The following is a 56,483-nucleotide window of genomic DNA, read 5'->3' as shown; positions in this document are numbered from 1 at the left end:
GCACGCACATCCTGTTGGTGAGCGTGCTGCCCAGCGATATTTCCAGCGAGAAGTCGCGCCGCGATGCGCAGGTCAATCAAGGTCTGGCAGTGCGTTACGGCGACAATCCACGGGTGACCTATCTGGATGTGGGGTCGATCTTTCTACGCGACGGCAAGCTGCGCACCGAGTTGTTCTACGACACGCGCTTCCGGCCGCCAGCCGGCGCCTTGCATCCGGACACCCATGGTCAGCGCATGCTCGCCGAAGCGATCGAGCCGACCCTGGCCCGATTGCTGGGCGAGTCGCCGGTCAAGCCGGTCGCCGAACTCGGCCGCGAGTTTGCGACCTCGCTGATTCCGGTCGACTGGCTGGAACAGGACTCGTACGACTGGTACGCCCGCCACAATGCGGCGCTCGCCGCAGCGCGCACATTGAAGCCGGACGTGGTGATGATCGGCGATTCGATCACGCATTTCTGGGCTGGCCCACCGCAGGCCACGCGCGTCAGTGGCGCGCAATCGTGGCAGTGGTTGTACGGCACGCGGCCGGTGCTGAATCTGGGTTTCGGCTGGGACCGCACGCAGAACGTGCTGTGGCGGATCCGCCAGGGCGAGCTCGACGGTCTGGATCCGCAATGGGTGGTGCTGCATCTCGGCACCAATAACCTCACCGGCACCGCGCAGTCGCGCGCGAGCACGCCGGCCGAGGCCGCCCTGGGCGTGGAGGCGGTGGTGAACGAAGTGCGTCGCCGCTTGCCCAACAGCAAGCTGATCCTGATGGCGATCATGCCGCGCGGCCGCCATGCGGGCGATGCGCAACGCGCACCGATCGCCGAGACCAACCGCTTGCTGGCCGCGCGCTATGCCAAGGATCCGTCAGTGCGTCTGGTCGATATCGGCAAGCAACTGCTGCAGCCCGACGGGACCTTGCCCGAGGCGCTGATGCCCGACGGCACGCACCCCAGTGAGGCCGGTTATGCGATCTGGGCGAAGGCCTTGCGCGAGGCGGGCATTACCGCATTGCCGTAACGATAATGTCAGCAGCAGCTTCGAATGAGGCTGCTGTCGGTCAAGCCGTGTAGCATCACTCAAGCATTTTCAGACCCCAGAAACCAGAAGACCCCCGATCGCTCGGAGGTCTTTTTAAACTGGTGCCCAGAAGAGGACTCGAACCTCCACGAAGTTGCCCCCGCTAGCACCTGAAGCTAGTGCGTCTACCAATTCCGCCACCTGGGCAAGGTGAGCCGCGAATTTTGCAGGCTCCTGGCGGGCTTGTCAACGGGTGAACACGGCGATCTGCGCCTGGACGGGCCGGCTTTCAGCCCACATCGAGGCTGCACGGGGTAATATGATGGCAATGACCAAGAAAAACACCCCAGATTCCGATCGGCCGAGTCGCCGCAATTCCGCCAACACTGGCGAGCCCACCACCGCCGAAAAACAGAAGTTGCCGGGGTGGATGCCTGACTTCCTGGTTCGCGCCGCCGCTGGCGCCTCGACCAAGTCCGCAAACAAGCGCGCTGCCGATAAAGCCGCGCAAGCCTCGCCGGAGCTGCAAGTAGCGCCGCCGCTGCCTGAGCCGCCGGCTCCGCGCGCACCGCATCCGCGCAAGAGCGGCCCGCCTGCGCCGCCGCCGGAACGCCTTCAGTCTGTCCAGCCTGCAGCAGCTGTCACTGCTTCTCCCGCTGCCGCCGCTGAGTTCAAGGATCCGCACGCCGATCGCGAAGCACTGCGCTACGCCGAGCCGATCGCCAGCCGCGAGGCCATCTTGCAGCTGCTCGAAGCCTGTGACGGCCCGCAGACCGCCGAAGAAATCGCCGAACAACTGCATCTGAGCGACCGCATCGACGCGTTGGGCAAGCGCCTGTCCGCAATGGTGCGCGAAGCGCAGCTGGTGCAGAACCGCCGTGGCGGCTACGCGCCGGTGCAGCAGACCAGCCTGATCGCCGGCGTGGTGATCGCCAATCCGGAAGGCTTCGGCTTCCTCAAGCCGGACGAAGGCGGCGACGACCTGTTCCTGCCGCCGTACGAAATGCGCAAGGTCATGCACGGCGATCGTGCGCTGGCCAACGTCACCGGTATCGACCGCCGCGGCCGTCGCGAAGGCGCGATTGCACGCGTGCTCGAACGGCGCATGTCGCGCATGCTCGGGCGTTTCTTCTACGAGCACGGCGTGGCCTACGTCGACCCCGACGACAAGCGCGTGCAACGCAATGTGCAGATCGCACCGGACGGCATCGGTGAAGCGCGCGAAGGGCAGTTGGTGGTGTGCGAGCTGATCGCGCCGCCGGATGCGCGTCGTCCGGCGATCGGCAAGATCATCGCGGTGCTCGGCGACAAGCTGACCCCGTCGCTGGTGGTGGAAATGGCCATCCACGGCCACGAGCTGCCGCACGAGTTCTCGCAGGAAGTGCTGGACGAGGCCGCCGCGGTGCCGCTGGTGGTCGAGCCGCAGATGATCGGCGGGCGTGTGGACCTGCGGCAGATGCCGCTGGTCACCATCGATGGCGAGGACGCCAAGGATTTCGACGACGCGGTGTATTGCGAACCCAACGCCGACGGCTTCCGTCTGGTGGTGGCGATCGCCGACGTCTCCAACTATGTGCGTCCGGGCACGCCGCTGGACGACGAAGCGCAGAAGCGCGCCACCTCGGTGTATTTCCCGGGGTTCGTGGTGCCGATGCTGCCGGAGACGCTGTCCAACGGCATCTGCTCGCTGATGCCCAAGGTCGACCGCATGTGCTTCGTCTGCGACATGCAGGTGGGCCGCGATGGCGAAGTCACCGGCTCGCGTTTCTACGAAGCAGTGATGAACTCGCACGCGCGCCTGACCTACAACCAGGTGTGGAAGGCGGTCGGCGAAGACGATGCCGACACCAAGGCCTTTATCGGCCCGTTGCTGCCGCAGGTGCAGCGTCTGCATCAGCTGTACAACGTGCTGTCGAAGGCGCGCACGCATCGCGGCGCGATCGAATTCGAGACCTCCGAAGTGCGCTTCGTGCTCGACAACACCGGCGAAGTCGCTCAGGCCGGCATGCTGGTGCGCAACGATGCGCACAAGCTGATCGAAGAATGCATGATCGCGGCCAACGTCGAGGCCGCACGCTATCTGCTGAGCATGCATGTGCCGGCGCCGTACCGCGTGCATGAGCGGCCGCCGGAGAGCAAGTTCGAAGACCTGCTGGAGTTCCTCAAGGAATTCCAGCTGAGCCTGCCGGCATGGAGCAAGGTGCGCCCCGGCGATTACACCAAGCTGCTGAAGAAGGTGCGTGCGCGCCCCGACGCCGCGTTGCTGGAATCGGTGCTGCTGCGCAGCCAGAGCCTGGCGGTGTACTCGCCTGACAACAACGGTCACTTCGGTCTGGCGTTGGAGGCGTATGCGCACTTCACCTCGCCGATCCGGCGTTACCCGGATCTGCTGGTGCACCGCGCAATCAAGCATGCCTTGACCGGCGCCAGCCCGGAAAAATATATCTATACCCCACGCCAGATGTCGGCATTGTCGCTGCAGTGCTCCGAGCGCGGACGGCGTGCCGACGAAGCCGAGCGCGAGGTCGACGAGCGCTATCGCGCCGCGTGGATGGAAAAGCATGTCGGCGGCCAGTTCGATGGCGTGATCAGCGGTGTGACCGGCTTCGGCCTGTTTGTGGAATTGAACGAATCCAAGGTCAACGGCCTGGTACATGTCACCCAGTTGCCGCAGGACTATTACCAGTTCGACCCGATCCGCAAGACGCTCAGTGGCGAACGCCGCGGTCGCGCCTTCCGCCTGGGCGACCCGGTGCGGGTGCTGGTGCTCAAGGCGAGCATGGAAGAGCGCAAGATCGACTTCCGTCTGGCCGAAGATGGCGCAGCGCCCGACGCGCCGTTGCCGCAGCGCGAGAAGCCGGCCAAGCGCAAGAAAAAGCAGTACTAAGCGCGACGACACCATCGCGAGTAGCTGCCTGGCGGCGGCTCGCGATGCGTGCGGATCGCAAGATATGACGCTACAGGTCCTTGCGAGCACAAGCTCGCAACGATCTCCGGTCATCCGTGTTCAACAGGGCTGAGGCAACGATGGACGCAGCACTCGAGTACAGCGGTGGCTGCCGAGGATGATGTCGCTGCATTGGCGTTTCTGGCCGACCTCGTGTCAAGGCAGCATCCGGATCACGATACCGAGCAGTGGCCGGTGTGAGTTCGCGCCCGCTGGCATGAGCGCACCTCGCACCGGTTCGCGACGGCCAGCGAGCGTAGGTGTCGGCAGCACCACCACGGTGCGAGCGTGATCTTGGCTCATCGCGATTCGCTCCACCGCGAGTTCCTCGTCGGCACCGCCATCCGCGCCCCGGCCGTGACGTGGCAGGCCGCAGGCCCTACCATTCCCCTTTATCTCTTCGTATGCCCGCGCAATGAGCAAGCAGAATCAGTGGATCGTCGGCGTCAACGCCGTTGCCTCGTCGGTCGAGAACGACGCCGACAACGTGCGCGAGGTGTTGATCGAGGCCGGTAGCAAGAACCCGCGCCTGACCGAGATCGAGGAGCAGGCGCGCCGCAAGGGCATTGAGGTCCGTCGCGTCAACACGCAGGCGCTCGATGGGGTCGGTGGTCAGGTCCGTCACCAGGGCGTGGTCGCGCGGTACGCAGCGGCGCGGCTGTGGGCAGAAAACGAGCTCGAAGCCCTGGTGACGGCCGCCGAAGGACGTGCGCTGCTGCTGATCCTGGATGGCGTGCAGGACCCGCACAATCTCGGCGCCTGCCTGCGCAGTGCCGCCGCCGCCAGCGTCACTGCGGTGGTGATTCCCAAGGACAAATCGGCCACCGTCAATGCCACCGTGCGCAAGACCTCGGCCGGTGCGGCCGACCGGATTCCGGTGGTGGCGGTGACCAATCTGGCGCGGTGCCTACGTGATCTGCAGAAGCAGGGCGTGTGGCTGTACGGTCTGGCCGGCGAAGCAGAGGCGTCGTTGTACAGCGTGGACCTGCGCGGCAATGTCGGGCTGGTGCTCGGTGGCGAGGCCGATGGCCTGCGCCGGCTCACGCGCGAGCATTGCGATGGCCTGGTCAAGATTCCGATGCCGGGCGATATCGAAAGCCTCAACGTGTCGGTGGCGGCTGGTGTGACCTTGTTCGAAGCCGTGCGCCAGCGCCTGGGCGCGTAATCGCATTCGCACCTAGAGATATGCGCGCGGATTGATCGCCAGACCGAAGCCGTCTCGTTCAACACGCGCGCATCGCATGTACCCGCAACAATCGCGCAGTTGCGCGCCCGATTGCGCAGATGTCGATCGCGATGTGTTGCCGATCGCAGACGCAACGCTTGTGCATCAGCACTTTCGACAACACGCGTATCGATTACCGACGCGCGGATGCGTTATTGCCTACCATATCGTCAGCAAACGGCGTGTTGTGTCCGATGAATCATGGGGTGGGCGCCTGTCGTACAGGCCAGAGCACGTGCGCCGTCAGGGCGCCGACACGAGAAGATAGACAGTGGCAGCGCTGGCTCAATGCCGGTGCCTGCCTGCTGCTGGCGCTATGCGCGTTCGCCGCGGCTGCCGCACCGGCTGCAACGGCGCAACTGCGCGACTATGCGATCGACAGCTGGAGTTCGCGCAACGGATTGCCGCACAACTCGCTGCGCGATATCGCCCAGACCCACGACGGCTATCTGTGGTTCGCCACCTGGGAAGGCCTGGTGCGCTACAACGGGCTGGAATTCAGCGTAATCGATCGCAGCACGCGCCCCGGCTTGCCCGATAACGGCGTCGGTGCGTTGTATGTCGATCGCGATGGCGCACTGTGGCTGAGCGATGCACGCGGCAATCTGGTGCGTCACAGCGCCGATGGGCAGTGGCGGCGCTGGGAGCGACGAGGGCAATGGCCGCAAGCGCTGATCCACGCAATGACCATGGACGCGCAAGGTCGCATGTGGTTGTTGTTCGAAGGGCACGGGCTTGGTTGCCTGTGGCCGGATGGGCGCTTCGCGTATTTCCCGCCGCGCGATGGCGTGCCGCTGCAGAGCAGCTTTCCGCGCATGCTGTTTGACGACCAGGGGCGGTTGCTGATCGGCACGCTCGACGGGTTGATCTACCGCGAACTGGATGGACACATGCATCGCGCGCCTGCAGCGTTCGGCCTGTCGCCCGGCCTGGCATGGCCTTACCGCGCCCCGGACGGCACGCTGTGGGTCGTCGCGGGCGAGCAGCTGTATCGCCTGCAGGGCGAGCGCGCCGAGCTGATGCATCGCGTGCCGGGGCAGGGACACTTCACCGCAATGTTGCAGGATCGCCATGGCGACCTGTGGCTGGGCAGCGAAAATCAGGGGCTGCTGCGCATCGGCAGCCACGGTGTGGAGCATCTGCCTGCCGGCCGCAGCCTGCCCAGCGGGCGTATCGTCAGCCTGCGCGAGGATGCCGAAGGCAGCATCTGGGTCGGCGCCAATGGCGGCCTGTTCCGGCTGCGCGAAACCTTGTTCAGCAGCTACAGCCAGCGCGATGGCCTGAGCGGGGACTACGTCCGCGCCGTGCTGGAAGACCGCGACGGCAGTCTGTGGATCGCCAGCACCGCGGGCCTGGATCGCATGCTGCCGGACGGAAGCATCGTGCCGGTGCCGGTTGCCACTCCCTCCGGACGCAAGCTCTCGGTGCTGAGCCTGGCGCTGGATCGGCAGGGCGACCTGTGGGTGGGCACCTACGCCGATGGCGTCTTCGTCCTGCGCGACGGACGCGTGCTGCGGCATTACGGCGAGGCCGAGGGCATTCCCAGCGGGCATATCCGCGCCATCGTGATCGACGACCATGCCGCCGACCAAGCAGTGGTGTGGCTGGCCACGCAGCGCGGCGTGGTCAAGTTGGTGGACGGCAAGCGAGTGGCGTTGACGATCGACGGCCTGCCCGATGGCGTGGTGACCGCGCTGGCGCGCATCGATGGTGCGCTGTGGATCGGGTCGGTCGATGGCGCCGCAGTGCTGCGCGACGGCAAGCTGCAGCAGTTGGGATTGGAGCGACTTGGCGGGGCCCGCAGCGTGTTCGGTTTTCAGAGCATCGGCAACGCTGTCTGGATCTCGACCGACCGCGGCCTGTATCGCGTGCGCCAGGGCGCGCTGGCACGCGTGGGCCTGGAGCAGGGCATGCCGGTGGATACGGTGTTCCAGCTGGTCAAGGACCGTCTCGGCAACGCGTGGATCAGCAGCAATCGCGGCGTCCTGCGCACCGAACTCGGCACGCTCAACGCGGTCGCCGATGGACGCGGCCAGCTCGCCATCGAACGTTATGGCGAGATCGATGGCATGGGCAACGCGCAGGCCAATGGCAGTTCCAGCCCGAGCATGATCGCGCGCGCCGACGGCTCGGTGTGGGTAGTCACTGCAGGCGGCATCAGTACGGTCGATCCATCGCGGTTGCAGCGCTTTCGTGAGCGCCGCGCGCCGCCTGCATTGATCGAGAGCGTGCAGCAGGATGGCCGCCCGCTGGCCTGGCGGCAGCAGGCAAAGCTGCCCGGCGGACATCGCTTGAACGTGTCCTACGTCGGCATGAGCTTTCTGTTGCCGGAGCGGATCGAGTACCGCACCCGCCTGGAAGGCCTGGACAACGACTGGACCGAACGTGGCCGGCAGCGCAGCGTGGAATTCATCGGCTTGCCGCCCGGCCGCTATCGTTTGCATGTGGCGGCCCGGCACCCTGGCGGTGCGTGGAGTCCGCACGAGGCGGTGTGGGCGTTCGAGGTCTTGCCGCTGTGGTGGCAACGCCACGACGTGCGTTTTGCGGCAGTGCTGGCTGCGCTGCTTGCGCTCGCCTTGTTGTACCGGTTGCTGCTGCATCGCTACAAGACCCACAACGCACGCCTGGCCGAACTGGTGCGCAAACGCACCGAAGATCTGCAATTGCAGGCGCAGCGCCTGCTGCAGGCCAACCAGGAGAAGAGCGAGCTGCTGACGCGGCTACGCATCAAGTCCGACGTGTTCGAGCGCCAGGCGCACGAAGACGCACTGACCGGGCTCCCCAATCGTCGCCACTTCGACGAAGCGCTGGCGCGCGACATCAGTCGCGCACGCCGCAGTGGGCGCTCGCTGGTACTGGCGATTCTGGATATCGATCACTTCAAGCGCATCAACGACCATTACTCGCATGCCAGTGGCGATGCGGTGCTGCACGAAGTGGGTGTGCTGCTGATTGCCGCCGCACGTGCCTCGGATCTGCCGGCCCGGCTGGGCGGCGAAGAATTCGCCCTGCTGCTCGCCGACACTTCGCTAGAAGAGACGCAGGCGCTATGCCTGCGTATCCGCGCGCTGTTCCATGCGCGTCAAGACTGGGGCGGCGTGGACGGCCTGCAAGTGACCTTTAGTGCCGGCGTGGCCGAGCTGCGCGATGACGACACCGGCTCATCACTGATGCAACGCGCCGACCATGCCTTGTACGAAGCCAAGAGTGCAGGGCGCGATCGGATCTGCGTGGGCTAGGCGCTGGGTATCGGGATTGGGTATCGGGATTGGGGATTAGGGATTAGGGATTCGCAAAAGCGAGCTAACTAGCGCTTCCCTTCTCCTACGGGAGAAGGTGCCCCGCAGGGGCGGATGAGGGTACGGCCGCACGCAATGGCGCCGCCAAATGCAAATTTTTCAAGCAGAGGGACCACATGCTTTTGCGAATCCCCAATCCCCGCTCAAACAGGCCCCGGCCACGCATTGGCAATCTTGCAAAACAACCGCGCAGTCTGCTCGGTGTCGTACACCGCGCTATGCGCATCGGCCGCATTCCAGTCCAGGCCCGCAGCTTGCGCCGCGCGTGCCAGCACGGTTTGCCCGTACGCCACACCGGCCAAGGTCACGGTGTCGAACACGCTGAACGGATGAAACGGATTGCGTTTGTGGCCAACGCGCGCAACTGCCGCGTTGAGGAAGTTCAGATCGAAATGCGCGTTGTGGCCGACCAGGATCGCGCGCTGGCAGCCGTACTTCTTCACCGCCGCACGCACTGGCGCGAACACATGATCCAGCGCGTCTTTCTCCTGCTTGGCGAAGCGGAACGGGTGGTCGAGCACGATGCCGGTGATTTCCAGCGACTTCGGGTCGATCTCCAGGCCGGGCGCCGGCACCAGATGTGCGCTGGCGGTTTCGCCCGGAAAGAAGCGACCTTCGGCATCCATTTCGATCGGCACGCAGGCGATTTCCAGCAGCGCGTGTTTGTTCCAGTCGAATCCACCGGTTTCCACATCCACCACCACGGGCAGATAGCCGCGAAAGCGCCGCGACATGGGCAAAAAGGAGGAAGCAGGCTGCAGGTCGACCGGTTCGTTCATCGGCATAGCCTAGCAGGTCGCACGCCGTGCTCGATCGTGGCCAGGTGCCGGCCGCACATGCCCTGCGCGCGCAGCGCTCCGGCGAACAAAAGCCCGACCCGCGTTGCCGCGGATCGGGCCAGTTTGACGACGCATCTGACGGTTCGGCTTAGCGACCGGCGACCACGCTTGCGATCAGGCCGGTGGCCACTGCAATCAGCACATAGTTATTGTCCACCTGGCGCCATTCGTGCCCGCGCGGCGGCTTGTTCAGATGATGCTTGTGGTAATCGGCGACGCGATTGCCGCGATGGTCCGGCGCCAGGCGCTCGCCGCGCCGGTAAGGCGGGCCGCGGCGGTCGTTGCGGTGATCGTCGTTATGGCTGCTGCGGCGATCATTGCGATTGTTGTCGTCGTGTTTGTCATCACGGCGGTCGTTGCCATGATCATCGTGACGCTGCGCATTGCGGTCGCGATCATTCTCGTGGTCGCGGTCATCATGCTGCTGAGGCGCGGCGAACGCTGCACTGGACATCAGCAACGACAAAGCCATGAAAGACCCAATGATGCGTTTCATTTGCGTACTCCTGCGTCACAGGAACGGCCTGTGTGATTTCACCCTAGGCTTGATTAGCTGAATACGTAATGAAATAAGGGGTTGCGGGCTGCTGCAGTGTGTCGGCAAGTGACGCCGGCACGCGGTGGATCAGATCACGCGGGTGGTGTCGTCGCGCTTCAATCGCGGTGGCAGCGGTTGTTCGCCATGCACCAGGAACCACACGTTCTCGGCGATGTTGGTGGCGTGGTCGCCGATGCGCTCCAGATTCTTGGCCATGAACAGCAGATGCGTGCAGGGAGTGATGTTGCGCGGGTCTTCCATCATGTAGGTCAACAGCTCGCGGAACAGCGCGGTGTATTGCGCATCCAGGCGTGCATCTTCATCGCGCACGCGAATCGCCGCATCGGCATCCTTGTCGCGATACGCCTGCACGGCTTCGCGCACGGCATGCGCGGCCATTTGGCCCAGCGCACGCAGGCCCACGGTCTGCGGCAGTGGCGGTGCGGAATTGAGCGCGATCGAGCGCTTGGCGACGTTGGCCGCGTAATCGCCGATGCGTTCGATATCGGCAGGAATGCGCAGGCCGGCCAGAATCTCGCGTAGATCGCGCGCCATCGGGCCACGCAAGGCCAGCCGCATCACGTCGTGGCTGATCGCATGTTCCAGCGCGTCGATCGCCTCGTCATTGACCACGATGCGATGCGCGGCGTTGTCGTCGCGACGCTCCACCACATCCAGCGCCGCTTCCAGCTGCGCCACCGCCGTGTCGCCCATGCGCACGATCTCGGCGACAAGACGGTGCTGCTCCTCGTCGTAGCTTTTGACGATATGGTCGTTGAGGTGCTGGTTCATCGTGATCTCGATTCGTGGCAATGGTGGATGTCCGCCGTCACCTTGACGACATCGCACGTGATGCAAATGTCGTGCCGGGCGGTGCGGTGGAGCTGCTTCAATGCGGCCTTGCGATGTTTCGCCCTACATCAACCGAACCGACCGGTGATGTAATCCTCGGTTTGCTGCTTGGACGGCTGGGAAAAGATCGTTTCGGTGCGGTCGTGTTCGATCAGGTCGCCCAGATACATGAAAGCGGTGTAGTCCGATACGCGCGCGGCCTGCTGCATGTTGTGGGTCACGATCACGATGGTGTATTCGCGCTTGAGTTCTTCCACCAGCTGCTCGATGCGGCTGGTGGAAATCGGATCCAGCGCCGAGGTCGGTTCGTCCAGCAGCAACACATCCGGACGCAGCGCCACCGCACGTGCGATGCACAGGCGCTGCTGCTGACCGCCGGACAGACCCAGCGCGCTTTGCCCCAGCTTGTCCTTGACCTCGTCCCACAGCGCACCTTGACGCAGCGCCTGCTCGACACGGTTCTGCATGTCGGCCTTGGACAGTTTTTCGTGGTGGCGAATGCCGTAGGCGACGTTTTCGAAGATCGTCATCGGAAACGGCACCGGCTTCTGAAACACCATGCCGACCTTGCTGCGCAGCCGGTTCATCGGGTACTTCGGCGACAGGATGTTTTCACCGTCCAGCAGCACTTCGCCGCGCGCTTCCATCTTCGGATACAGCGCATAGATGCGATTGAAGATGCGCAGCAAGGTCGACTTGCCGCAACCCGAAGGCCCGATCAGCGCGGTGACGCGCTTTTCCGGAATCTCGATGTTGATGCTCTTGAGCGCGTGGTATTTGTCGTAATAGAAATCCAGATTGCGTGCGGCCACCTTCACCGGCGCCTGCGCGGTCGGCGACCCCTTGGCGGCCGGGACAGCGATGCGATGCATCGGCTTGGCGTTTTGGAGATCGTTCATGTCGGGTGTCCGGAAGGAAAGGTCAGTCATTGGAAATCTTGTTGCGCAAGAGCAGCGCGCGTGCGCCCAGGCTCACCAACAACACGAACGCGGTCAGTACCAGTGCGCCGGACCAGGCCAGCGTCTGCCAGGTCTCGTAAGGGCTGCCGGCGAACTGATTCATAATCACCGGCACGCTGGCCATCGGCTGGAAGATATTGCTGTTCCAGTATTGATTGCCGAAGGCGGTGAATAGCAGTGGCGCGGTCTCGCCGCTGATACGTGCAAGAGCAAGCAAAATACCGGTCAGGATGCCGGCCGAGGCACTGCGATAGAGCACCTGCACAGTGACTTTCCACTGCGGAATACCCAGCGACAACGCCGCTTCGCGCATCTGCGCCGGCACCAGGCGCAGCATTTCGTCTGTGGTACGCACCACCACCGGCAACACGATGAAGGCCAGCGACAGCGCACCCGCAAACGCCGAGAAGCGTCCACCGGTCTGCATCACATACAGCGTGTAGACGAACAGACCCAACACGATTGACGGTGCCGACAACAGGATGTCGTTGACAAAACGCACCACCAGACCGGTCTTGCGCGCATTGCCGTATTCGGCAAGCCAGGTGCCGGCGGCAATGCCGAGCGGGGTGCCGATCGCCAGCGCCAGGCCGCACATCACCGCGCTGCCGAAGAAGGCGTTGAGCAGGCCGCCTTCCTGCATCGGCGGCGGTGTCATCTTGGTAAACAGATTGAGGTCGATGCCCGGCACGCCCTTGGACAACAAGGTCCACAGAATCCAGGCCAGGAAGAACAGGCCGAACACTGCCGTGGCGCAGGACAGCAGCAGCGCCACCACATTGATCACGCGGCGGCGGTTGTAGAGGGATTGCGAGACCGAGGACATCAGTTGCCCTCCCGACGCGACAGCTGCATCAGCATGAAGCGCGCAATCGCCAGTACGATGAAGGTCACGATGAACAACACAAAGCCGAGCAACAACAACGCCGAGCGGTAGGTTTCGGTGGCCTCGCCGAAGTCATTGGCGATCAAGGCAGCGATGGTGGTGCCGGGCTCCAGCAGCGACGGAGACAACCGCACCGTGTTGCCGACCACGAACGCCACTGCCATGGTTTCACCGAGTGCACGGCCCAGGCCTAAAAACACGCCGCCAATCACCGCAGAGCGGGTATAGGGCAGCACGATGTCCCAGCTGACTTCCCACTTGGTCGACCCCAGCGCGTAGGCCGATTCCTTCAAGCGCGTGGGTACGGTGAGAAATACTTCGCGCATTACCGAAGAGATAAACGGAATCACCATGATCGCCAGTACAAAGCCTGCGGTCAGCAACCCGATCCCCAGCGGCGGGCCCTGAAACAACGGGCCGATCAACGGCAGCGTGCCGAGGTGATCGTTGAGCCAGGGCGTCACGTGTTCGGTCATCACCGGCACAAGCACGAACAGACCCCACATGCCGTAGATGATCGACGGGATGCCGGCCAGCAATTCGATTGCCGTGCCCACCGGCCCGCGCAACCAGCGCGGCGCCACTTCGGTGAGAAAGAACGCGATACCGAAACTCACCGGCACCGCAATCACCATCGCGATCAACGCGGTGACCAGGGTGCCGTAGATCGGCGCCAGTGCGCCGTATTTGTTCTCGACCGGATTCCAGTCGGCGGAATAGAAGAAGCTCAGCCCTTGCGCCTGCAAGGCATGACGTCCGCCCCACAGCATCGACAGCGCGGCGCTGCCGAGCGCCAGCAGGACGAAAACGACCGTGGCGGCCAACGCGAGTTTGAACAGGCGATCGGCACGCGCATCGCGCAGATCGCGGCCGCGTGGTGCGGTCATCGCTTCGGGAACGGCGGTGGCATTCATTCGATTGGACTCGTCACCCGCGCAATGGCGGGAGCGTAAGACAACAGGAACGGCGAGGCGCCCGCAGGCACCTCACCGCAGCGCAGCCCGCCACGACAGCGGGTGCAGGGCATCACTTGAACTCGCTGGCCCAGTAGGCCTGGATCTGCTTCACCAGCTCCGGCGGCAGCGGCACGTAATGCAGCTCGCTGGCCTGGGTCTGGCCGTTTTCCAGCGCCCACTTGAAGAACTCCAGCGTCGCCTTGCTGCGCACCGCATCCTTGGGCTGCTTGTGCATCAGCATGAAGTTGGTGGCGGTGATCGGCCAGGCCTTCTCGCCCGGTGCATTGGTGATCACCAGGTTGAAGTCCTTGGCATTGGTCCAGTCGGCGCTGGCGGCAGCGGCGGCGAAGCTTTCCGCATTCGGCTCCACCCACTGCCCGGCCGCATTCTGCAGCGAGGCGTAGGGCATCTTGTTCTGCAGGGCATAGGCCAGTTCGACGTAACCGATCGAACCCTTGATCTGCTGCACGTACGAGGCAACACCTTCATTGCCCTTGCCGCCGACGCCGCCCGGCCACTGCACGGAGGTGCCTTCGCCGACCTTGCTCTTCCACTCCGGGCTGACCTTGGAGAGGTAGTTGGAGAAGTTGAAGGTGGTGCCCGAGCCATCCGAGCGATGCACCAGATTGATCTTGGTCGCCGGCAGGGTCACGCCCGGGTTGGCCGCGACGATCGCCGCGTCGTTCCACAGCGTGACCTTGCCCAGGAAGATGTCGCCCAGCAGCGCGCCGGTCAGACGCAGCTTGCCCGGTGCGATGCCTTCCAGATTGATCACCGGCACCACGCCGCCGATCGCCGACGGGAACTGGCCCAGCCCGGCCTGCTGCAGTTCGGCGCTGTCCAGCGGCTTGTCGGTCGAACCGAAGTCCACCGTGCCGGCCTTGATCTGCGCAATACCGCCGCCCGAGCCGATCGATTGATAGTTCACCTTGTTGCCGGTGGCGGCGTTGTAATCGGCCGACCACTTGGACACCAACGGGTAGATGAAGGAGGCACCGGCGCCGGAGATTTCAGCGATCTTGCTGTCCCCGGCGGTGGCGCCTGCGCTGGGAGCGCCCTTGGCGGTGTCGCCGGACTGCGCATCCTTGCCGCCGGGCGAACACGCGGCCAGGGCGAGGGCGATGGTGAGAGACAGGGCGGTCAGGCTGGCCGACTGCAGTTTCATGGAAGCTCCGAGGCTGGATTGGCCGGGTGTCCGGCAGACGACGCTATGAAATGATGTTTTTGTTACACACGCATGACAGTGCCTTCTGGCGAAGGCATCACAAAAAAGACGCGACCCCGAAAGGGCCGCGTCCCGGTGCCGACGCCGGGGAGAGAGACGGCGTCGTTCCTGTTGCTATGGCTCTCTCTTTACTTGGGCAGATTCTTGGCCCAGTAGCCTTCGATCTGGGTCACCAGGCTGTCCGGCAGCGGCACGTAGTCCAGCTGCTTGGCCTGGGCATCGCCCTTGCTGTAGACCCAACGGAAGAAGTCCAGCGTGTTCTTGAGGCCTTCCTGGCTCTTGGGCTTTTTCTGAACCAGGATGAAGTTGGTGGCGGTGATCGGCCAGGCGTTGTCGCCGGCGGCGTTGGTCATCACCAGATAGAAGTCCTTGCTGTTGGCCCAGTCGGCGCTGTTGGCAGCGGCGGCGAAGGTCTCATCGGAGGGCTGCACGAACTTGCCGGCAGCGTTCTTCATCGCGGTATAGGCCATCTTGTTCTGCAGCGCATGGGACAGCTCGACATAGCCGATGCCGCCCTTGATCTGCTTGACGTAGGCGGCCACGCCCTCGTTGCCCTTGCCGCCGATGCCGGTCGGCCACTGCACCGCCGTGCCTTCACCGACCTTGCTCTTCCAGTCCGGGTTGACCTTGGACAGGTAGTTGGTGAAGTTGAAGCTGGTGCCCGAACCATCCGAGCGATGCACCACGGTGATCTTGCCCTCGGGCAGCTTCACGCCCGGATTGAGCGCGGCGATGGCCGGATCGTTCCAGGTGCTGACCTTGCCAATGAAGATGTCGCCCAGGGTCTTGCCATCCAGCTTTAGCGCACCGGGTGCGATGCCCGCCACGTTGACCACCGGCACCACGCCGCCGATCACCGACGGGAACTGCGCCAGACCGGCCGCTGCCAGTTCTTCCGGCTTGAGCGGGGCATCGGACGAGCCGAAGTCCACACTGGCCGCCTTGATCTGGGCAATGCCGCCGCCCGAACCGATCGATTGATAGTTGACCTGCTTCTTGGTGGCCGCGTTGTAGTCGGCCGACCACTTGGACATCACCGGATAAATAAACGACGCACCGGCGCCGGTGACATCGGCGGCCTGGGCGCACAGCGCCAGCGAGGCGGCAAGCACGCCCACGGCCAGACGGGTCTTCAAAGAGTGGATCACGGAACAGCTCCTGTAGCGAAGGGATAAGGACGTCCCGCGTGCGTGCCATTGCAGGGCAGGGGCATGACCGCGCGGTGTCGGAGAGATGACATGACAATGACGGCGTTGCGCCAAGGCGCTTTGCCGGTTCTGGCGAAGGCAGTTGCAGCCGCCGCGCGCTCAGCCGAGAGCGCCACGGCGGCCGAACCGTCGCTCACTTACCAGTAGAACTGCGCGCGTGCCTCGATGATCGACGGGTTGTCGTCGACCAGGCCACGCGTGGCGCTGCTGTAACGGGTGCTTTCCACCTTCGCGTAGTCCAGCGCGAACTTGAAGTTGGAGCGCCAGTACCAGTTGGCACCGATCGTCCACACATCCATCTTGCCGCCCAGCACGCCGTCCACGAACGGGGTGCTGCCGTTGGAGACCAGGTGGCCGTCGTTGAGGTCCAGCGTGTCGTAGCGCACCGCCAGCTGCCACAGGCCGGAGGCCGGCGCGTTCGGCAGCGGGGTGGTCGGCACGCCGGCCTTGTAGCCCCAGGTCTCGCCGGTGATGTTCCAGACGCCGCTGACGTACCAGCCATCGCTCTTGTAATCGTTGGCGTTGTTGCCGATGCGCTTGGCGTTTTCCTGGAAGAATTCGCTCTGCAGCTTGAACGGGCCGGTGATCCACATCGCCTCGGCACCGGCCACACCCACGCTGTCCACGTTGGTGATGGCGCCGCTGTCGATCAGGCGGATGGTGGTCAGGTCGGCGTCCGGACGCGCGCGCAGGCGCAGGGTGTCGTCGTCGGTGTCGTAACCCAGATAGCTGAGGCCGAAGTGCAGCACATTGCCGCTTTCGTTGATCGGCGCCCAGGTGCCGCGCGCGCCGTAGCCGCTGCCATGGGCCTGATTACGGGTCAGTTCGCGACCGAACGCACTGGCGGTGATGCTCCAGTTGTTGTCGCCCATGCCGTAGGCCACGCCCAGCCGGCGCGAGATGCCGTAGGTATTGGTCACCGCGGCCTTGGAGACGAAATCGTTGTTCTTGGTGCTGGAGAGTTCTTCCAGGCTGTTGGGCTGCTTGAACTGACCGATCTGCAGGTAGTTGTTGGCGTTGCCGGCGAACTTGTACTTGATGTTGTTGTCGAGGAAGCGCCCGGTGCTGCGGATGGTGGTGCCGCGAATGGTGACTTCCTTCAGCACGCTCGGGTCATACCCGGCCACCCACTCGAAGTTGCCCGGGCCCTTGCCCTTGAGCACCAGCTCGGCGCGACGGATGCTGAATTCGGAATTGTCGCCGTTGGCGCCGATCGGGCCATTGAGGTCCTGCACATCGTTGTGGAACCAGTTGCCGTCGGCCTGGACCAGGCCTTCCAGCGAGACTTCGGAACCGCCGATCACATCGATGGCGATTTCGGCATGCGCAGCGGGCGCGGCCAGCGCCAGCAACAAGGCCGAGCCGAGCAGGGTAGGAGAAAGTTTCATGGGTGCCTTGCGACCTGACGAGAAAGTGAGCGCAGGCTAGGGCGTGAAAGTTGCGTTAATGTGACAACTTCGGACTGCATCGCAATTTGATTTTTGCCAATAAAGACAAAGATTTACGCGTGTTTAAACTTTGTCAGTGTGTGTCATAAGTCTGAACGACGGCCGGTTTATGACAGTTGCGATAACGCGTCTGTACCTCTCGCTGGCGGGCTCAAGCTTATGGCGACCTGAATCGATGCCGTGAAATGCCGGCCAATCAAGCGCTTTGTGCGTCGCACCACTTGCGCAGGCGCGTTCTAAATTGTTAGTTTTGAGGCCATGTTTCCTCGATTCCTCCAATTGCTGTTGGTCTGCCTGCTCGCGCTCACCGCGTGGTCGGCAGCCAATGCGCACGATCGCATCCACGATGCGCTCGTGGGCGACGGCTTGGCGGTGATGGTGGATGCTGGCGAAGAACGTGACGCGGCCGAAGATCTGCAGGACGACGGGGACGCACAGACCCAGGTCGATACCCATTCCGCAGACGACATCCCCTTGCTCTCCCAAGCATGGCCGGTGGTCGCACGCTATTTTCCCTCTTGGTACGCGCACTACGCGCCGGCATCTCAAAAACGCGACCTGATCCCGCAACTGCGTCCTCCTAACGCACTGCGCGCCTGATCCTTCGTTTGTCGCGTCAACCGGTGCTGCGCACCGGACTTATTTGATTTGTTCGTCTTTGCACTTCGCGGTTTGCGCCGTGGATTGCCATCCGTTGCCTAGAGGTATCTCCCATGCAAAGCTTGCTAGATGGTTTTCGTCATTTCCGTAAGGAAGTGTATCCGCGCCAGAGTGCGCGCTTTCAGGAATTGGCCGGTGGCCAGAGTCCGCACACGTTGTTCATTACGTGCGCCGATTCGCGCGTCATGCCGGAGCTGATCTTCTCCGCCCAGCCTGGCGAATTGTTCGTCTATCGCAACATCGGCAATGTCGTGCCGCCGTACTCGCAACACGTCAGCGGCGTTGTCGCGGCGATCGAGTACGCCATCGCCGTGCTGGGTGTGCGCCATATCGTGATCTGCGGCCATACCGATTGCGGCGCCATGAAAGCGGTGCTCAAGCCGGAATCGCTGGAAGACGTGCCGTCCGTGGCGGCCTGGCTCAAGCACACCGACTCCGCGCGCCATGTCACCGCCCATCATGGCCACGATCCGCACAGTCAGGACGCGCTGGACTGCATGACCGAAGAGAACGTGGTCTCGCAGCTGGACCATCTGCGGACGCAGCCGGTGGTTGCGGCACGTCTGGCCGCTGGCACCTTGCGTATCCACGGCTGGATCTATGACATCGCCCATGGCGAGATCCGCGCCTTCGATGCCGAGAAGGGTGGCTTCCGTCCGTTGTTGGCGGAAAACACCCCCGAAGCCACCCCACGTCCGCGACTGCAGCAAGTCGTGCGCGCTGAACTGGCCTGACGGAGCACATCATGAACACATCAGGTATCGGCGGATATTTCCGTCAGGGACTGTTCGGACGTGATTTGTTGGCGTCTGTCGTTGTCTTCCTCGTCGCGCTCCCGTTGTGTATGGGGATTGCGATCGCATCCGGCATGCCGCCGGCCGCAGGCCTGATCACCGGCATCATCGGTGGTCTGGTCGTTGGCTTTCTGGCGGGTTCTCCGTTGCAGGTGAGTAGGCCTGCCGCCGGCCTGGCTGTGTTGGTGTTCGAGCTGGTCCGGGAGCACGGCATCGCCGCGCTCGGGCCGGTGATCCTGTTGGCCGGTGCGATTCAGTTGGTCGCCGGTCTGTGCCGTGCAGGCGTGTGGTTCCGCATGACATCGCCGGCCGTGGTGGCCGGCATGTTGTCCGGTATCGGCATCCTGATCGTGGCCTCGCAGGCGCATGTGTTGATGGATGCTGCACCCAAGGCGCGCGGTCTGGAGAACTTCGCTGCATTGCCGGCCGTGGTGTGGCAGGCGATCAGCGAAGGCACCGGCCGCACTGCCTTGTTCGTAGGTCTGGCCACCATCGGCATCATCCTGGCGTGGGACAAGCTGCGTCCGCAGCGTCTGCGGTTCTTGCCGGGTGCGTTGATTGCAGTGGTGGCGGTCACGGCGGCGGTGCAGTTGCAGGGCTTGAACGTCGCCAAGGTGGATGTACCGACCAACCTGTTCTCTGCGATCAGCATCCCCAGCATCTCGGACATCTTCGGGGTGTTCAACGCGACCTTGCTGGTGTCTGCAGTGACGTTTGCCTTCATCGCCAGCGCAGAAACCTTGCTGTCGGCGGCAGCGGTGGATCGCATGCATCAGGGCGCACGCACCAACTACGACCGTGAACTGGCGGCGCAGGGTGTGGGCAATATGTTGTGCGGTTTCCTCGGCGCATTGCCGATGACCGGTGTGATCGTGCGCAGTGCAGCAAATGTGCAGGCGGGCGGTGCCACACGCATGTCCACGGTGATGCATGGCAGCTGGTTGCTGGTGTTTGCGATGCTGCTGCCGTGGCTGTTGCGGATGACGCCGGTGGCGTGTCTGGCCGGCATTCTGGTCTACACGGGCGTGAAGATGATCAAGATCGGTCAGGTCAAGGAGCTGGCGACCTATGGTCGTGGCACCGCGGCGATCTATCTGGCCACCACCTTCGCGATCGTGGCGACCGACCTGCTGACCGGCGTGTTGATCGGCTTTGGTCTGTCGCTGTTCCGTCTGGCCCTGCATTCTTCGCGCCTGAAGGTGGACGTGCGTGAGCACGAGCACAAGAAGGACGAGATGCATCTGACCCTGCAGGGTTCGGCAACGTTCCTGAAGGTGCCGGCGATGGCGCGTACGCTGGAAAGCGTGCCTCCCAATACCGCACTGCATCTGGACGTGGCCAAGCTGCACCACGTCGACCACGCCTGCATCGAATTGCTGCGCGACTGGAGCCGGAATGCGGCCTCGCGCGGCTGCGAGTTGGTGGTGGACTGGAACGAGCTGGATCGACGCGTGGAAGGTCAGCCAACGGTGGAAAGCGTGCTGGTCGAACAGCGCGTCGAACAAGCCAAGGCGGCGTAAACCTGCTGCAAACCGCCCGGCGTTCGCGCCGGGTGACCCCTGTCGTGACCGGATGATGCATGGCGCCGTAAGACGCATCATCCGGTCGCGATTTTTTTTCGGCCGGGATTTGGGATTTGGGATTGAGTGGAGATTCGTAAAAAGCTTGGGTTTGCGTTGCCGATACGATGCAACTAGTGCGACTGGGCGCTGCGCAGTCGTGGATGGTCTTGCTAGATCAGCCACGTTTGAGTGGAAGTGCGTCAGCTGCGCAAAGGTGCTGGCCGCTCGGCAGACGCCACGGTCTTGTCGCGATAGCGGCACAGGTCGTGGATCACACAGCCCGGGCAATCCGGTTTGCGTGCCTTGCAGACGTAGCGGCCATGCAGGATGAGCCAGTGATGCGCGTCGTGCAGAAACTCCGCAGGAATGACCTTCACCAGTTTGTCTTCGACCACGCGCACATCCTTGCCCGGCGCAAGTCCGGTGCGATTGGCTACGCGGAAGATATGCGTGTCCACCGCCATGGTGGGCTCGCCGAATGCGGTATTGAGCACTACGTTCGCGGTCTTGCGGCCGACGCCGGGTAATGCTTCCAGCGCAGCGCGGTCGTGCGGGACTTCGCCAGCGTATTGCTCGAGCAAAATACGACACGTGGCAATGACGTTCTTGGCCTTGGCGTTGAACAGACCGATGGTGGCGATGTAGCGCTTCAGGCCTTCTTCGCCGAGATCGAGAATGTCGCGCGGCGTATTGGCGACCGGATACAGCTTGCGCGTGGCCTTGTTGACGCCGACATCGGTGGCTTGCGCCGAAAGCAGCACGGCGATCAACAACTCGAACGGTGTGGTGTATTCCAGCTCGGTGGTCGGGTGCGGGTTGAGTTCGCGCAGGCGCTCGAACATTTCCTGCACTTCGGGCTTGCGCATGATGCTGCCGCGACGTGCCGGCAGGGTGGGGCGGATCGCGTTCATGGCTGTGTTCCACCTGCGGCCTTGGCCTTGGCGCGCGCCAGGATGGCGGCGGCCAACGGCGGCAATGCGGCAGCGACGGGTTGGCTGGGTGCTGGTGCGGGCGTGCGGCGAGCATCGCGTTCGGCAGCGCGGCGTTGCAGGCGCGCGGTGCGTGCGCGGTAGCGTTCGCGTGCGGCCCAGGCATCACGCAGGCGCTGTTGTGCGGCGAGCAATACCGCGCGTAGCTGCGGGCAGGCCGGATCCAGCAGGTCGTCGTGTGGATCAGGCAGGTACTCCATCAGGCCGAGCGCCAGCGCGCCGTCGAGATCGTCGGCTTGCACGCAGTCGAATAGTTGCAGCGGCAGGGGACGTGATACCGGTATGGGGTCAGACGTCATGGCGAATCGATCAGCGATTGAGAAAGTGTGCGGGGCGTTTTTCGAGAAAGGCGCGGGTGCCTTCGCGCATGTCGTCGCTGGCGAACAACAGCGCAAATTGTGCGGTTTCCAGCTGCAAACCTTCTTCGATCGCGCATTCGCCGCCGAACACCACCGCATCCAGAATGCCGCGCAATGCGAGCGGTGCAGCAGCGGCCAGGCGCTGTGCCAAGGCGAGTGTTTCTTCCTGTAGGGCCTCCGGCTCGACCACGCGGTTGAGCAGGCCCAGCTGTAATGCGCGCGCTGCATCGATCGGCTGGCCAAGCAGGCACAGTTCCAGCGCAGCAGCACGACCGGTCAGGCGCAACAGCCGCTGGGTGCCGCCAAAGCCGGGGATCAGGCCGAGATTGATTTCCGGCTGCCCCAGGCGTGCAGTGGCTGCGGCAATGCGCAGATGGCAGGCCATGGCCAGCTCCAGTCCGCCGCCCAGCGCAAAACCATTGATCATCGCGATCACCGGTTTGGGCATGCGCTCGATCCGGCGCATCAGCTGCTGGCCGAGCAGCGAGAATTCGCGCCCCTGCATCGCCGACAGATCGCGCATTTCGGCGATATCCGCACCCGCCACGAAGGCTTTCAGGCCCGCGCCGGTGAGAACCACCACGCGCACGTCATCCGCGCTGGCGGCATCCTGGAACGCCTGATCCAGCGCCCGCATCGTGTCCTGGTTCAAGGCGTTCAGTTTGTCCGGTCGATTGACCGTGATCGTCCGTACACTGGCGTGGTCGGCGATCAGAATGACGTGATTGGACATGGAAATCCTTACGAACGTAAAAAATTAGTAAATACGGAACTTCCGAAAGCCTTGCTGGTCATAGCTTTCGTGATAAGTAGCGGTTCGGTATCGCGGCCGCTATCCTAGCGCGTCATCTCAGGCGGCAGACCCGTCCTGTGCCACCACCCTGGAGAATTGTTTGATGAAGTTGCGTTCTATCGCGGTCGCTGTGGCGGCCCTGGCCCTGACGGGCAATGCACTGGCCCAGGACACAACGTCCGAGAAAGGCAAGTTGAGCTACTACTTCGGCTATGACTACGGCAACAACCTTGCCGAGCTCACCGGTCGCGGCGAGCAGCTCGACATCAATGCGGTGGTGAAGGGTCTGCAAGACGCCTATGCCAAAAAGCAGCCGTCGATCACTGCCGATCAGCTGAAGCCGGCCGTCGAGGCGTTCCAGAAGCGTGAGCAGGGCCGTGCCCAGCAGGCCAAGGCCGAGTACGACAAGGCTGCTGCTGCCAACAAGACCAAGAGCGACCAGTTCCTGGCCAAGAACAAGGGCACCGCTGGCGTGCAGACGCTGCCGAGCGGCGTACAGTACCGCGTGATCGAAGCCGGCAAGGGCGCTAAGCCGACCCAGGCCAGCACCGTGCAGCTGGAAGTGGCCGGTCCGTTCCCCTTCGGCGATCGCGAGAAGGCACGTCCGGCGCAGCAGATTCCGGCCATCAAGGTCAGCGAAGTCGAGATGCAGGCCATGCGCGATACGCTGCTGCAGATGCCGGCCGGCTCGAAGTGGGAAGTGACCCTGCCGCCGGAGAAGGCCTACGGTGCCGACCCGCGTACGCCGTTCCCGCCGAACGTGGCCGTGCAGTTCGAGATCAAGCTGGTCAGCGTCAAGTAATTGCGTTTGATGTTGCTGTGACAACGCCGGCCACCAGGCCGGCATTGTCGTTTGGGTCCACCGGACATGCGCGAGCGCAAAAGTCGGTTGGAGGTCTTGACGATGCGGGGCGGCAGGAGCGAGCGATGACCGATACCGATTCGAACGACGGCAGTCTGCCCAGCCCATGTATCGGTGTATGTTCGTTGGACGCGCAGTCGCACTGTGTCGGCTGCCTGCGCAGCCTGGATGAAATTGCACGCTGGATGAGCATGAGCGACGCCGAACGCCGGACATATCTGCACACGGTTCTGCCTGCGCGCGCATTGGCGGCGCGGCTGCCCGAATGCGCGCAGCTGCGGCGCGCGTTGTATCCGCTGGACACCGCGCCCGATGGGCCGGGTTGGAACCATGCCGAATTGATCGATCTGACCGAAGGCGGCGCCTCTGCCGAAGCGGCGGTGTTGTGCGGTCTGATTCCACGCGAGCACGGCAGCATGGTGCTGCTGACGCGCCGCACCGACAGCCTGCGTCATCACGCCGGGCAGGTCAGTTTTCCCGGTGGGCGGATCGAGCCTTCCGATGCCGATGCGGCGGCTGCGGCGCTGCGCGAGAGTTGCGAAGAGATCGCGCTCGGCGCAGATCAAGTGCATGCATTGGGTTATCTGGATCCGTTTTTGACCGTCAGCGGGTTTCGCGTGACGCCGGTGGTTGCGGTGATCGATCCGGCGTTTGTGGCGGTGCCGCAGCCGGACGAAGTGGCCGATGTGTTCGAAGTGCCGCTGGCGTATCTGATGGACCCGGACAATCTGCGCAGCGTGGAGCTGGAGTTCCGCGGCAGGCCACGCCGTGTGCTCGAGTACGATTGGCCCGGCCAGCGCATCTGGGGCGCGACCGCTGCCATTCTTCTCAATCTTCGTCGTCGCCTGGAGCAGGTTGCATGAGTGCCAATCCCGACTGGACCACGCTGGTCGATAGCGCCACCTTGGCGGCCGCGTTGCACCATCCACAGCTACGGCTGCTGGACGCCCGCGCCGCGCCGCCGACTGCGCCGAACCCGGATGCAGCGCGCAATGCCTATGCGCAGGGACATCTGCCAGGCGCACATTACGCCGATCTCAATGATGATCTGGCCGATCTGTCGCGGCCTGGTCAGGGGCGGCATCCGCTGCCGCACAGCGCGGCCTTCGCCAAGCGGCTGGGCGAATGGGGCATCGATCCGGACAGTCAGGTCGTGGTCTACGACGCTGCCGACGGCAGCATGGCCGCCGCGCGTGCGTGGTGGATGCTGCGATTGATGGGGCATCGTCGCGTGGCGGTACTGGATGGCGGATTAGCCGCGTGGCGCGCTGCCGGGTTGCCGGAAAGTATCGAGCCGCCTGCATTGCACGCTGGCGCGGCGTATCCGGGCAGTTTCGACAGCGCTGCGGTGGTCGAGGCCGAGCAACTTCTGGCGCGTCTGGATCAGGCGCCGGGATGGCTGCTGGATGCGCGTGCCGGCGAGCGTTTTCGCGGCGAGGTGGAGCCGGTCGATCCGGTGGCCGGGCATGTGCCTGGTGCGGTGAGTCGCCCATTGGGTGTGAGCCTGCGCGATGGCCGTTTCAAGCCGGCAGACGAATTACGTGCGGAGCTGTCTGCGCTGCTGGGTGCAACTCCACCCGAGCACGCGGTGGTGATGTGCGGATCGGGCGTGACTGCCTGCCATTTGCTGCTGGCATTGGAAGTGGCCGGTCTGTCTGGCGCGCGTGTCTACGCCGGCTCGTGGAGCGGCTGGTTGCAGGACCCGGCACGTCCGGTCGCGACCACTGCCTGACCGATTGCAGGCACAATAGCGACAGGAACGGTGACCTGTGGGGACGCAGGTTCGCTGCGCGGAGCGCAGTTTCTCGCAGTGTTGGGTGACTCATGCGGTTGCAGTTACAGATCGGCGCACTTTGCGTCGCGGCGTGGTCGATGGCTGCGTGCTCGGCGGGGTCGACCACTGACGTCAACGATGCGCGTCTGGCCGGTCGTGGACAAAGCGATGAGCAGGCGGTGTATCAGGTTGCGCTTGAACGTGCGCATGCACAGCGTTTGACGCGGTTGCGGGCCCCCGACGGTTGGTTGAGCTACACCGGCTCCGGTCGCGTGCGTGCTGGCCAGTATCGGGTGGGCAGCGATCCGCAGAGCGACATCGTGTTGCCGGCCGGTCCCGCGCAGTTGGGGCAGCTGACGCTGGACACCGATGGCCGTGTGCACTTTGAAGCGGCCGCCGGTGCGCCGGTGACATTGAACGGGCAGCGCATCGATCGCGTCATGTTGGAACCGGAGCGGGCAGGGCAGCGTGGCGATCGCCTGGACGTGGAGGGCCGGCAGTTCTATCTGGTGCAGACCGGCAGTTTGTTCGGCTGGCGTTTCCGCGATCCTGCTGCGCCTGCGCTGACCCAAGTCGATGGGCTGGACTACTTTCCAACCGATCCGCGGTGGCGCATCCAGGCGCGCTGGGAGGCCTATTCCACGCCACGCACCACCACCTTGTTGACCTCGATCGGCACGCCGCTGACGGTCGATGTACCGGGCGAGGCGGTGTTTTCGCGACATGGCCACGAATACCGCTTGCAAGCGCTGGTGCAGGAGGGCGGGGAGGGCCTGTTTTTCCTGTTCGCCGACCGCACCAGCGGCAAGGAAAGTTATGGCGGTGCGCGTTATCTCTACACCGCCGCGCCGCGCGACGGCCGTATCGTGCTGGACTTCAATCTGGCCGAAAATCCGCCTTGCGCGTTGACGCCGCACGTGGTCTGCCCGATCGCGCCACCGGAAAATCGGCTGGATGTCGCAGTGAATGCAGGCGAGAAAACCTACCGGGTGCCGGAGCGCTGAGCGCCGCGCTTAGCGGGGTGCGTGCGACCACGTCACGGCCGCTTCGATGCGCGGCCATGGAAACATGGGGCCGGGGTCGAGCTTGCGTTGAATCTTGCGCGACGGATCGTCGCTGGCCGCTTCCTGGGTGGTGTCCAGTGCCTGATGACCGGCGATGCGGCTGACCGATGGCAGCTGCTGTTGCAGCCATTGCAGCAGGGTGATCAGCGTGACGATCTGGGCGTTGGGATAGGGCTCTGTCATGACCTGATGACGGGAGTCCAGCCAATGCGGATAGCGGCCGCTATTGACCAGTTCGATGCCCAGCGTATGCGGGTTATGGCCGCGCACATGATGCGCCACGCGCTCGAGCGCCACGTATTGCTGGATGCTGCCGTTGCGGTCGATGTAGTAATGGCCGCTGTTGCCGGTGCCGCTGTCGTAGAGCACCCGCTCGCCGTATTCGCGCGCCATCGCCATGTCGGGCAATTCGGTGCAGTGGATGACCACCATGTCGATCTGTGTGAGCGCGCGTCGCGCCAGCCGGGATTCGTAGGACAACGGCGCGTAGGTGATCGGCGGAGACGGCAGGACGGCATCGGACATGAAGCGGATGCTAGCATTCGACGATGGCTTTGAATCCCGACAGCCCTTTGGGCAAATTGATGGCAACGCTGCCGCAGACCGGCCAGGTGACCTGGATCGGCGTGCGTCCGGCGCGCGATGTGGCCATGCTGGAGGTGGATGCGGCGCAGGCCACCACCGGCATTGGTCTGGTGGGCGACCGCTATAAAGGCGGCAGCGGCAAGCGTGGGCTGACCTTGATCCAGGCCGAGCATCTGCCGGTGATCGCCGCCCTGGCCGGTCACGCGACAATCGCGCCCGCCACGTTGCGGCGCAATCTGGTGGTGTCCGGCATCCCGCTGATCGCCTTGAAAGGGCGGCGCTTTCGGATCGGCGAGGTCGAGCTGGAAGGCACCGATCCTTGCGACCCGTGCTCGCGCATGGAAGATGCGCTGGGCGCGGGCGGCTACAACGCGATGCGCGGGCATGGCGGGCTGTGCGCGCGCATCCTGCGTGGCGGCGTGCTGCGCATCGGCGATACGGTGCAAGCGCTATGAGCCGCGGGCATTGCATTCTGTCGCACGGGTTCGAAAGTGGCCCCGACGCGCTGAAAGTCACCGCACTGGCCGACGTCGCCGAGCAGTTGGGCTGGACCCACGAGCGCCCGGACTACACCGATCTGGACGCGCGCCGCGAGGTGAGTTCGCTCGGTGATGTGCAAGGCCGGTTGCAGCGTCTGCTGCAGATCGCGCGTGCGGCGTCCGACAAGGGGCCGCTGGTGTTGGTCGGCTCCAGCCTGGGTTCGTATATCGCTGCGCAGGTGTCGTTGCAGGTGCCAACGCGCGGGCTGTTTTTGATGGTGCCGCCGACCAGGATGGGTCCGTTGCCGGCGCTGGATGCGGCGGCCGTGCCGATTTCGATCGTGCATGCCTGGCGCGATGAATTGATTCCTGCTGCCGATGTGATCGCCTGGGCGCAGCCGCGCAATGCGCGCTTGTTGCTGGTGGACGACGAACATCGGTTGGCGGCGCATGTGGACGCGTCGGCGCGTGCATTTGCCGAACTGTTGCAGAGTCTGTGATGCGTCCGCACCTGATTGCGTGCTGCATGCGGAGTTGCCGATGGATGTGTTGATCCGCGAAGCGAGCGACGGCGATGCCGCAGCGATCGAACTGCTGACGATGGTCGCGTTCATGCGTTCCGACCACAGCCGCCATGACGAGCAACACGTGATTGCCGCGTTGCGCAACGACGGCGCGCTGGCGTTGTCGTTGGTGGCCGACCACGACGGCTATGTGGTCGGGCATCTGGCGGTATCGCCGGTGTCGTTGTCGGACGACTCGCCAGGCTGGTACGCGCTGGGTCCGCTGGCGATCGGGCCGGGGCATCAGCGCCAGGGCCTGGGCACGCGCCTGGTGCAATCTGCACTGGCGAACTTGCGCGAGCGCGGTGCGGCCGGTTGTCTGGCGCTGGGCGAACCAGCGTTTTTCAAACGTCTGGGGTTTGCGGTGGAGCCGGGCCTGGTGTTGCCCGACGTCCCGGTGTCCGAGCTGCAGGCGCTGGCTTTCGGCGATCGGTTGCTGCCGTTGGCCGATGTGTCTTATCACCCGGCCTTCGGGCTGGGTTGAGTCGAGCCTCTGTCGCCCCGTTGCCGAGATCTGCGCCAGTGCAGTTCGCTCGGCGGCATCTTCCATCGCTATCGAGACGCCAGGACGCCGGCGGTGATCGCAGCATTGCAAGAGCTGCAATGGCGCTCTCCTGTCGAGGTGGAAGATGCAACGCGATGATGAAGACCTGGGTCAGGCCGCGCATGCGGGCCGACTGATTTCCCACGGTAGCGATCACCAGGACGATGCCGCAGTGTTGGCATCGATCAAATCGCGTCTGCGCCAGACCGGCGATCGATCCGATGCGGTGGTTCAACGTTTGATCGGTTTGGTCGATGCGCTCTGGTCGATCGAGTTCGGTCGGTTTCTGCTCAGAAATCGTGGGCTGAATGCCTATTGGACCCATCAGATGGTGACGTATCGCCCTGATGCACGGCCGAACGATTCGATGTCGGCGATGGAACGGCATATCTTCGAGAAGGCGCCTGCGGTGCTGGCTACCCGCGAACGGTTCGGCATCTTCAGGCAGCAGCTGCAGGGGCTGCTGCGGCCAGGCATGACGCTGGCATCGATGCCCTGTGGATGGATGGGGGAGCTGTTGATGCTGGACTACCGGGAGTGCCCGGACGTGCGCCTGATCGGCATCGACCTGGATCCGCAGGCCTTGGAAGGGGCGCTCCAACTCGCACGGCAGCATGGGCTGGAGGGGCAGCTTTCGCTGCGTCTTGAGGACGCATGGACACCCGGCCCTGGCGATGAGGTGGATGTGCTGACGAGCAATGGTCTGAATATCTACGAGCCTGACGACGGGCGCGTGATCGCGCTGTATCGCGCCTTTTTCGATCGACTGACGCCAGGTGGCGTGCTGGTCGCAAGTTTTCTGACTCCGCCGCCGAGCATCTCTGCCGAGTCGCCGTGGAAGTTGGAGAACATCGACGCGGAGGCGCTGACTCTGCAGAACCAGATATTCGCCGAGATCGTACAAGCGCGCTGGGCCTCGTTCCGGACCCACGCACACACCCGTCTGCAGCTGGAAAGCGCCGGTTTCACCGATATCCGGTTTATCGACGACGCCGCCAGCATATTTCCGACGGTGATGGCGCAGAAGCCATTGGGTCGATGAGTCGGCAACATCGCGTACTGCCCGGGGTTCCGTTTGCAGGGCGCGCTGACTTAAAATCTGCTGCGTTGTCCACTGTCTGAGGATTGGTCCAATGCGCCATTGATGCCGCCGTCGTGATGACGGCCTCACCCGCTGCTGGTCCGGTTGGATCGGCGCGTGTGCTGGCATGCAATGGAGACACGTATGACCTGTTCGTCGCTGACGCTGGAAAGCGTTGCGTATCTGCTGCCCGATGGCAGCCCGCTGTTTTCCGATCTGACGATTCACATCGACCAGCGCCCCACCGGCCTGGTCGGGCGCAATGGCGTGGGCAAGAGTGTGCTTGGGCGGCTGTTGGCCGGTGAGTTGCTGCCCAGCGCCGGGCGTTGCGTGCGCAGCGGCAGTGTGCATTACCTTCCGCAGCGGGTGAGCGTTGCGCCTGGACAAACCATTGCCGAGTTGGCGGGTATTGCGCCGCTGCTGGACGCGCTGGACAGGATCGCTGCTGGCAGTGTGGCGCCAGCCGATTTCGACTTGGTTGGCGAGCGCTGGAGCGCGCATGCGCAATTCGCTGCAGAACTGGAGCGACAAGGCTTGGGCGGGCGCGATCCATATGCACTGGCGGCGCAACTCAGTGGCGGAGAAGCGATGCGCGTGGCGTTGGCCGGTGCGTTTCTGACCCAGCCAGACCTGTTGATTCTGGACGAGCCCAGCAATCATCTGGATGGCCCACAACGCCAGCGGCTGATGGATCACCTGCAAGCGTGGAGCGGTGGCCTGGTGGTGATCAGCCATGACCGCAGCTTGCTCGAGGCGATGCAGCGCATCCTGGAGCTGTCGCCGCACGGGTTGCGCAGTTATGGCGGCAATTACGCGTTCTATGCCCGGCAACGCGCGCTGGAACGGCAGGCAGCCAGCGATCTGCTGGCCGAGCGCAAACACGCACGCACACGCGGCGAGCAGGCGCTGCGTGAGCAGCAGCAGCGTCAGCAACAACGCCAGGCACGCGGCGCGCGTGCTGCCGGGCAAGCCAATCAAGCGGCGATCCTGCTCGGCGGGCAGAAGCAACGCAGCGAAAACAGCGCCGGGCGGCTGCAGCAGCAACGTCAGGCCGAACAGGCACGGCTGAGCGAGGCGGTGGTGCAGGCCGCAGCGCAGGTGGAGGCCGATCCCGAGATCGCCGTGTTGGCGCCGGCAGCGCCCGCCGGCGCGTCGCGACGGCTGGTCACGCTGCAGCAAGTGGAACTGTCCAACGGGCTGTTGGGCGGGCGTCGGGTGGATCTGTTGTTGCAAGGGCAGGCGCGGATTGGCCTGGTCGGCCCCAATGGCAGCGGCAAGTCCTCGTTGCTGCGGTTGTTGGCCGGGCACCTGCAGCCGAGCGCAGGACATTGCGAGGTGCATGTGCCGGTGGCATATCTGGATCAGGACCTGGGGCTGCTGGACCCGGCGCGCTCGGCCGCTGCGCAACTGTACGCTGCCAACCCGGGCGCGCCAGCCCACGCACAGCGCCTGCGGCTGGCGTTGCTGGGGCTGGACCAGACGCGTGCCGATCTGCCCACCGGCCAGCTCAGCGGCGGCCAGCGGCTCAAGGCGGCGCTGGCCTGCGCGCTGTACCGGGCGCAGCCGGCGCAACTGCTGTTGCTGGACGAGCCGACCAATCACCTGGATCTGGCCTCGGTGGAGGCGATCGAGGCGCTGCTGCGCAGCTACCAGGGGGCGCTGGTCGTCGCCTCGCACGATGCCGCCTTCCTGCAGCGGCTGGGCCTGCGGCAGCGCCTGGATACTGCGCAGCCACAATGGCAGCTGGCACCGTGGTGAACCGCACAGCGGGCGATCCGGCCGCCGGGCTGGTAAAGCCGGCGCCGATGGCCGACCATTTGCGCCCCGCCCGCAGCGGCCACGGCATTGCCCTCCACGGCGCCGGCCCAGCGTCCTGCTCTCACGCTCGCCACGACGGCCGGCGTCTCCATCGATACCTGCCTACGTGAAATTCTTCGCATCCTGTGCCAAGGGCCTGGAATACCTGCTTGCCGACGAGCTGCTGTCGCTCGGCGCCAGCAAGGCCACTGCCACCATCTCCGGCGTCAACGTCGAAGGCGACATGCGCGACGCGCAGCGCGCCGTCCTATGGTCGCGCCTGGCCAGCCGCGTGCTGTGGCCGTTGAACGAGTTCGATTGCCCGGACGAGGACGCGCTGTATGCCGGCGTTTCCGAGTTGCCATGGGACGAGCATCTGTCTGTCGGCCATACGCTGTCGGTGGATGCGCATGTCTCCGGCACTGCGATCACGCATGCCCGCTATGCGGCGCAGCGCATCAAGGACGCGGTGGTCGACACCATGCGCCGGCAGGGCCTGGAGCGCCCGTCGGTGGATCTGGAGAGCCCGGATCTGCGTCTGAACCTGTCGCTGCGCAAGGGCCGCGCCACCATTTCGGTGGATCTGGGTGGCGGCCCGCTGCATCGGCGCGGCTGGCGCATGGCGCAGAACGAAGCGCCGTTGAAGGAGAACCTGGCGGCGGCCGTGCTGCTGCGCGCCGGCTGGCCGCGCGCGTATGCCGATGGCGGCGGCTTGCTGGATCCGATGTGCGGCAGCGGCACCTTGTTGATCGAAGGCGCGCTGATGGCCGCCGACGTGGCGCCCGGCCTGCAGCGCTATGGCAGCGATGTCCCCAGCCGCTGGCGCGGCTTCGACCGCGAGGGCTGGCAACAGCTGGTGAGCGAAGCGCGCGAGCGCGACAGCCTCGGCCGCGCCGCGCTCAAGCAGGTGATCCACGGCAGCGACATGGACCCGCATGCGATCCGCGCGGCCAAGGAAAATGCGCAGGTTGCCGGCGTGGCCGAGGCGATCTGGTTCGGCGTGCGCGAGGTGGGCGATCTGCAGACCCCGCCGCAGGCCACCGGCGTGGTGGTGTGCAATCCGCCTTACGACGAACGTCTGGCGGCCGATGCGGCGCTGTATCGCCGCCTGGGCGATACCTTGCAGCGCGCCGTGCCGCAATGGCGGGCCAGCCTGCTCTGCGGCAACGCCGAGCTGGCGTATGCCACCGGCCTGCGTGCGGGCAAGAAATACCAGCTGTTCAACGGCGCGATCGAGTGCGCGTTGATCGTCTGCGACCCGATCGCGGTGCCGCGGCGCACCCCGTTGGCCGCACCGACCGCGCTCAGCGAAGGTGCGCAGATGGTCGCCAATCGTTTGCGCAAGAATCTGCAGAAGTTCAAGAAATGGCGCGCGCGCGAAGGCATCGAATGCTTCCGCGTCTATGACGCCGATCTGCCGGAATATTCCGCCGCCATCGACGTGTATCAGCAAGCCGATGGCGATCGCCGCGTGTTTCTGCATGTGCAGGAATACGCCGCGCCGGCGACGATTCCGGAAGCCGATGTGCGCCGCCGTCTGGGCGAACTGCTGGCCGCCGCGCGCGAGGTGTTCGAGGTGCCGGGCGAGCGCGTGGCGCTCAAATCGCGCGAGCGCGGCAAGGGCGGCAGCAAGTACGGCCGCTTCGAGCAGCGCAATGAGGTCATCAATGTGCGCGAGCACGGCGCGCTGCTGCGGGTGAATCTGTTCGATTACCTGGATACCGGCCTGTTTCTGGACCATCGCCCGTTGCGCGGCACCATGGCCACGCAATCCAAGGGGCGGCGCTTCCTCAATCTGTTCTGCTACACCGGCGTGGCCAGCGTGCAGGCGGCGGTGGCCGGTGCGAGCTCCACCACCAGCGTGGATCTGTCCGGTACCTATCTGCAGTGGTGCGCCGACAACCTGGCCTTGAACGGCCAGGCCGGCAGCAAGCACAAGCTGGTGCAGGCAGACGCGCTGGCCTGGCTGGAAGCCGAGCGCGCGCATTTCGACGTGATCTTCTGCGACCCGCCGACCTTCTCCAACTCCGCACGCGCGGAAGACTTCGATATCCAGCGCGAGCATGTGCGGCTGTTGCGTGCGGCAGTGGCGCGTCTGGCGCCGGGTGGGGTGCTGTATTTCTCCAACAACTTCCGCCGCTTCAAGCTGGACGAGGAACTGGTGGCCGAGTTTGCGCAGTGCGAGGAAATCAGCCCGCGCACCATCGACCCGGATTTCGAACGGCATGCGCGGATCCATCGGGCGTGGCGGTTGACGGCGTGATGAAGTGGCCCGGTCGCGTCTGACCGGGCGGTGTGCGCATTGCGCGCCTGGTATCGCCGGCGCTCGGCTGGCTGCCGTGCCCTGCACCAGCGGCGGCGCCTGATCACGCAGGCGCAATCGCGGCCGGGCATGCGAGGGCAGGGCGTGGCCGCAACAAGCCCGGCACAGCGCTGCGGTATGCTGATTCGCATGCTTTGGAGTCAACGATGACCGCACCACCCCGCATCGCCTTTCTCGCCAGTCACGCCGAGCCGGCGGTGACCGCGCGCGCCCGTCTTGTGCAGCGCTATGGCGATCATCCGCTGGCCACCGCCGACATCGTCTGCGCCCTGGGCGGCGACGGCTTCATGCTGCAGACCCTGCACCGGCATGGCGCTGCCAGCAAGCCGGTGTTCGGCATGAAGCTGGGCTCGGTCGGGTTTTTGATGAACCAGTACCGCGACGATGAGGACGACCTGCTCGCGCGGCTGCAACGCGCCGAGCCGGCGCATCTGCGCCCGCTGGAAATGCAGGTGCAGACCGAGTCCGGTGCCAGCACGGTGTCGCTGGCCTACAACGAGGTCTCGCTGCTGCGCCAGACCCGCCAGGCCGCGCATCTGAGCGTGGATCTCAATGGCCAGACCCGCATTGCCGAGCTGATCGGCGACGGGGTGATGGTGGCCACGCCCGCCGGCAGCACCGCGTACAACTATTCCGCGCACGGGCCGATTCTGCCGCTGGGCTCGCACACGCTGGCGCTGACGCCGATCGCCCCGTATCGCCCGCGTCGCTGGCGCGGCGCCATCCTCAAGGCCGATACCGAAGTGTGCTTCCGGGTGCTGGACCCGTACAAGCGCCCGGTCAGCGTCACCGCCGACTCGCACGAGATCCGCGACGTGATCGAAGTGACCATCCGCGAATCCACGCAGCGCCAGGTGACGCTGCTGTTCGATCCCGAACACAATCTGGAAGAGCGCATTTTCAGCGAGCAGTTTGCGGTGTGAGGGGCGGGGATTGGGATTCGGGATTCGGGATTGGCAACGGCAGCAGCGCGGCACGTCGTCTTTGGAATCGCTCGCACGCGCTACGATGCTGTGCGGATGGGCGATCAACTCCCGACCTACGGTTCCTGCTTCAAACCAATCCCAAATCCCAAATCCCAAATCCCAAATCCCAAATCCCAAATCCCAAATCCCAAATCCCAAATCCCAAATCCCAAATCCCAAATCCCAAATCCCGGCCCCACAATGACTGACAACTCCCCCAGGCTCCTGACCGTCGCGGTCACCTCGCGCGCGCTGTTCGACCTCGAAGAAGGCCACGCGCTGTTCGAGGCCGATGGTGTGGAGGCGTATTCGGCGTTCCAGCGCGAGCATGAGGACGACATCCTGGAGCCGGGCGTGGCATTCCCGGTGGTGCGCAAGCTGCTGGCGCTCAACCACGATGTGCCCGAAGACACGCCGCGGGTGGAAGTGATCCTGCTCTCACGCAATTCCGCCGATACCGGTTTGCGCATCTTCAATTCGATCCAGCACTACAACCTGGGCATCGTGCGCGCGACCTTCACCTCCGGGCAGCCGACCTGGCCGTACGTGAAGCCGTTCGGCACCGATCTGTTTCTGTCGGCCAATCCGGAATCGGTGCGGCGTGCACTCACCCATGGCATTGCGGCGGCGACCATCATGCCGCGCGCGCCGGGCGAACGCGCCGAGGCGGCAGCGGCGATCGTGGACAACGACGAGAGCCGCTTGCCGACGCAGCTGCGTATCGCCTTCGACGGCGATGCAGTGATCTTTGGTGACGAGAGCGAGCGCATCTCGCGCGAGCAGGGCGTGGAGGCGTTTGGACGCCACGAGCGCGAACGCGCGCGCGAGCCGCTGTCGGTCGGCCCGTTCCGCAATTTTCTGTCTGCGCTGCACACGCTGCAGGCGGCATTTCCGCCCGGCGAGGCCTCGCCGATCCGCACCGCGCTGGTCACCGCGCGCTCGGCACCGGCGCATGAGCGGGTGATCCGCACCTTGCGCGAGTGGGGCGTGCGTCTGGACGAGGCCCTGTTCCTGGGTGGGCGCCACAAGGGGCCGTTCCTGGAGGCGTTTGGCGCGGATATCTTCTTCGACGATTCGCAGCACAACATCGACAGTGCGCGCCAGCATCAGCATGTGGCGGCCGGTCATGTGCCGCATGGCGTGGCCAACGATCCGCCGAGCAGGTGAGCGACGCACCGAAGCCGTCTGTACGCGCCGCGCTGCGCTCCAGCTGGCGTCAGTTGGAGCTGTATTTCGCCGACGACACCGTGCAGACCCGCATGTCGCGCTGGGCGCCGTCTCGGCTGATGCTGCCGTACACGCGCGGCATGCTGGCCGCGTTGTGGCTGCAGCCGCGCCCCGAGTGCATCGGCATTGTTGGATTCGGCGGCGGCGCGCAGGCCAAGTTCTGCCATCGTTATCTGCGCAGCACGCGTATCGAAGCGGTGGACGCCGATGCGCAGGTGCTGGCGTTGCGCGATGCGTTTGCCGTGCCGCGCGACGATACGCGGCTTGAGGTCACGCACGGCGATGGTGCGCAGTGGATCGGCACGCGTGCCGGGCGCTACGACCTGTTGCTGCTGGATGCCTACGATGCCGACGGCATTCCGCCCGCGCTGTGCACGCCCGAGTTCTACGCCGATTGCCGCGCTGCGCTGACACCAGGCGGTGTGCTGGCGTTGAACCTGTTCCAGGTGCCGCTTGCCGGGCATCTGGCCAAGCTGCGCGATGTTTTCGATGGGCGGGTGCTGCTGTTGCCCGAGCCGGATCTGCGCAATCAGGTGCTGTACGCCTGGAATGGCAAACGCACGCCGGGCACTGCGGAACAGGCGTTGGCGTCGTTGCCGTGGTCGGCGCGTCGGCAGTTGCGGCCAGCGATGCTGCGGCTGCAGGCGGCATGGATGGAACGGGCCTGGCGGTATGCGTAAGCCGCTCTAGCTGGGCGGTTTGACACTCGTTGCAAGCGGGCGTGATGTAGGAAACTACACGCGCGCCTGCAAGCGCACCGTTACGGGGTGAGCGGATTCCCGGCGTCAGCCAGCGGCAACTGGATATCGGTCAGCCGCCAACGCAAGCCTTGTCGGGTCAGCACGAAGACCACCGGCGCTCCGGTTGCGGTGTGCGTGGTGGCGGTGAAGCGTCGGGTGGATTCGAAGCGTTGCTCGGCGCCTTGCAGCGGACGCGCCGGCGCTGGCGCCGCATAGGTATCCGGGCTGACGGTCTCGCCAGTGACGCGATTCCACACGCTATGGCCTTGCAGCAATGCACCGATGCCGAGCGGGGTGACCAGCGTGTCCACGCCGGCGCCGCTGATGCCACTGGCAAGCTGCAAGGCAAACCCGCCGAGCAGACTCGATTGCATGCTGCTGCCGGCCTGGCGGATCAGATAATCGTCCAGCTGTGCCTTGAGGTTGACCCGCAGGCTGGGGAAATCCACGTGGCGTTCCAGCTGCCCGGCATCGCGATTGGCGACTGCCTCACTGATGCCGCGAATGGCCAGGTACGGGCCTGCCACCACGTAACTGGCCAGTAGCAGCACGGCCAGCACAGGCACCAGCAACCAGCGTTTTTTCATTGTGCGCAGTCCATTGCTGGTGGTGGCAGGCGAGATCGCGAGACACAGCGCCGCGCAGTGGAAAACCGCCAGCTCACGCCGATGGCCGCTGCAGCTTGCATCGCTGCCTGCGCTGCGCGCTGCATCAAAATTCCAGATCCAGCGCGGCGCACAGATAATCGACAAACGGCGCCAGCACCACCAGATCCGCTTCGATGGTCTGGCGCAGGCGCGGGCCGGTCATGATGGTGTCGTCCAGATGCCGCAGATAGGCCCAGTTGCGATGCTTGAGATCGTCGATGAACTCGAAATCGTTGGGAAATCCGCGCGGTGCACGCACCAGTTTTTCGCTGTCGTCCAGCGCGAATTTGCGGCGCAGTTTGGGTTCGTATGCGGCGGCTTTCCAGTTGGCGGGATTGTCGAAAATGAACTGTCGCAATTTGCGCTGGGTATCCGGCTCCGGGTGCCACAACCCCGCACCGACAAAGCTCTCGCCCGGCTGTAGATGGAGGTAGAACGAGGGCGCCGGCACCTGGCGGCGGCGCTCATGAAACAGGCGCGCACCTTGCCAATTCTTGTACGGCGATTTGTCGTTGGAAAACCGCGCATCGCGGTAGATGCGAAACAGCGAACCACCCTGGGTCTTGGGATCGGCGCGATAGTGTTCGCTGACCTCGGCCAATGCCGGCTGCAGGTCGGTGATGAGCTGCAAAAACGGCTGGCGCACGTGCGCCTCGTACTGATGCCGATGGTCGTTGAACCAGGTCTTGTCGTTGTGGCGGGCCAGGGCGCGCAGAAACTTGAAGCTGGCGTCGGAAAAATAGGTGGTCATAGCGTGCGTTGGAGGTCCGAACCCCAGGCGGCGAGCTGGTCGAGTAGGGCTTGCTTGGTAGCATCGTCGGGGTGAGCAAGCCGTAAATCCGCAATCTGCGCATGGAACTGATCGAGCGTGACTTCGCCCAAACCACGGTCTTCGAGCAGGCGCTGACGGCGGTACACGTTCCAGCGTTCCTGCTCTTCGAACGACAGCGTCTGCGGCCAGTTGCGCGCGCGGTAGCGGAACAGCAGCTCGATCAGGCGCGGGTCGCGAAAGCGCGATTCCAGCGCGCCCAGTTCGGCCGGCGCGCTGGCACGCACCTGCGCTAGCAGGCGCTTGTCGCCTTCGGCCAGGAAGCCGTCGTAGAGCGAGGCATCGGCGTCGTTGACCGCTGGTGCCGCAGCGCGCTCGTTGCCGTACACCTGGCGCACTTTTTCGGCGAGCTCGGGGCCGAGTTCGCGCAGGCGCGCGGCTTTGGCCAACACCGCGTCGTGGTCGACGCCCAGGCGCTGGAAATCCGCCTCCCGCAAGTGTTGCCAGGCCACCAACGCCGGCGACTTGTTCAGATGCACTTCTTTCAGCGGAATGCGCTGCTCGCCTTCGGGCAGGTCGGCGGCGCGGATATACAACCGGTCGGCGATCTCATCCGGGCTCAGGCGCAACAGCACCTCCGGGTCGCCTTCCAGGTCGAACACGATCACGCGGCTGTCGATGCGCGGATGGCGCGTCAGCGGCAGCACTGCGGCGGCGCACATGCGCGAGGCGGGATAGCGCTGCGAAATATGCAGCACCGGCTGCATGGCGATGACATCCAGCAACGTCGCCGCAAAGCGCTTGTCGCGCAGACGCAGCGCGTACTCCCATAATTTCGGTTGATGTTGCTGGAATTTGCGCGCCATGCCGATGGTGGCGTAGACGTCCGAGAGCGCCTCGTGCGCATCGCCTTCGCGCACTGCGTTGGCATCGGCCAGGTGTTCGAGCTTGAATGATGTGGCGCCGTCTTCGCGCTGCGGCCAGACGATGCCGTCCGGGCGCAGCGCATGCACCAGCCGCAACACGTCGAGCAGGTCCCAGCGCGAATTGCCGCCGCGCCACTCGCGCTCGTACGGGTCGTAGAAATTGCGGAACAGACCGCAGCGCACGAACTCGTCGTCGAAGCGGATCGAGTTGTAGCCCAGCGTGCAGGTCTGCGGCCGGCTCATCTGTTCGGAAATGCGCGCGAACGCCTCGGCCTCGCTAACGCCTTCGCGCAGCGCGTGCTGCGGGGTGATGCCGGTGACCATGGTCGCGTACGGGGAGGGCAGCAGATCGTCGGCCGGCTGCACGTAGAAACTGATCGGTTCTTCGATCACGCGCAGCTGCGCATCGGTGCGCACGGCGGCGAACTGCGCGATGCGCGTGCGGCGCGGATCCTGGCCGAAGGTTTCCAGGTCGTAGAAGAGAAAGCTGTCAGGCATGCCGTATCAAATCCAGATCCGCGGCGCGCTGCGGAGGGCGCCGCCAGTGCTGCCTAGTATCTCTCATCCGCACGCCGGCTCGCTGACGCAGGCCTGTGCGCGACGATCAGTGCGCGCCTTCCAGCGGCTGCAGACGCGCACGCACGACCACTTCCAGCGCGGCCCAGTCGATGCGCGACAGATCGGTGTGCCCGCGCGTGGCCTCGACCAGGATCTCGCGCTGGATCTCGCTGCGCGCCAGGGCGATCGAATAGCGCGTGCGCAGGAAGGTCACCATCGTGTAATGCGGCACGAAGCGGGTGGGCCAGCGTGTCTGCAGTTCCTGTTCCAGCGCGCGTTGCAGCAGGAACGCGGCATCGCCGACGCGGTCGCGCATTTCCAGATAGTTTTCCAGCGCCATCTGCTGGATTGCTGCCGCATCGTCGCGGCGTGCCGCTTCGAACGCGGCAAACGCGGTTTCGAGATCGTCGTGCGCGTCCAACTGCTCCGCCAATGCCACGCAGTCTTCGAAGGCGCAATTCATGCCCTGGCCGTGGAACGGCACCATCGCATGCGCGGCGTCGCCGATCAGCAATGCGCGGCCGTCCAGATGCCAGCGGTCCAGCGTCAAGGTGCCCAGCAGCCCGGGCGGATGTTCTTCCCAATGCTCCTTGAGCTGCGGAATCAGCGGCAAGGCATCCGGGAAGTCGCGCGCGAACAAGGCCAGCGCTTCGTCGCCGGTGCGCGTGGTTGCAAAGCTCGGCTCGCCTGTGTTGGGCAGAAACAGCGTGACGGTGAAGGTGCCGCCATCGTTCGGCAGCGCAATGCACATATAGCGCCCGCGCGGCCAGATGTGCAGCGCGTTGCGTTCGATGCGGAAACCGCCGCCGGGCAGTGGTGGAATTTCCAGTTCCTTGTACGAGTGATCCAGAAATTCGATGCGCTCGCCTAGCGGCGATTTGCGCTGCATCGCCGCGCGCAGTGCAGAGCCGGCGCCATCGCTGCCGATCAGGCTCTGGAAGTGGATCTCGTGCGGCTGGTCGTCGCGGTCGTCGATGAAACGCGCGTAGCCCGCATCGAAATCCACCGTGTGCAGGCGCCGATAAAAATGCACACGTGTACCGGCCTGTTCGGCCAGATCCAGCAATGCGACGTTCAATGCGGCGCGGTGGATCGACCAGATCACTTCGCTGTCGTCGCGCCCGTAGCGTTGCAGCTGCGGCTCGCCAACCAGCGGATGCACCATGCGCCCGCGCATCATCACGGCCTTGGCCATTACCGCATCTTCGGCGCCGGCCTGGCGCAGCGCGTGGCGGCCGCGTTCGGCCAGCGCCAGGTTGATCGAGCGGCCGGACTCGTAGCCCTTGATGCGCGGATCGCCGCGGCGCTCATAGACGGTGACCTGCCAGCCGCGACGCGACAACAGGATGGCCAGCAGGCAACCGGCCAGGCCGGCGCCGATCAGTGTCAGGGAACGAGGAGAGACTGCGCTCAATGCGGTATCCGGCAGCGGCCGGACGCGGGTGCCGGCGAAGAGGGAGAAAGTGAAGCGGCTGGCAACAGCGCAAGCCGGTCAGCCAGGTGCGGGTTCGGAGTGTACGTGCGCGTGTGCCGGTTCCGGCTCACGCGCGGATCTGTTTGATGGCACAGTCTGTGCCGTACGTGCTCAGGCGGCGGCCCAGGTTTCCACCTGCTCGACCAATCGGTGCAGATCGCAGAAGCGGTTGTACAGCGGCACCGGTGCGATGCGGATCACGTCCGGCTCGCGCCAGTCGCCAAGCACGCCGACCGACTGCAGATACTCGAACAGCGAGCGCCCTTGCGCGCGCCCGCCGGCCACCCGCAGCGACAGCTGGCAGCCGCGCTGCGCAGGGTCGCCCGGGGTGATGATCTGCAGCACCTGCGGCACGCGTGCGTGGATCAGCTGTTCCAGATGGCCGGTGAGCTGTTCGGATTTCGCACGCAACGCCGGCATGCCGGCCTGGCCGAACACATCAAGCGACGCACGCAGCGGGGCCAGCGCCAGTACCGGCGGATTGCTCAGCTGCCAGCCTTCGGCACCAGGCGAGGGCACGAACTGCGGGTCCATGCGGAAGCGGGTTTGCTGCTCGTGTCCCCACCAACCGGCCATGCGCGGCAGGTCGCTGTTGGCATGGTGTTCGTGCACGAAACAACCGCCCACCGCACCGGGCCCTGCGTTGAGATATTTGTAGTGGCACCACACTGCGAAATCCACGCCATCGTCGTGCAGCGTCAGCGGGATATTGCCGACCGCATGTGCCAGATCGAAACCCACCGCGGCGCCTTGCGCGCGCGCCAAACGCGCGATGTCGCCCAGCGCGAAGGCCTGGCCTGTGCGGTACTGGATGCCGGGCCACAGCACCAACGCAAGACGCGGGCCATGCAATGCGATGGCTTCGGCAATCGCCGCCATCGACAAGGTGCCGTTTGGCTCATCGGCTTCCACTTCGATCAGGTACGTGGCCGGATCCAGCCCATGCAGGCGCAGTTGCGATTCCACCGCGTGACGGTCGGACGGAAACGCACCGGCTTCGATCAGGATCGCGCCGCGCTCGGGCGTGGGGCGGTAAAAGCTGGCCATCATCAGATGCAGATTGACACTCAGCGTGTTCATCGCGACGACTTCGCCAGGCAGTGCGCCGACCACGCGTGCCAGGCCATCACGCACCAATTGGTGATACGTCAGCCATTGCGTGGGGCCGGTGAAGTGGCCTTCCACCGCGAGTGCGCCCCATTGGTCGAGCACTTCGGCCACCATTGCGCGCGCGGCGCGCGGCTGCAGGCCCAGCGAATTGCCGACGAAATAGGTCTGATCCTGGCCGCCATGCTGCGGGAACACGAATGCATCGCGCAGGCGGCGCAGCGGGTCGGCGGCGTCCAGTGCAACGGCATGGGCGCGGGACAGCGGGTCGGTCATCGTCAAGGCTCGCAGCGCGGGTCGGTGAGGTCAGTTTACCCGCCGGCAGTGGGTGCGCCGTCATGCACGGCCGGTGCCTCTGCAGAGGCACCGGTTGACGCTGGTCGGGCCGGGCGCAACAGATGGGTCAAGGTGCCGATGCTGTCGGTGATGCGGTCGACGGTGTCGGCCAATGCAGCGGTGGTGGGCGAGCTGTCGGGCGATGCGGCCAGCGCATCGGACAAACGGCGCTCGGCGCTGCGCAAGGTTGCCGCTGCGGGGATGCCGCCGTGGATCAGGCAGTCGATCAGGTCCGACAGCGCCTGATCGGCCTGTTCCGCAAATGCGGGCAATGCCGCCAGCGTGGGTAAGGGGAGGCCATCGCGCAGCACCGCTTCCAGCGACAAGGTGGCGCGGATCAGCCGGTTGCCGTTGGCCAGCAGCGATTCGGCGAGTTTGAGTTCGTGCAGATTGCGCCGGCTGCGTGGCTCGCCGCGCAGACGCTCGATCGAGGCCTGCGCATTGGTGCGTGCCACACGTGCGGCGGCGCGGGTATCGCTTAAACCCTCCATCTGGCCGAGCAACAGATGGCGCAGATGATCGCGATACGCGCTGAGCAGTTGCGCCAGCGATGCGCGGATATGCCGGCGTTCGCGCGTGGGCCACAACGCGTAGGCGATCAACGCCCATGCGCTGCCGGCCACCGTCGCCTGCAGACGCGCACCGATGGCGTCGCCCGGCGCCACGCCTTCGAACGACAGCAACAGCACCAGCATGCCGGTCAGAAACGCGACACCGATACCGTAATTCACCTGCGTCAACAAGCGGAAGCCCAGGCAAAACAGCGCCAGCAACGCCAGCCGGATGCTGGCGCCATCCATCGCAAAATGTGCGAGTAACGTGGCCACCAACAAGCCGACGAAGGTGCCTGCCACACGCAAGGCACCGAAGCTGAAAGTGCCGCCGAAATCCGGCTTGAGCACGATGGCGGTGGTCATCGGAATCCAGAAGCCGTGCGGAATCTGCTGCCAGCGCTGGAAGGCGATCGCCAGCGCCAGACACACCCCGCATCGCAACGCATGCCGAAACGCCACCGAGGACAGATCCAGATTTGCGCGCAAGGTGGCCAAGGTCGCCGCTGGCCGCAAGGCTGCCGGTAAACGCGCTTCGGCCAACTGCGCCTGGATCTCGCCACGGCTGCTGGCCCAGTGCGCATTGCGGATCAGGGCGCGCAACTGGCCGCCCAAGCCTTGCGCGCGCGCCACCGCCACCCGCACCAGCCGGCGCTCGCGGGTATCGGCGTTGTCGTGCTGGAACTGCGCCAGGGCCGCGACCAGATCGTCGAAGCCGGTCATCGAGGCATCAGCCGCTGACGGGTCTTCGCCAACGGTCATGGCATGCGCGAGTTGTTCCAGCACGATGGCGCTGCGCTCGAGCACGCGCTCGATTGACGGGCGCGCCTGCGAGTCGGTCAGGCGGGTGTCGGCATCGGCCAGCGACAGCAGCTCCAGCCGTACCCGATCGCAGAGCTCGGCAATGATGCGAAAGCTCTGCACGGCGATCGCGCGCGAGCGATGTTCGCCGTGCAGCATCACCATCGCATCGAGCACTTCCTGCGTGGCCGGCGGCGCGGCGCTGGCTTCCGGGCGCTGGCGTGCGATGCCTGCCAGCTGGCGCATCAGATCGGCCAGTGCGAAGCGTTCCGGGCGATAGCGTTGCAGCGGCCACGCGGCCAATGCCAACGCCACCTGCAACAAGCCGCCGGCGAAGATCAACGCTGCCACGCCAGGTGCCTGCTCGATCGGCAAGCGCATATCGGCGCTGACCACCAGCAGGATCATGCTGGTCAGGCCCACGCGCGCGGCTACCGGGCCGAGCGCCACCAGCAGCCCGCCGCCCAGGCCGAGCAACAAGCCGGCAACCACCAGGGCAGGGGTGTTGTGGCCGACCCAGATGCCCAGCAACGCGGCCGCACCGGCGGCCAGCGCGGCCATCAACATGCGCTGCAGACGCGCGCGATACGGGCCGGGCTGGTCGGTGAACATGGTGTTGAGCGCACCGGTACACACCGCCAGACCCGCAGCGACATGCCCGGTGGCCACGCCCACCGCCAGCGGCAGCACCACTGCGGCGGTGTTGCGCAGGGCAACGCGCAGCGGTACGTCGCGCGGTTTGAGGTCGATCAGTGCGCGCAGCATGGCATCGTTGGCAGTGCGTTCGAGCGGCATGCACGTCGCGCGTCTGCGCGGATGAAAGTTGCACGGATGACAGACAGGCGTGTTGTTGGCCGGCGTGCGGTCGCTGCGTCGCCTGCCATTGCAGCCTCGCCGCACGGCACGCGCACCGGCCACTGTCGTTCGAGCGCCGTCGAGCGCTTCCCGCTACGCGTGTTCTGCATCGTCACCCTCTCCGCCACTTACGCCTCAGTTGCGGCATAACGCTCGGGCGCCGGATGCACGTGCCCGCACTGGGTGCAGGTGCGCAGCGCAAGCGAGCGGTAGAAATGATCGAACACCGGCGGAAAATCGGTTTCGATGTTCTGCAGCGGAAACATCGCCTCGTACAGTTTGTGATTGCACTGCAGGCAATACCATTGCAGGCCGTCCTGTTCGTTGGGCAAGCGCTCGCGCTCGATCACCAGGCCGATCGAGCCGGCCGCGCGCTGTGGCGAGTGCGGCACCTTCGGCGGCAGTAGAAAGATTTCGCCGGCGCGGATCGGAATGTCGCGTGCCACGCCCTCGTCCTGCACCTTCAGTACCATCTCGCCTTCGAGCTGGAAGAACCACTCCGGGCCCTCATCGTAGTGATAGTCGGTGCGCGCATTCGGCCCGCCGACGATCATGATGATGAAGCCGTCCTGCTGGATGCATTTGTTGCCCACCGGCGGTTTGAGCAGGTGGCGGTGTTGTTCGATCCAGGCATGCAGGTTGATCGGCGGGACCAGCATGGACGTTCCTCGGCAAAGAAGACCTCCAGCATAGCCAACCGACGGCGCCGATGGGCGCCGCCGTGGGTGTGCGGGTGCGACTCAGCGTTCGGTGTGATCGGCCTGAATCTGCGCCAGTGCCGTGTCGTAACGCTCCTGCAGCAGCTCGGAGCGGTCGATCGACATGCCCAGATCGTGCACGCGGCCATCGCGCAGGCTGTAGACCCAACCATGCACGCACAGTTCCTGGCCGCGTTCCCATGCATCGCGCACGATGGTGGTGCGGCAGACATTGACCACCTGTTCCAGAACATTGAGCTCGCATAGCCGTGCGTGCTGCGCCGGCAAGTCGCCGGCATCGTGCAGACAGACTTCATGCTTGTCGGCCACATCGGTGACGTGGCGGATCCAGTTGTCGACCAGGCCCATACGCTTCTGGGTGAGGCTGGCGAAGACGCCGCCGCAGCCGTAATGACCTACCACCAACACGTGCTTGACCTTGAGCACGTCCACCGCGAACTGGATCACCGACAGGCAATTCAGATCGGTGTGCACCACCACGTTGGCGATATTTCGGTGCACGAACACTTCGCCCGGCGCCATGTCGATGATCTGGTTGGCCGGCACACGCGAATCCGAGCAGCCGATCCACAGATATTCAGGGGTCTGCTGGGTGGACAGCTTGGAGAAGAATTCCGGGTCTTCGCGACGGATGCGCTCGGACCAGGCCTGGTTGTTTGCGAGTAAATGGTTGAGCTCGTTCATGCGCGCAGTATTCCAGAGGAAAGAGGGCAGTGTGTGTTCGAGAGAGGAGCCATAAAGCGGTGGTGCAGAAATCGACTGTGTGCCGTGCCGGTCAGGCCGCGCCATCGCGTGCGCGCAAGGCATCGCGCATCAGCGTGGCCAGCTCACGGGATTCGCTGGAGGCTTGTTGTTCCAGCGTATTGCTGACCGCAGCGACATTGCCGGCCGGATGGTTCTGACTGAGTTTGAAGGTGAGCTCGATGCGGCTGGGCACGAAGCGAAAGCCGACCAGGCCGCGCAGTTGCCGGCGGTGGCTGTCGCGCTCCATCTCGAACAACCAATCGCTGCCCACACGCTGTTCGAAATGCGCGCTCATGCGGCCGATCAGATCGCCGACTTCCCGCTCATCGGTGATCTGGCTGCAACGTCCATGCAGATGCGCCACCGCGTAATTCCAGGTCGGCACGCGCGCGGCCGCTTCCTTGTCCAGATACCAGCTGGGCGACACGTAGGCGTGCGGTCCCTGCACCACAATCACCGCATCGCCGGGAGTGCGTGCCTGCGGGTTGGGGCGCGCCCAGTGGCCTTCGATGACAACTGCTTGGTCATCGCGTCGGTACAGCACCGGTAGATGCGTGATTGCCGGCTGGCCGTCCTCGCCCTGGCTGATCAGGGTAACGAACGGGTCGCGCGCGATCAGCCAGTCCAGCAAGGCCAGATCGGTCTGCACAAACGCGCGTGGGGCGTACATGTCAGGCGCGGCCACCCAGGGTCACGACCATGCGTTCGCGCAGATCCGCATCGTCTTCGCCGCGCGGCGGCGAGACTTCGTTGAGCGAGAAACCGCGCATCAGCGCGTCTTCTTCGTCCAGCCCGTCGAGCGAGACGAATTCGGCATCGAACAGAGCCGCACGGGCGCTGTCTTCGCTGTCGTAGGGCAGCGTCTTGCCGTCGCTGTCCAGCACCTCGGCGGTGCCGGCGTCATTGACGCGCAGGCGTGCCCAGATCAGCGTGCGGCCGATCGTGGCCAGCCACCAGGAATCCTGTTCGCCCTGGGCAGTGTCTTCGTACGTATTCATTGCATTACCTTGGAAAGCAGGCCGAGCAGGGCCGCCATGCCCAGGCCGAAAAAGATGGTGAGCAGCGACAGCCAGGCGGGAGTGGCCAGACCGGACAACGCGCTGTCGCGGTGGCTGCGGTAGCGCCGCGTCAGCAACCAGCGCAACGCAGTGGGGCTGATGAAGGCCGGGTCGCCGAAGCTGGCCAACGCCTCCGGATGACGGTCGCGCATATGCACCAGCGTCAGCGGCCAGAAAATCAGCAACGCGGTGAGCCCTGCCACTGCGACACCGACAAAACACAGTGCGAAGAACAGCGTCATGCGGAGTGCTCCTGGGGCGCAGCGTCGAAGCGGCAGATGCGCACAGTGATGTGGGCCACGAACGTCTGCGTCCCTGCTAGACGGTGCCTAATCGCCAGGGACGCAGCAGTCGTCACATCAAAACTCGGCGCTGCCCGGCGCGCGCGGATACGGGATGGCGTCGCGGATATTGCTCAGGCCGCACACGTAGACCACCAGCCGCTCGAACCCCAGGCCGAAGCCGGCATGCGGCACCGAGCCGTAGCGACGGAAATCGCGGTACCAGCTGTAGTGCTCCTTATCCAGGCCGAATTGCGCCATGCGTGCATCCAGTACATCCAGGCGCTCTTCGCGCTGGCTGCCGCCGATGATCTCGCCGATGCCCGGTGCCAGCACATCCATCGCAGCGACCGTCTTGCCGTCGTCATTCAGGCGCATGTAGAAGGCCTTGATGTGCTCGGGGTAGTTGGTCACCACCACCGGACGGCCGATATGTTCTTCGGTCAGCCAGCGCTCGTGTTCGGTCTGCAGATCCAGGCCCCATTCGACCGGGAAGTCGAACTTCTTGCCGGAGTTCTGCAGCAGCTTTACCGCGTCGGTGTAATCGATCTGCTCGAACGGGGCATTGATGAAGGCTTCCAGCTTGCTGATCGCGTTCTTGTCCACGCGCTCGGCCAGGAATGCCAGATCGTCGCCGCGCTCGTCCAGCACCGCGCGGAACAGGTACTTGAGGAACTGCTCGGCCAGGCGCGCGTCTTCGGCCAGATCGGCAAAGGCGATTTCCGGCTCGATCATCCAGAACTCGGCCAGATGGCGCGTGGTGTGGCTGTTTTCGGCGCGGAAGGTGGGGCCGAACGTGTAGACCTTGCTCAGCGCTAGGCAATACGCCTCCACGTTGAGCTGGCCGGACACGGTCAGGAAGGTCTCCTTGCCAAAGAAGTCGCGGCTGAAATCGACCTCGCCCTTCTCGTTGCGCGGCAGGTTGGCCATGTCCAGCGTCGAGACGCGGAACATCTGCCCGGCACCTTCGGCGTCGGACGTGGTCACGATCGGGGTGCTGATCCAGTTGAAGCCGTTCTGATGGAAGAAACGGTGCACCGCCTGCGCCAGGCAGTTGCGGATACGCGTGACCGCGCCGAACAGATTGGTGCGCGGGCGCAGATGCGCCACTTCGCGCAGGAATTCCGGCGACATCGGCTTGGGCTGGATCGGGTAGGTCAGCGGGTCCTCGACCCAACCGACGATCTCGACACCGCTGGCCTGGATTTCGAACGACTGGCCCTTGCCCTGCGACTTCACCAGCACGCCCTTGGCGATCAGCGAGCAGCCGCTGGTCAGGCGCTTGACCTCGTCGAAATTGGGCAGGGTGTCATTCGCCACCACCTGGATCGGAGCGAAGCACGAGCCATCGGTCACGTTGATGAAGGCCAGTCCGGCAGATCCGCGCAGCGTGCGCACCCACCCCCGTACCGTGACTTCGCCGCCTTCGGGGAGTTTCCCCGCAAGCGCATGTTCAACGCTGACCACCGTCATGACTTGTCCTCGCCGTAGCGACTTTGAATGGTCTGCGAGTTTACTGGCTGCGGGCGCGCTGGCGCGAGCATCTGAACCGCTTGTGGGTCGAGGTGCTTGTTGCAGGCTTGCTGCGTCCCCATCTGAGGAAGGTGCCGCAGCTGAGGACGCCGCCTCGGTTGTTGCGGCCTCGCTATACTTGCCCCCATTGTTTTTCGGAGCGCCTCCATGGCCATCAGCCTCACCCCCGCCGCGCTGGAGCGCGTGCAGCGTTTCGTGCAGCAGACCCCGGGGACGCTGGGCCTGCGCTTCGGCGTGACCAAGACCGGTTGTTCGGGCTGGGGCCACATCACCGACCTGGCGCGCGACCAGCGCGCTGACGACGCGGTATTCGAGCAGGACGGCGTGCGCATCTTCGTCGACCCCACCAGCCTGCCGCTGGTCGATGGCACCTGCATCGACTTCGGCAAGCACGGGCTCAGCGAGACCTTTACCTTCAGCAACCCCAATGCCACCGCCGAGTGCGGCTGCGGCGAGAGCTTCACGACGGCAGCCGAGCACCGCTGATCCCTTCTCCCCTCGGGAGAAGGTGCCCGAAGGGCGGATGAGGGTGCGAGCGAAGCCTCGCGTGGTTGAACGACACGAGTGGCTTTGCCCCGTACCCTCACCCCAACCCCTCTCCCGGCGGGAGAGGGGCTTAAGCAGTCGCCGCGCAGATATCACGCTCGTAAGCTTGGCTGCTGGTATGGCCCGGTTGCGGCTAAGCACCTGAACTGCCATACTTTCCTGCTTCCTGCCCGGTTCCGGGCGGGAATCCCTGCTCCACCGGCCGCCTTGCGCGGTTCACCGGGGAGCTGTCCGGCCCACGTGGCCACATCCGAAAGGTAATAACAACATGAGTCGTCATTACGAAGTCGTGTTCCTGGTCCACCCGGATCAGAGCGAGCAGGTCCCGGCCATGATCGAGCGCTACAAGTCGCTGATCGAGGGCGGTAACGGCACCATCCACCGTCTGGAAGACTGGGGCCGTCGTCAGCTGGCTTACCCGATCCAGAACCTGGTGAAGGCGCATTACGTGCTGCTCAACATCGAAGTCGACCAGGCCGTGCTGAGCGAGCTGGTGGAAAGCTTCCGCTTCAACGATGCGGTGCTGCGTCACCTGGTCGTCAAGCGCGATGGCCCGGACACCGAGCAGTCGCTGATCATGAAGAGCAAGGACGAGAAGGGCGACAAGCCCGAGCGTAGCGAGCGTCGTCGTCGTGATGACGATGAGGGCGATGCTGCACCTGCCGCCACCGATACCGACGGCGACAACGCCGAAGCCGCTTAAGGAGCGCTGTCATGTCCAAGTTCTTCCGTCGTCGCAAGTTCTGCAAGTTCACCGCCGAAGGCGTGAAAGAGATCGATTACAAGGATCTCAACACCCTGCGTCAGTACCTCACCGAGAACGGCAAGATCGTGCCGAGCCGCGTGACCGGTACCAAGTCCAAGTACCAGCGTCAGCTGGCGACGGCCGTCAAGCGCTCGCGTTTCCTGGCGCTGATTCCGTACACGGACAATCACGACGTCTAAGCAATTCCGCGTAGGAGTCCGCCAGTTGCGCGGCTCCTTTCGCAAGACCCGCACGGTTGTATGTGAGTCACTCATGTGAGTCCCTCACAAGAGCCCGCACATCCATGTGCGGGTTATTAAATTGATAGAGGCTGGTAGTTCGAGTGTGCGGTGTCGGTCGGGGCTTTTACGATTCCCGATTCCCCAATCCCGATTCCCGGCTTCTCCTATTCGGACAGCACCCGTTGCGCAGGCCAAAGTGCCGGCGCTAACGAATAACGGAGCACCACCATGGATCTGATTCTTCTGCAGAAAGTGACCAACCTGGGCAACCTGGGCGACAAGGTCAGCGTCAAGCCGGGTTACGGCCGCAATTTCCTCGTGCCGCAGGGCAAGGCCGTTCCGGCCACCGCTGCCAACGTGGAAGCGTTCGAAACCAAGCGTGCCGATTACGAGGCCAAGGCCAACAGCATCCTGGCCGATGCACAGAGCCGCGCCACCAAGTTCGAAGGCGCCAGCGTCACCATCGGTGCGCATGCGTCCACCGAAGGCAAGCTGTACGGTTCGGTCGGCCCGCGCGACATCGCCGAGGCGTTCACCGCCGCCGGCCTGCCGCTGGAAAAGAGCGAAGTGATCCTGGGCGAAGGCGCATTCCGCAATGTCGGCGAGTACGACGTTGTGCTGCACCTGCACGCCGATGTGGAAACCTCGGTCAAGGTCATCGTCGAATCCGACGCCTGATCCACGCCGCATGCTGTACCCGAAGGGCGCCTTGTTAGGCGCCCTTCGTCTTTATGGCGCCGCCGCCAGCGCTGGCCGGCCCGTTATACTCGTGCTCCATTGCCGGTTCCACGGCCTGCTGATCTTGTGGATCAAGGGTTTAGGGACTGGCTTCACAGGAAAAAGCGCCTGCCGGCTTCGTCCGCGCGGTGCCCGGAACCTCCAGTCCCATGCGCCTGTCCACGATCAAACTGTCCGGTTTCAAGTCGTTCGTCGACCCGACCACGTTGCACCTGCCCACCAACATGACCGGCATCGTCGGCCCCAATGGTTGCGGCAAGTCCAACATCATCGATGCGGTGCGCTGGGTGATGGGCGAAAGCTCGGCCAGCCGCCTGCGCGGCGACTCGCTGACCGACGTGATCTTCTCCGGATCCTCGGCGCGCAAGCCGGTGTCGCAGGCGACGGTGGAGCTGATCTTCGACAACTCCGATCACACCATCACCGGCGAGTTCGCCTCGTTCAACGAGATCTCGGTCAAGCGACTGGTCAGCCGCGACGGCACCAGTGCGTATTACCTCAACGGCACCAAATGCCGACGCCGCGACATCACCGACCTGTTCCTGGGTACGGGTCTGGGTCCGCGCAGCTACTCGATCATCGAGCAGGGCATGATCAGCCAGATCATCGAGGCGCGCCCGGAAGATCTGCGCGTGTATCTGGAAGAGGCCGCCGGCATTTCCAAGTACAAGGAACGCCGCAAGGAAACCGAAACGCGCATTCGCCACACCCGCGAAAATCTCGATCGCCTGGGCGATCTGCGCGAAGAAATCACCAAGCAGCTGGCGCATCTGCAGCGCCAGGCGCGCCAAGCCGAGCAGTATCAGGCCCTGCAGGAAGAGCGTCGGATCAAGGACGCCGAGTGGAAGGCGCTGGAATACCGCGGCCTGGATGGTCGGTTGCAGGGCCTGCGCGAAAAATTGAATCAGGAAGAGACCCGCCTGCAGCAGCTGATCGCCGAACAGCGCGATGCCGAAGCGCGGATCGAAACCGGGCGCGTGCGTCGCGAGGAAGCCGCCGAAGCGGTGGCCAAGGCGCAGGCCGACGTCTATCAGGTCGGTGGCGCGTTGGCGCGCATCGAGCAACAGATCCAGCATCAGCGCGAACTCGCGCATCGCCTGCACAAGGCGCGCGATGAGGCGCAAAGCCAGTTGCAGGAACTGACGCAACACATCAGCGGCGACTCGGCCAGATTGGCGGTGCTGCGCGAGGCGGTGGACGCGGCCGAGCCGCAACTGGAACAGCTGCGCGAAGATCACGAATTCCGCCAGGAATCGCTACGCGAAGCGGAAGCGCGGCTGGCCGACTGGCAGCAGCGCTGGGAAACCCATAACCGCGATACCGGCGAGGCCTCGCGTGCCGGCGAAGTGGAGCGCACGCGTGTCGATTATCTCGATCGCCAGTCGCTGGAAGCCGACCGCCGCCGCGAAGCATTGGTCAACGAGCGCGCCGGGCTGGATCTGGATGCGCTGGCCGAAGCGTTCGAGCAGATCGAGCTACGCCATGAAACGCAAAAGACCTCGCTGGACGGGCTGACCGAGCAGGTCGAAGCGCGCAAGCACGCGCTCGGCGGGCTGCAGGAACAGCAACGGGCCAGCCAGGGCGAACTGGCCGAAGTACGCAAGCAGGCGCAGGCCGCGCGTGGTCGGCTGTCGTCGCTGGAAACCCTGCAGCAGGCCGCGCTCGGTCAGGAGCAGGGCGCGGCGGTGGCGTGGCTGAAATCGCGCGGGCTGGATTCGGCTGCGCGTGTCGGCGAACGCATCACGGTCGAAAGCGGCTGGGAAAATGCGGTCGAAGGTGCATTGGGGCAATTGATCGAAGGCGTGCTGGTGGATGCGCCGGAGCAACTGGTCGACGCGCTGGGCGAGTTGGGCGATGGCCGCATCGCGCTGGTATCTAGCGCCAGCGACAACGCCACCTTCGCACCGACCTCGCTGGCGGCCAAGGTGCAGGGGCCGATCGCGATCCGTCGCCTGCTCGCGCGCCTGCATGCGGCCGAGGATCTGGATGCCGCACGCACGCTGCAGCGCGGCCTGCCCGAGGGCGATTCGGTCATCACCCGCAATGGCGAGCTGCTGGGCGAGGGCTGGGTGCGCGTGTCGCGTTCCGGTGCCGCCAAGCAGGGCGCCTTGTTGCGCGAGCGCGAGATTCAAGAATTACGCGCGCAGATCGAAACCTTGCAGGAGCGCGAAGCCGACCTTGAGCAGCGCCTGGGCAGCTTCCGTGAGCAGCTGCTGGCCGCCGAGCAGCAACGCGAAGATGCGCAGCGTCAGTTGTACATGGCGCATCGCAGCGTCTCCGAGCTGGCCGGTCAGCTGCAGAGCCAGCAAGGCAAGGTCGATGCCGCACGCACGCGCATCGAACGCATCGAAAACGAGTTGTCGCAGCTGCTGGAAACGCTGGACACCAGCCGCGAGCAGGCACGCGAAGCGCGCGCCAAACTCGAAGACGCGGTGACCCTCATGGGCGATCTGCAGGGCACCCGTGCGGCTTTGGAAAACGAACGCCGTCAGCTCACCGATGCGCGCGACCAGGCCCGTGACGCCGCACGTGGCGTGCGCGATGCGATGCATGCACTAGCACTCACGCTGGAATCGCAGCGCACGCAAATCACCTCGCTCAGTCAGACGCTGGAGCGCATGGACAGCCAGCGCGGCCAGCTCGATACGCGCCTGGAAGATCTGGTCGCCCAGCTCAGCGAAGGCGATTCGCCGGTGGAAACGCTGGAGCACGAGCATCAGGCCGCCTTGAGCGAGCGTGTGCGCACCGAGCGCGTACTGAGCGAAGCGCGCACCATGCTGGAGAGTGTTGACGGCGAATTGCGCAGCTACGAACAGACCCGTCAGCAGCGCGACGAACAGGCACTGGGCCAGCGCGAGCGCATCTCGCAGCGCAAGCTCGATCAGCAAGCCCTGGTGCTCAGCGCCGAACAGTTGGAGGCTGCGGTGGTGAAGGCCGGCTTCGTGCTCGAAGACGTGGTCAACGGCTTGCCCGAATCCGCCAATCTGGCCGAGTGGGAAGTGGCGGTCGGCCAGATCGATGGGCGCATGCGGCGGCTGGAACCGGTCAACCTGGCCGCGATCCAGGAATACGGCGAAGCGGCGCAACGCTCGGAATATCTCGACGCGCAGAACCTGGATCTCAACACCGCGCTGGAAACCCTGGAAGAGGCGATCCGCAAGATCGACCGCGAGACCCGCGGCCGTTTCAAGGACACCTTCGACCGCGTCAATTCCGGCGTGCAGGCACTGTATCCGCGGCTGTTCGGCGGCGGGCATGCCTATCTGGAACTTACCGGCGAAGATCTGCTCGACACCGGCGTGACCATCATGGCGCGCCCGCCGGGCAAGCGCGTGTCCAGCATCTCGCTGCTGTCCGGTGGCGAAAAGGCGATGACCGCGGTGGCGCTGGTGTTTGCGATCTTCCAACTCAATCCCGCACCGTTCTGCCTGCTCGACGAGGTGGACGCGCCGCTGGACGAAGCCAATGTCGGCCGCCTGGCCAACATGGTTCGGGAAATGAGCGAGAAAGTGCAGTTCCTGTTCGTCAGCCACAACAAGGCGACGATGGAGGCCGCGCGTCAGCTCTCCGGCGTGACCATGCGCGAGCCGGGCGTCAGCCGTCTGGTCAGCGTTGACCTGGAAGAAGCCGCACGTTTGGCGGGTGCGGCATGACGTGCCATGCTTGTTGGAATATCGACACCTGTCACTCTTATGCGGAGGCACGCTGAATGTCCGACATGGCCATGATCCGGATCGGGATCCTGATCGCTGGACTGCTGCTGGTCGCGGCCATCTTTCTGTTTGGTCGCCCGAAAAAATCGCCGCAAGGGCGCCGGGTCGACAAGGACGAGGGGCAGCCGCGCGAACGCCGCGAGCCGGTGATTTCCGGCGAGCCGGGTGTGGAGGGCGACCCGTTCGAGCGCACTGAAGGTGCCGAGCAGAGCGAACTCAATCTGGACGATGCAGATGCGGCCGGCGGCAACGATGTCGGCAAGCGTCCCAACCAGGACTTCGACAAGATCGTCTCGCTGTTTGTCGCGGCCAAGGCTGGGCAGGTGCTGCGTGGCGAAGACGTGGTGGTGGCTGCAGAGAAGACCGGGTTGGTGTTCGGCCACATGAATGTCTTCCACCGGTTGGTGGAAGGGCACCCGGAGCGCGGGCCGATCTTCAGCATGGCCAGCATCCTCAAGCCCGGCAGTTTCGACATGGCCAACATCCGCGACATGCAGACCCCGGCGATTGCGTTTTTCCTCACGCTGCCGGCGCCGATGACCGCGCTGGATGCCTGGGAAAAAATGCTGCCGACCGTGCAGCGCATGGCCGAACTGCTCGATGGCGTGGTGCTGGACGACAGCCGCAATGCGCTGGGCCGTCAACGTGTGGCACATATCCGCGACGAACTGCGCGCCTACGATCGCCAGCATCAGGCACCGCCGCTGACCAAGTCGCCGCGCTGGTGATTTCGTAGTGCTGGCGATGCGCATTATCGAGGTGGTGACTGACAGTTATCGATCGACGCTAAAAGCCGGTCTGCCGTTGGGCGCGCCCTGGCGGTAAAGGTGGTACCAGGCTGCGCGCGTACCCTCATCCGCCCCTTCGGGGCACCTTCTCCCGGTGAGAGAAGGGAGCAAAAGCCCCTCTCCTGCGGGAGAGGGGTTGGGGTGAGGGTACGGGGCGAAGCCCTGGTGTGGTTCCAACTGCACGAGGCTTCGCTCGCACCCTCATCCGTCCCTTCGGGGCACCTTCTCCCGAGGAGAGAAGGGATTGCCACTCAGTGCTTGGTGCTCAACGCTTCGCCTTGGCAAACGCCTCGCGAAACCGCAGCATCTCTGCCTCGGTGCCGACGCTTACGCGCACGCGCTTGGGCCAGATCGGCCAGCTGCGGCCGACGATGACGCCCTGTTTCTGCATCGAATCGGCGAACACGCTGGCGTCGCGCTTGACGTCGAGCAGGAAGCAGTTGGCCTGCGTGGGCAGGCAGGTGTAGCCCTTGGTCTTGAGCCAGGCGATGGTGTCGTCGCGCACGCGCGCATTTTCCGCGCGACGGGTCTGCACCAGTTGCGGGTCGCGCAGGCTGGCGATGCCGGCGGCCATTGCCGGGACCGACAACGGGTTGCTACCCAAGCTGGCGAGCTTGGTCTGCAGCCCAGGCGGCGCCAGCGCAGCGCCCAGGCGCAGGCCGGCCATGCCGTAGAGCTTGGAGAAGCTGCGCAGCACGATCAGGTCCTGACGCTGACGCACCAGATCGGCCACCGACGGTTCGTTGCTGTAGTGGATATAGGCCTCGTCGACCACCAATACCGCGCTGGCCGGCTTGTT

General features: G+C 64.7%; 53 protein-coding genes, 1 tRNA gene and 1 pseudogene (2 of these 55 only partly in view). 28 read left to right on the top strand and 27 right to left on the bottom strand.

Features of this window, described 5'->3' with window-relative positions; genetic code table 11:
• Positions 1–1,010, top strand: the 3' portion of a protein-coding gene (locus tag NDY25_RS00990; RefSeq protein ID WP_180336553.1) for a platelet-activating factor acetylhydrolase IB subunit. The gene continues 514 nt to the left of window position 1, outside the view; 1,010 of the gene's 1,524 nt are visible here — the last part of the coding sequence; the start codon falls outside the window, past its left edge; its stop codon occupies positions 1,008–1,010.
• Positions 1,011–1,130: 120 nt separating this feature from the next.
• Here NDY25_RS00990 and NDY25_RS00985 read toward each other — a convergent pair.
• Positions 1,131–1,217, bottom strand: a tRNA-Leu gene (locus NDY25_RS00985).
• Positions 1,218–1,338: 121 nt separating this feature from the next.
• Between NDY25_RS00985 and rnr the strand changes: the two genes are divergently transcribed.
• The 4 genes and pseudogenes from rnr (at position 1,339) to NDY25_RS00965 (ending at position 8,421) form a co-directional block, all read left to right on the top strand.
• Positions 1,339–3,897: a ribonuclease R gene (gene rnr, locus NDY25_RS00980; protein ID WP_256627709.1), complete on the top strand. Its 2,559-nt coding sequence runs from the start codon at positions 1,339–1,341 to the stop codon at positions 3,895–3,897.
• A 174-nt stretch (positions 3,898–4,071) separates the two neighbouring features.
• A pseudogene (locus tag NDY25_RS00975) lies at positions 4,072–4,158 on the top strand (GFA family protein); the annotation flags it as partial.
• A gap of 214 nt (positions 4,159–4,372) precedes the next feature.
• Complete coding sequence (rlmB, locus tag NDY25_RS00970) at positions 4,373–5,122, top strand: 23S rRNA (guanosine(2251)-2'-O)-methyltransferase RlmB (RefSeq protein WP_006450313.1); 750 nt, start codon at positions 4,373–4,375, stop codon at positions 5,120–5,122.
• 254 nt (positions 5,123–5,376) lie between these two features.
• Positions 5,377–8,421 carry a ligand-binding sensor domain-containing diguanylate cyclase gene (locus NDY25_RS00965; RefSeq protein ID WP_168958506.1) on the top strand — a complete coding sequence of 1,015 codons (3,045 nt, stop codon included), beginning with the start codon at positions 5,377–5,379 and terminating at the stop codon, positions 8,419–8,421.
• Between the two features lie 203 nt (positions 8,422–8,624).
• On the opposite strand, the gene rnt is transcribed toward NDY25_RS00965, so the two are convergent.
• The 9 genes from rnt to NDY25_RS00920 form a co-directional block, all read right to left on the bottom strand.
• Complete coding sequence (rnt, locus tag NDY25_RS00960) at positions 8,625–9,266, bottom strand: ribonuclease T (protein ID WP_104551111.1); 642 nt, start codon at positions 9,264–9,266, stop codon at positions 8,625–8,627.
• A 142-nt stretch (positions 9,267–9,408) separates the two neighbouring features.
• The gene (locus NDY25_RS00955; RefSeq protein ID WP_168958505.1) at positions 9,409–9,816 is read right to left on the bottom strand and encodes an RcnB family protein; all 408 of its coding nucleotides are present in this window, start codon (positions 9,814–9,816) and stop codon (positions 9,409–9,411) included.
• A 129-nt stretch (positions 9,817–9,945) separates the two neighbouring features.
• Positions 9,946–10,650: a phosphate signaling complex protein PhoU gene (gene phoU / locus NDY25_RS00950; protein WP_168958504.1), complete on the bottom strand. Its 705-nt coding sequence runs from the start codon at positions 10,648–10,650 to the stop codon at positions 9,946–9,948.
• Between the two features lie 128 nt (positions 10,651–10,778).
• Positions 10,779–11,609, bottom strand: coding sequence for a phosphate ABC transporter ATP-binding protein PstB (pstB, locus tag NDY25_RS00945; protein WP_168958503.1), 831 nt, complete (start codon positions 11,607–11,609; stop codon positions 10,779–10,781).
• A gap of 22 nt (positions 11,610–11,631) precedes the next feature.
• Complete coding sequence (gene pstA / locus NDY25_RS00940; RefSeq protein WP_168958502.1) at positions 11,632–12,495, bottom strand: phosphate ABC transporter permease PstA; 864 nt, start codon at positions 12,493–12,495, stop codon at positions 11,632–11,634.
• Positions 12,495–13,469: a phosphate ABC transporter permease subunit PstC gene (gene pstC / locus NDY25_RS00935; RefSeq protein ID WP_168958501.1), complete on the bottom strand. Its 975-nt coding sequence runs from the start codon at positions 13,467–13,469 to the stop codon at positions 12,495–12,497. Before pstC ends, pstA begins: the two co-directional genes overlap by 1 nt.
• 112 nt (positions 13,470–13,581) lie before the next feature.
• On the bottom strand, positions 13,582–14,676 hold the full coding sequence (pstS, locus tag NDY25_RS00930; protein WP_168958500.1) for a phosphate ABC transporter substrate-binding protein PstS: 1,095 nt from the start codon (positions 14,674–14,676) through the stop codon (positions 13,582–13,584).
• A gap of 188 nt (positions 14,677–14,864) precedes the next feature.
• Positions 14,865–15,884 (bottom strand): phosphate ABC transporter substrate-binding protein PstS, encoded by a 1,020-nt coding sequence (gene pstS / locus NDY25_RS00925; protein ID WP_256627708.1) that lies wholly within the window; start codon positions 15,882–15,884, stop codon positions 14,865–14,867.
• Between the two features lie 197 nt (positions 15,885–16,081).
• Positions 16,082–17,332: an OprO/OprP family phosphate-selective porin gene (locus NDY25_RS00920; protein ID WP_006450303.1), complete on the bottom strand. Its 1,251-nt coding sequence runs from the start codon at positions 17,330–17,332 to the stop codon at positions 16,082–16,084.
• 339 nt (positions 17,333–17,671) lie between these two features.
• Here NDY25_RS00920 and NDY25_RS00915 point away from each other — a divergent pair, with 339 nt between their 5' ends.
• The 3 genes from NDY25_RS00915 to NDY25_RS00905 all read left to right on the top strand — a co-directional run bounded on the left by NDY25_RS00915 (position 17,672) and on the right by NDY25_RS00905 (position 20,366).
• A complete protein-coding gene (locus NDY25_RS00915) occupies positions 17,672–17,992 on the top strand; it encodes a hypothetical protein (RefSeq protein WP_176341075.1) in 321 nt (106 codons plus the stop codon).
• A gap of 113 nt (positions 17,993–18,105) precedes the next feature.
• Entirely contained in the window at positions 18,106–18,786 is a 681-nt protein-coding gene (locus tag NDY25_RS00910) for a carbonic anhydrase (protein WP_006450301.1), read from the top strand.
• Between the two features lie 11 nt (positions 18,787–18,797).
• A complete protein-coding gene (locus tag NDY25_RS00905; protein WP_256627707.1) occupies positions 18,798–20,366 on the top strand; it encodes a SulP family inorganic anion transporter in 1,569 nt (522 codons plus the stop codon).
• A 242-nt stretch (positions 20,367–20,608) separates the two neighbouring features.
• Here the strand turns inward: NDY25_RS00905 and nth are convergent, their stop codons facing one another.
• Genes nth through NDY25_RS00890 form a run of 3 tightly spaced genes read right to left on the bottom strand, consistent with a single transcriptional unit; the run spans position 20,609 to position 22,489 of the window.
• Positions 20,609–21,319 (bottom strand): endonuclease III, encoded by a 711-nt coding sequence (gene nth, locus NDY25_RS00900; RefSeq protein ID WP_168958497.1) that lies wholly within the window; start codon positions 21,317–21,319, stop codon positions 20,609–20,611.
• Positions 21,316–21,696, bottom strand: coding sequence for a hypothetical protein (locus NDY25_RS00895; protein ID WP_168958496.1), 381 nt, complete (start codon positions 21,694–21,696; stop codon positions 21,316–21,318). The genes nth and NDY25_RS00895 overlap by 4 nt, the downstream gene beginning before the upstream one ends.
• 10 nt (positions 21,697–21,706) lie before the next feature.
• Positions 21,707–22,489 (bottom strand): enoyl-CoA hydratase-related protein, encoded by a 783-nt coding sequence (locus tag NDY25_RS00890; protein ID WP_168958495.1) that lies wholly within the window; start codon positions 22,487–22,489, stop codon positions 21,707–21,709.
• Positions 22,490–22,652: 163 nt separating this feature from the next.
• Here NDY25_RS00890 and NDY25_RS00885 point away from each other — a divergent pair, with 163 nt between their 5' ends.
• The 4 genes from NDY25_RS00885 to NDY25_RS00870 all read left to right on the top strand — a co-directional run bounded on the left by NDY25_RS00885 (position 22,653) and on the right by NDY25_RS00870 (position 26,189).
• Complete coding sequence (locus tag NDY25_RS00885; RefSeq protein WP_006450296.1) at positions 22,653–23,351, top strand: FKBP-type peptidyl-prolyl cis-trans isomerase N-terminal domain-containing protein; 699 nt, start codon at positions 22,653–22,655, stop codon at positions 23,349–23,351.
• Between the two features lie 125 nt (positions 23,352–23,476).
• Positions 23,477–24,274 (top strand): CoA pyrophosphatase, encoded by a 798-nt coding sequence (locus tag NDY25_RS00880; protein ID WP_168958494.1) that lies wholly within the window; start codon positions 23,477–23,479, stop codon positions 24,272–24,274.
• Positions 24,271–25,143, top strand: a complete 873-nt coding sequence (locus tag NDY25_RS00875) for a sulfurtransferase (protein WP_168958493.1) — start codon at positions 24,271–24,273, stop codon at positions 25,141–25,143. The genes NDY25_RS00880 and NDY25_RS00875 overlap by 4 nt, the downstream gene beginning before the upstream one ends.
• Before the next feature lie 92 nt (positions 25,144–25,235).
• A complete protein-coding gene (locus NDY25_RS00870) occupies positions 25,236–26,189 on the top strand; it encodes a DUF1684 domain-containing protein (protein WP_168958492.1) in 954 nt (317 codons plus the stop codon).
• A 9-nt stretch (positions 26,190–26,198) separates the two neighbouring features.
• Here NDY25_RS00870 and NDY25_RS00865 read toward each other — a convergent pair whose 3' ends face one another.
• On the bottom strand, positions 26,199–26,774 hold the full coding sequence (locus NDY25_RS00865) for an N-acetylmuramoyl-L-alanine amidase (RefSeq protein WP_168958491.1): 576 nt from the start codon (positions 26,772–26,774) through the stop codon (positions 26,199–26,201).
• Between the two features lie 23 nt (positions 26,775–26,797).
• Between NDY25_RS00865 and NDY25_RS00860 the strand changes: the two genes are divergently transcribed.
• The 10 genes from NDY25_RS00860 to NDY25_RS00815 all read left to right on the top strand — a co-directional run bounded on the left by NDY25_RS00860 (position 26,798) and on the right by NDY25_RS00815 (position 36,493).
• Entirely contained in the window at positions 26,798–27,289 is a 492-nt protein-coding gene (locus NDY25_RS00860) for an MOSC domain-containing protein (RefSeq protein WP_023903603.1), read from the top strand.
• Entirely contained in the window at positions 27,286–27,813 is a 528-nt protein-coding gene (locus NDY25_RS00855) for a YqiA/YcfP family alpha/beta fold hydrolase (RefSeq protein WP_168958490.1), read from the top strand. Before NDY25_RS00860 ends, NDY25_RS00855 begins: the two co-directional genes overlap by 4 nt.
• Before the next feature lie 40 nt (positions 27,814–27,853).
• Positions 27,854–28,360: a GNAT family N-acetyltransferase gene (locus NDY25_RS00850; RefSeq protein WP_104550368.1), complete on the top strand. Its 507-nt coding sequence runs from the start codon at positions 27,854–27,856 to the stop codon at positions 28,358–28,360.
• Between the two features lie 145 nt (positions 28,361–28,505).
• Entirely contained in the window at positions 28,506–29,462 is a 957-nt protein-coding gene (locus NDY25_RS00845; RefSeq protein ID WP_168958489.1) for an SAM-dependent methyltransferase, read from the top strand.
• Between the two features lie 183 nt (positions 29,463–29,645).
• Positions 29,646–31,259: an ABC-F family ATP-binding cassette domain-containing protein gene (locus tag NDY25_RS00840; protein WP_168958488.1), complete on the top strand. Its 1,614-nt coding sequence runs from the start codon at positions 29,646–29,648 to the stop codon at positions 31,257–31,259.
• Entirely contained in the window at positions 31,238–31,429 is a 192-nt protein-coding gene (locus NDY25_RS00835) for a hypothetical protein (RefSeq protein WP_233366514.1), read from the top strand. The genes NDY25_RS00840 and NDY25_RS00835 overlap by 22 nt, the downstream gene beginning before the upstream one ends.
• Positions 31,426–33,561: a bifunctional 23S rRNA (guanine(2069)-N(7))-methyltransferase RlmK/23S rRNA (guanine(2445)-N(2))-methyltransferase RlmL gene (gene rlmKL, locus NDY25_RS00830; protein ID WP_168958487.1), complete on the top strand. Its 2,136-nt coding sequence runs from the start codon at positions 31,426–31,428 to the stop codon at positions 33,559–33,561. Before NDY25_RS00835 ends, rlmKL begins: the two co-directional genes overlap by 4 nt.
• Before the next feature lie 206 nt (positions 33,562–33,767).
• Positions 33,768–34,544 (top strand): NAD kinase, encoded by a 777-nt coding sequence (locus tag NDY25_RS00825; protein ID WP_168958486.1) that lies wholly within the window; start codon positions 33,768–33,770, stop codon positions 34,542–34,544.
• Positions 34,545–34,787: 243 nt separating this feature from the next.
• Positions 34,788–35,753, top strand: coding sequence for a 5'-nucleotidase (locus tag NDY25_RS00820; protein ID WP_168958485.1), 966 nt, complete (start codon positions 34,788–34,790; stop codon positions 35,751–35,753).
• Positions 35,750–36,493, top strand: coding sequence for a spermine/spermidine synthase domain-containing protein (locus NDY25_RS00815; RefSeq protein ID WP_168958484.1), 744 nt, complete (start codon positions 35,750–35,752; stop codon positions 36,491–36,493). The genes NDY25_RS00820 and NDY25_RS00815 overlap by 4 nt, the downstream gene beginning before the upstream one ends.
• An 80-nt stretch (positions 36,494–36,573) precedes the next feature.
• Here the strand turns inward: NDY25_RS00815 and NDY25_RS00810 are convergent, their stop codons facing one another.
• The 12 genes from NDY25_RS00810 to asnS form a co-directional block, all read right to left on the bottom strand.
• Positions 36,574–37,140, bottom strand: a complete 567-nt coding sequence (locus NDY25_RS00810) for a DUF2939 domain-containing protein (RefSeq protein WP_256627705.1) — start codon at positions 37,138–37,140, stop codon at positions 36,574–36,576.
• A 124-nt stretch (positions 37,141–37,264) separates the two neighbouring features.
• Positions 37,265–37,951, bottom strand: coding sequence for a DUF2461 domain-containing protein (locus NDY25_RS00805; protein ID WP_168958482.1), 687 nt, complete (start codon positions 37,949–37,951; stop codon positions 37,265–37,267).
• Complete coding sequence (gene sbcB, locus NDY25_RS00800; protein ID WP_168958481.1) at positions 37,948–39,393, bottom strand: exodeoxyribonuclease I; 1,446 nt, start codon at positions 39,391–39,393, stop codon at positions 37,948–37,950. The genes NDY25_RS00805 and sbcB overlap by 4 nt, the downstream gene beginning before the upstream one ends.
• A 106-nt stretch (positions 39,394–39,499) precedes the next feature.
• Positions 39,500–40,867 (bottom strand): FAD-dependent oxidoreductase, encoded by a 1,368-nt coding sequence (locus tag NDY25_RS00795; RefSeq protein WP_168958480.1) that lies wholly within the window; start codon positions 40,865–40,867, stop codon positions 39,500–39,502.
• Positions 40,868–41,038: 171 nt separating this feature from the next.
• The gene (kynU, locus tag NDY25_RS00790) at positions 41,039–42,310 is read right to left on the bottom strand and encodes a kynureninase (RefSeq protein ID WP_168958479.1); all 1,272 of its coding nucleotides are present in this window, start codon (positions 42,308–42,310) and stop codon (positions 41,039–41,041) included.
• 35 nt (positions 42,311–42,345) lie between these two features.
• A complete protein-coding gene (locus tag NDY25_RS00785) occupies positions 42,346–44,487 on the bottom strand; it encodes an FUSC family protein (RefSeq protein WP_168958546.1) in 2,142 nt (713 codons plus the stop codon).
• A gap of 218 nt (positions 44,488–44,705) precedes the next feature.
• Entirely contained in the window at positions 44,706–45,236 is a 531-nt protein-coding gene (locus tag NDY25_RS00780; protein WP_168958478.1) for a 3-hydroxyanthranilate 3,4-dioxygenase, read from the bottom strand.
• An 81-nt stretch (positions 45,237–45,317) separates the two neighbouring features.
• The gene (gene can, locus NDY25_RS00775) at positions 45,318–45,980 is read right to left on the bottom strand and encodes a carbonate dehydratase (protein WP_074057730.1); all 663 of its coding nucleotides are present in this window, start codon (positions 45,978–45,980) and stop codon (positions 45,318–45,320) included.
• Positions 45,981–46,071: 91 nt separating this feature from the next.
• Entirely contained in the window at positions 46,072–46,710 is a 639-nt protein-coding gene (locus NDY25_RS00770; RefSeq protein ID WP_168958477.1) for an FMN-binding negative transcriptional regulator, read from the bottom strand.
• A 1-nt stretch (position 46,711) separates the two neighbouring features.
• Positions 46,712–47,038, bottom strand: a complete 327-nt coding sequence (locus NDY25_RS00765; protein WP_168958476.1) for a hypothetical protein — start codon at positions 47,036–47,038, stop codon at positions 46,712–46,714.
• A complete protein-coding gene (locus NDY25_RS00760) occupies positions 47,035–47,340 on the bottom strand; it encodes a hypothetical protein (protein WP_006451589.1) in 306 nt (101 codons plus the stop codon). Before NDY25_RS00760 ends, NDY25_RS00765 begins: the two co-directional genes overlap by 4 nt.
• 117 nt (positions 47,341–47,457) lie before the next feature.
• On the bottom strand, positions 47,458–48,852 hold the full coding sequence (gene asnS / locus NDY25_RS00755; RefSeq protein WP_168958545.1) for an asparagine--tRNA ligase: 1,395 nt from the start codon (positions 48,850–48,852) through the stop codon (positions 47,458–47,460).
• Between the two features lie 207 nt (positions 48,853–49,059).
• Here asnS and NDY25_RS00750 point away from each other — a divergent pair, with 207 nt between their 5' ends.
• From NDY25_RS00750 to zipA, 6 genes are all read left to right on the top strand, one after another.
• Complete coding sequence (locus NDY25_RS00750; RefSeq protein ID WP_168958544.1) at positions 49,060–49,398, top strand: HesB/IscA family protein; 339 nt, start codon at positions 49,060–49,062, stop codon at positions 49,396–49,398.
• A 328-nt stretch (positions 49,399–49,726) separates the two neighbouring features.
• Positions 49,727–50,161 carry a 30S ribosomal protein S6 gene (gene rpsF / locus NDY25_RS00745; protein WP_006451585.1) on the top strand — a complete coding sequence of 145 codons (435 nt, stop codon included), beginning with the start codon at positions 49,727–49,729 and terminating at the stop codon, positions 50,159–50,161.
• Positions 50,162–50,172: 11 nt separating this feature from the next.
• Positions 50,173–50,403: a 30S ribosomal protein S18 gene (gene rpsR / locus NDY25_RS00740; protein WP_005991243.1), complete on the top strand. Its 231-nt coding sequence runs from the start codon at positions 50,173–50,175 to the stop codon at positions 50,401–50,403.
• 270 nt (positions 50,404–50,673) lie between these two features.
• Positions 50,674–51,123 (top strand): 50S ribosomal protein L9, encoded by a 450-nt coding sequence (rplI, locus tag NDY25_RS00735; RefSeq protein ID WP_006451584.1) that lies wholly within the window; start codon positions 50,674–50,676, stop codon positions 51,121–51,123.
• Between the two features lie 209 nt (positions 51,124–51,332).
• Positions 51,333–54,836, top strand: coding sequence for a chromosome segregation protein SMC (smc, locus tag NDY25_RS00730; RefSeq protein ID WP_168958475.1), 3,504 nt, complete (start codon positions 51,333–51,335; stop codon positions 54,834–54,836).
• Positions 54,837–54,892: 56 nt separating this feature from the next.
• Positions 54,893–55,624, top strand: a complete 732-nt coding sequence (gene zipA, locus NDY25_RS00725; RefSeq protein WP_168958474.1) for a cell division protein ZipA — start codon at positions 54,893–54,895, stop codon at positions 55,622–55,624.
• Positions 55,625–55,949: 325 nt separating this feature from the next.
• Here zipA and NDY25_RS00720 read toward each other — a convergent pair whose 3' ends face one another.
• Positions 55,950–56,483 carry the 3' end of a pyridoxal phosphate-dependent aminotransferase gene (locus NDY25_RS00720; protein ID WP_168958473.1) on the bottom strand. The gene runs 591 nt beyond the window's last position, so only the last 534 of its 1,125 coding nucleotides appear in the window; the start codon falls outside the window, past its right edge; it ends in the stop codon at positions 55,950–55,952.

This window comes from Xanthomonas hortorum pv. pelargonii (assembly GCF_024499015.1).
Lineage (GTDB): Bacteria > Pseudomonadota > Gammaproteobacteria > Xanthomonadales > Xanthomonadaceae > Xanthomonas > Xanthomonas hortorum_B.
The sequence above is the reverse complement of the archived record's forward strand: the minus strand, read 5'-3'. Positions and strand labels throughout refer to the sequence as shown.

Excerpts from the sequence above, each read along its gene's own strand:
- rnr (WP_256627709.1), top strand. The coding sequence starts at position 1,339 with ATGACCAAGAAAAACACCCCAGATTCCGATCGGCCGAGTCGCCGCAAT.
- rlmB (WP_006450313.1), top strand. The coding sequence starts at position 4,373 with ATGAGCAAGCAGAATCAGTGGATCGTCGGCGTCAACGCCGTTGCCTCG.
- NDY25_RS00965 (WP_168958506.1), top strand. The coding sequence starts at position 5,377 with ATGAATCATGGGGTGGGCGCCTGTCGTACAGGCCAGAGCACGTGCGCC.
- rnt (WP_104551111.1), bottom strand. The coding sequence starts at position 9,266 with ATGCCGATGAACGAACCGGTCGACCTGCAGCCTGCTTCCTCCTTTTTG.
- NDY25_RS00955 (WP_168958505.1), bottom strand. The coding sequence starts at position 9,816 with ATGAAACGCATCATTGGGTCTTTCATGGCTTTGTCGTTGCTGATGTCC.
- phoU (WP_168958504.1), bottom strand. The coding sequence starts at position 10,650 with ATGAACCAGCACCTCAACGACCATATCGTCAAAAGCTACGACGAGGAG.
- pstB (WP_168958503.1), bottom strand. The coding sequence starts at position 11,609 with ATGAACGATCTCCAAAACGCCAAGCCGATGCATCGCATCGCTGTCCCG.
- pstA (WP_168958502.1), bottom strand. The coding sequence starts at position 12,495 with ATGTCCTCGGTCTCGCAATCCCTCTACAACCGCCGCCGCGTGATCAAT.
- pstC (WP_168958501.1), bottom strand. The coding sequence starts at position 13,469 with ATGAATGCCACCGCCGTTCCCGAAGCGATGACCGCACCACGCGGCCGC.
- pstS (WP_168958500.1), bottom strand. The coding sequence starts at position 14,676 with ATGAAACTGCAGTCGGCCAGCCTGACCGCCCTGTCTCTCACCATCGCC.
- NDY25_RS00920 (WP_006450303.1), bottom strand. The coding sequence starts at position 17,332 with ATGAAACTTTCTCCTACCCTGCTCGGCTCGGCCTTGTTGCTGGCGCTG.
- NDY25_RS00910 (WP_006450301.1), top strand. The coding sequence starts at position 18,106 with ATGCAAAGCTTGCTAGATGGTTTTCGTCATTTCCGTAAGGAAGTGTAT.
- NDY25_RS00905 (WP_256627707.1), top strand. The coding sequence starts at position 18,798 with ATGAACACATCAGGTATCGGCGGATATTTCCGTCAGGGACTGTTCGGA.
- nth (WP_168958497.1), bottom strand. The coding sequence starts at position 21,319 with ATGAACGCGATCCGCCCCACCCTGCCGGCACGTCGCGGCAGCATCATG.
- NDY25_RS00895 (WP_168958496.1), bottom strand. The coding sequence starts at position 21,696 with ATGACGTCTGACCCCATACCGGTATCACGTCCCCTGCCGCTGCAACTA.
- NDY25_RS00890 (WP_168958495.1), bottom strand. The coding sequence starts at position 22,489 with ATGTCCAATCACGTCATTCTGATCGCCGACCACGCCAGTGTACGGACG.
- NDY25_RS00885 (WP_006450296.1), top strand. The coding sequence starts at position 22,653 with ATGAAGTTGCGTTCTATCGCGGTCGCTGTGGCGGCCCTGGCCCTGACG.
- NDY25_RS00880 (WP_168958494.1), top strand. The coding sequence starts at position 23,477 with ATGACCGATACCGATTCGAACGACGGCAGTCTGCCCAGCCCATGTATC.
- NDY25_RS00875 (WP_168958493.1), top strand. The coding sequence starts at position 24,271 with ATGAGTGCCAATCCCGACTGGACCACGCTGGTCGATAGCGCCACCTTG.
- NDY25_RS00870 (WP_168958492.1), top strand. The coding sequence starts at position 25,236 with ATGCGGTTGCAGTTACAGATCGGCGCACTTTGCGTCGCGGCGTGGTCG.
- NDY25_RS00865 (WP_168958491.1), bottom strand. The coding sequence starts at position 26,774 with ATGTCCGATGCCGTCCTGCCGTCTCCGCCGATCACCTACGCGCCGTTG.
- NDY25_RS00860 (WP_023903603.1), top strand. The coding sequence starts at position 26,798 with ATGGCTTTGAATCCCGACAGCCCTTTGGGCAAATTGATGGCAACGCTG.
- NDY25_RS00855 (WP_168958490.1), top strand. The coding sequence starts at position 27,286 with ATGAGCCGCGGGCATTGCATTCTGTCGCACGGGTTCGAAAGTGGCCCC.
- NDY25_RS00850 (WP_104550368.1), top strand. The coding sequence starts at position 27,854 with ATGGATGTGTTGATCCGCGAAGCGAGCGACGGCGATGCCGCAGCGATC.
- NDY25_RS00845 (WP_168958489.1), top strand. The coding sequence starts at position 28,506 with ATGCAACGCGATGATGAAGACCTGGGTCAGGCCGCGCATGCGGGCCGA.
- NDY25_RS00840 (WP_168958488.1), top strand. The coding sequence starts at position 29,646 with ATGACCTGTTCGTCGCTGACGCTGGAAAGCGTTGCGTATCTGCTGCCC.
- NDY25_RS00835 (WP_233366514.1), top strand. The coding sequence starts at position 31,238 with ATGGCAGCTGGCACCGTGGTGAACCGCACAGCGGGCGATCCGGCCGCC.
- NDY25_RS00825 (WP_168958486.1), top strand. The coding sequence starts at position 33,768 with ATGACCGCACCACCCCGCATCGCCTTTCTCGCCAGTCACGCCGAGCCG.
- NDY25_RS00820 (WP_168958485.1), top strand. The coding sequence starts at position 34,788 with ATGACTGACAACTCCCCCAGGCTCCTGACCGTCGCGGTCACCTCGCGC.
- NDY25_RS00810 (WP_256627705.1), bottom strand. The coding sequence starts at position 37,140 with ATGAAAAAACGCTGGTTGCTGGTGCCTGTGCTGGCCGTGCTGCTACTG.
- NDY25_RS00805 (WP_168958482.1), bottom strand. The coding sequence starts at position 37,951 with ATGACCACCTATTTTTCCGACGCCAGCTTCAAGTTTCTGCGCGCCCTG.
- sbcB (WP_168958481.1), bottom strand. The coding sequence starts at position 39,393 with ATGCCTGACAGCTTTCTCTTCTACGACCTGGAAACCTTCGGCCAGGAT.
- kynU (WP_168958479.1), bottom strand. The coding sequence starts at position 42,310 with ATGACCGACCCGCTGTCCCGCGCCCATGCCGTTGCACTGGACGCCGCC.
- NDY25_RS00785 (WP_168958546.1), bottom strand. The coding sequence starts at position 44,487 with ATGCTGCGCGCACTGATCGACCTCAAACCGCGCGACGTACCGCTGCGC.
- NDY25_RS00780 (WP_168958478.1), bottom strand. The coding sequence starts at position 45,236 with ATGCTGGTCCCGCCGATCAACCTGCATGCCTGGATCGAACAACACCGC.
- can (WP_074057730.1), bottom strand. The coding sequence starts at position 45,980 with ATGAACGAGCTCAACCATTTACTCGCAAACAACCAGGCCTGGTCCGAG.
- NDY25_RS00770 (WP_168958477.1), bottom strand. The coding sequence starts at position 46,710 with ATGTACGCCCCACGCGCGTTTGTGCAGACCGATCTGGCCTTGCTGGAC.
- NDY25_RS00765 (WP_168958476.1), bottom strand. The coding sequence starts at position 47,038 with ATGAATACGTACGAAGACACTGCCCAGGGCGAACAGGATTCCTGGTGG.
- NDY25_RS00760 (WP_006451589.1), bottom strand. The coding sequence starts at position 47,340 with ATGACGCTGTTCTTCGCACTGTGTTTTGTCGGTGTCGCAGTGGCAGGG.
- asnS (WP_168958545.1), bottom strand. The coding sequence starts at position 48,852 with ATGACGGTGGTCAGCGTTGAACATGCGCTTGCGGGGAAACTCCCCGAA.
- NDY25_RS00750 (WP_168958544.1), top strand. The coding sequence starts at position 49,060 with ATGGCCATCAGCCTCACCCCCGCCGCGCTGGAGCGCGTGCAGCGTTTC.
- rpsF (WP_006451585.1), top strand. The coding sequence starts at position 49,727 with ATGAGTCGTCATTACGAAGTCGTGTTCCTGGTCCACCCGGATCAGAGC.
- rpsR (WP_005991243.1), top strand. The coding sequence starts at position 50,173 with ATGTCCAAGTTCTTCCGTCGTCGCAAGTTCTGCAAGTTCACCGCCGAA.
- rplI (WP_006451584.1), top strand. The coding sequence starts at position 50,674 with ATGGATCTGATTCTTCTGCAGAAAGTGACCAACCTGGGCAACCTGGGC.
- smc (WP_168958475.1), top strand. The coding sequence starts at position 51,333 with ATGCGCCTGTCCACGATCAAACTGTCCGGTTTCAAGTCGTTCGTCGAC.
- zipA (WP_168958474.1), top strand. The coding sequence starts at position 54,893 with ATGTCCGACATGGCCATGATCCGGATCGGGATCCTGATCGCTGGACTG.